Consider the following 55,842-nt stretch of genomic DNA (forward strand, 5'->3'; position numbering starts at 1 on the left):
AAGCCGCCACGGCATCCTGGTCACACAGCACACCTACACCAGTTACACCGTCGCAGTCAGCCGCGATGTCCCGTACGGGCAGACACACGAAAGGCGCGATCTGACCGCGTAGCAGTAAGGCGAGCGGACGACGGCGGGGACCTCCCGCCGTCGTCCGTTTGCGTTGGCGGCCGTTCCCCCTCAGCGCGGACGAGCTGAAGGTCGCCGTAATCGCAGCATGGCCCTTCCGGAGACACCGGTGATGAAACTTAGCGAGGGCTCCTCATCGAAGCCGCCTGGCAGCCCCGGCCCGGGCAACGGCTGCTGAACCAAACCCTGGACGTCGTCGCCCGCACTCGTAGGAGCCGCCAGCGCAGATACCCGATGAGCGGCCTACTTATGCATCGCCTCATGGATTTGAAGCGCAAACCAAAGCTGAGCCAATGTGGACGTTTCGGTCATGTCCAAGCCCGTTAATTCGCTGATTTTTCGGATTCTGTAGATGACGGTTTGCCGGTGGGCAAAGAGCGCCGCGGCGGTCTTTTGCCACGATCTCTGCGTGTCCAGGTAGGTCCTCAACGTCACGATGAGGTCGCCTTCCCGGCTCCGCTCGTAGGCGAAGATCGGACCCAGCAGCCGCTCTACCAACGCGGTCCCTTCCTCGAAGCTCGTGAGCCCCAGCCACGAGGCACCCTCGGCGTACCGGGCCAGATTCTTGGCATTGCCCTTTGCTGAGCCGAGCGCCCACAGCGACTCCTGCAACGCCCGCTGGATCCCGGGCGCAGACGTCGGCGAGCTGATGCCGATCCGGACCTCGGCACCCGCGCAGTGGATCAGAATATCGTCCGTCACTGCAGCGGACACCGCCACATGAAGTGTGTTGAAGCGCCGCAGGCAAGCGGCCGGAAAGCCGTGTCGCCACAGTTCGACGTGGACGTCCCCCAGCCGCTCGCCGTCGTCGGCCGACATTGAAACCACCAGGAAATCCTGAGCCGGAACATCAAAAGCCGTGAGCCGGCTCTCCAGTTCCGCCGTTCCCAGGCGGCCGTCGACCGCCTGCAACAGGAATTCGCTCGCCAGGCGGTGCCGGTTTTCCAGGGACAGGACTTTTCGTGAAAGTTCCAGCCCCAACACCGTTGCCGCATGCAGAATCACGACGGCGTCCGGGTGCGGATCGCCGTTGGGGAACACCACCAGGAGCGCGTTGGCGTGCGTGGGGATATCCATCATCAGCACGTGCCTGTCCCGCAGCCGATGCCACTGGAACTTCTTCCCGGCCAAGGATATTCGCCCTGTCAGCGGGGCCAATTCCGCCTGCAGGAAATCCGGCAGCGGCTGGCCGTCCGGATGCCACGGATGAAGGCACCGCCGGTCCACGACGAACAGATCTGCATCGAGCTCAGCAGCGAGGCCCAGAAGAAGGCCGTGCAAGTGGTCCTCGGATGTTCCGGCAGTGCGGAGCAGGTCGTAAATCCGGGCGGTCTGGCGCAGGCGCCGCGATTCCTCCAACAGGGAGGATTCAGCCACCGTTCGCGCAATGGCGATGAAGGGCAGTGGATACGGCACGTTGATCAGCGGCAGCGGCAGCCTCTCACAAACCGCCAGGAACTCTGGCAACAGCTCTGGTGCGTGCATCTTCTCGCCGATGGCCAGGGCACTGGCGCCCGCATCCACCAGCGCCTCGGCGAGCGCAACCTGCCCGGCAGCTTCGGCCGGGATGGACAGGCCGTTGGTCATCATCAGCTCGCCGCCAGTGACCCATTCCCACAGCCTCGGCAAATCAGACGTGTGGGCCCACGTGATCCGGTTGCCGCTGCCTGCGGATCCGGCCAGCAGCGTGAGTCCCAGCTGGGGTTCCGCCACGAGCTCAGCCACGGTAATTGCCATGGAATTGCGCTCCCACATCCTTGGTTTCCGGCCCACTTAGAGGCTCTTAGACATATGTATAAGAGCCTCGGCCATTTGTAGTCAATCTACCGCTATACGCCGTGATGCGCGTCACCAAGAATTGGAGTACGTACTTCCCGCTCAACGGCGAGCGACCCGCACCTCCCACCGAATGCCGCCAGCGTCACAGCCCGGCGGCACAGCAACCGAAGGATCCCGGCATGACAACGCACAAGCCCATCGGCCCCGTCGACGCAACAAAAGTCCCCCGGTATGCAGGCCTCGGCACCTTCGCCAGGCTTCCCCAAATCGACCGCGTGCCGGACTACGACATTGCGATCGTCGGCGTACCGTTCGACGGCGGAACCTCCTTCCGGCCCGGCGCCCGTTTCGGTCCTGCCGCAGTCCGCGAAGCCTCCCGGCTTCTGCGTCCCGGATACCACCCCGAACTGGATGTTGAGCCTGTCTACGAAGCCCAGGTTGTGGACGCCGGCGACATCGCCTGCACGCCTTACGACATCACACGGGCAGTCCGCGAAATTGAAGAGCAGGCACTGCCCCTGATCAGTGAGGACAAACGGCTCATCGCGATCGGTGGCGACCACACCATCGCCCTTCCGCTGCTGCGGGCACTGAACAAGGTACACGGCCCGGTGGCCCTGCTCCACTTCGACGCCCACTTGGACACGTGGGACACCTACTTCGACCAGCCGGTCACCCACGGAACCATCTTCCGGCGAGCATTCGAGGAAGGCCTCCTGGTGGAGGACCATTCCATGCACGTCGGCATCCGCGGGCCTGTCTACGACCGCAACGACTTCCTCCGCGACCACGAATTCGGTTTCCAGATCATCCGCTGCTCGGACCTTGACGTCATCGGCGTCCCGGCAGCCATCGCGCAGGTCAAGGAGCGGCTCGGCGACACCCCGGTCTACGTCTCCATCGACATCGACGTCCTGGACCCGGCCTACGCGCCGGGCACCGGCACCCCCGAAATGGGCGGGCTCCACTCCCGTGAACTCCTGGCGCTGCTCCGTGGACTGAACGGCATCAACATCGTGGGCGCCGACGTCGTGGAAGTCGCCCCGGCGTACGACCACGCTGATATCACCACCGTCGCCGCGGCCACCCTGGTCTTCGACCTTCTCGCGCTGATGGTGAACCGTGGCAAGGCCACCGCTGTTCGTGAACTGGCTTCGGCATCCCGGACCGCATCATGAGCACCGCGCCCACCAGTGAGGTTCCCCGACTGGAAGACAAGACCATCCAGCCCATCCCGGCGAACGAGCGCCACGGCAAAGCCCGGGACCTCTTCACCATCTGGTTCGGTTCCAACATCATGATCATGACCATCGTGACCGGCGGACTCGCCACCACGGTGTTCGGCCTCGGCTTTGTGCCCGCCCTCGTGGGCATCATCATCGGCAATGTTGTCGGCGGCATCTTCATGGCGCTGCATTCCGCCCAGGGCCCGCAACTGGGCGTGGCGCAGATGATCCAGACCCGCGGCCAATTCGGCTCCTTCGGGGCACTGTTGATCGTGGTCATCGTGGTGGTCATGTACGTCGGTTTCTTCGCCGCAAACCTGGTCTTCGGCGGCGAAGCGATGGCCGCGGTCAGCCCGGGCATCAGCGTCGACGCCGGCATCATCATCATCGGCGTCGTCAGCGTTATTGCCACGATTTTCGGATACCGGCTCATCCACGCCTACGCCCGCATCCTGAGCATCGCGGCCGGTTTGGCACTGCTGCTGGCCTTCGTCTGGATCCTGCTGGTCCACGGATTGCCGGCCAGTTTCCTGGACCAGGGCAACTTCAACTGGGTGGGCTTCATGGGCACCATCTCCGTCTCAGCCCTGTGGCAGCTGGCCTACGCCCCCTACGTCTCGGACTACTCCCGCTACATGCCCCAGGGCACCGGCTCGGCCCCGGCATTCTGGGCCTCCTACTCAGGCTGCGTCCTGGGCACCCTTTTCCCGATGATCCTCGGCGCACTGGTGGGCACGCTGGCCGTGACCATGAGCTCCGGCGACGTCGAAATTGTCGGCAGCCTGGGCGCCCTGCTCCAGCCCTGGACCCTGATCATCGTCGGAATCTTCTGCTTGGGGGTCGCGGCATCGAACGCTATGAACCTCTACTGCGGCGTCCTCTGCACCCTCACCATCGGCCAGACGTTCAAGCCGAACTGGTTGCCCCGCGCCAAGACCCGAAGCGTTGCGGCGATCATCCTCTTCGTTATCGCAGTGTCCATCGCCCTGTTTGCCCGCGACAATTTCATTCTCTTCTACACGAACTTCCTTTCCTTCCTGATGTACGTGCTGGTTCCCTGGACGGCCATCAACCTGGTGGACTACTACCTCCTCCGGCACGGCGACTACAAGGTAGAAGACTTCTTCAAGCGCGACGGTGGAGTGTACGGAAAGTTCAACTGGGTAGCGATCGGTTCCTACGTTGCCGGCGCCCTGATTCAGGTTCCCTTCTCCGCAACAGCGATCTACACGGGCCCACTCGCGGCAGCCATGGGCGGCGTGGATATCTCGTGGATCGTCGGCCTTGTGGTTGTTGCCCCCCTCTACTACTTCGCGGCCCGGGTTTTCCGGAAGAAATCGGACGCCGCCCCCTTTCAGACCTCCGCACTCGCAACTGAACTGATTTGACGCACCGCGGGCTAACGGCCCGCTCCCACCACGGGCCAACCGCCCGGTCCCTGAATACACTCCCGACGCCGCGACCGGCGCAGAAAGCAAAGGCGAAACATCATGACACTCACTGACACCGGACAGTTCACTGTCCGACGCTCCCCCGTAGATCACAGCCCGGCCGGCCTTTTGCCACCCAGCGGACACTTCATTGGCGGATCCTTTGTTCCAGGTTCCTCCACCGACCTCATCGACGTAGTAGACCCCACCACGGAGCAGGTCATCGCGTCCGTGCAGGCCGGCACAGCTGCAGACGTTGATATTGCTGTTGAAGCCGCAGTGGCGGCCCAGAAGTCCTGGGGCGCCACCACGCCAAAGGAACGCTCCGAGGTACTGAACCTGATCGCCAACATCATCGAAGCCAACCGAGAAGCCTTCGAAACCATCGAGTCAGCCAACACCGGAAAACCGCGAACCGTCGCGGAGGACGATGTCTCAAGCACTATTGATACTTTCCGTTTTATGGCCGGAGCATCCCGCACGCTGACGTCCATGGCCGGTGGTGACTACGCAACCGGGCACACTTCGGTTATCCTCCGGGAACCGGTGGGCGTCGTCGGCGTCATCACCCCGTGGAACTACCCGCTGCTGATGGCCGCTTGGAAGATCGCGCCCATCCTGGCTGCAGGAAACAGCATCGTCCTGAAGCCTTCCGAGCAGACGCCGCTGTCCACGCTGAAGCTCGCAGAACTCGTGGCCGGACGCATTCCCGATGGGATTCTCAACGTCGTGACGGGACAAGGCCGAACCGTCGGACAGCGGCTCGCCGAACATCCTGATGTTGCCCTCGTCGCCTTGACAGGGAGTGTCATCAGCGGACAGGCCGTTGCGGAGACCGCGTCCAAGTCGGTCAAACGCGTCCATCTGGAACTCGGCGGCAAGGCTCCGGTTGTTGTCTTTCCCGACGCCGACCTCCGCGCGGCCGCCGCTGGGGTACGAAATGCCGGCTTCTGGAATGCCGGTCAGGACTGTGGCGCTGCCTGCCGCGTCCTCGTGCACGAGTCAGTGGCTGAGGAGTTCACCGAGCACCTGGTGCGCGAAGTCAGCACGCTGGTCGTCGGGGCTCCAGAGGCAGGCGACGACGTGGAAATCGGTCCCATGATTTCGCGTCCGCACTTCGAACGCGTGCAGGAATCGCTGGCCGAGGCCAAAGCTGCTGGCCTGAACTTGGCCATCGGTGGTTCGGCCCTGGAAGGCCCGGGCTTCTTCATCGAGCCCACAGTGATCAGCCACGTTCCGGCCGGGGCACATATAGCAACCCACGAAATCTTTGGTCCCGTCGTCACGGTCGAGACCTTCAGTTCCACTGAAGAGGCCGTCACCCGGGCAAACGAGAGCCCCTACGGCCTGTCCGCCTCGGTATGGACCCGGGACTCAAACCTCTCGCTCAGGGTTCCAAAGCAGCTCGATTTCGGCACCGTCTGGGTCAATTCACACTTGGTGTTGGCTTGCGAGGTACCGTGGGGCGGATTCAAGGGATCCGGCTACGGTCGCGACCTCTCGCTCTACGCCTTGGACGATTACTCCCGGACCAAGCACGTCATGATCAATCACAGCGCATGAGCGTTCAGACCACCATCGGAGCTCAGCAATGACCACTACGAACCTTCCCAACAACGCGACTTCGGCGCACGCCGCAACCCCGTCCGCTCCCTTCGGGACGGACGTAACGTGGACCAACTGGGGCGGAAACCAGAGCGCCACGCCAGCTTTCACCGTGCGGCCGCGGACTGAACAGGAAGCGCTCGACGCCGTTCGGTTTGCCATCCGCGAAGGCCTCCCAGTGCGTGCCGTTGGCTCAGGACATTCGTCCTCGCCGCTGGTTCAGACGGGCGGCGTCCTGATGGACATGTCGTCACTCTCGGCCATCACGGGAACCGACCCTGCGCGGCGTCGCGCAAGGGCTCTGGCCGGCACCACCATCAGGGCCTTTGGCGATCCACTGTGGGAGAAGGGGCTGGCGCTGGGCAACCAGGGCGACATCGACAAGCAGCAGATCGCTGGAGCACTCTCAACCAGCACACACGGCTCCGGCAAGGACCTGGGCAGCTTTTCGTCAAGCCTTCGCTGGGTCAAGCTGATCAACGGCTACGGCGAAATCGTCGAAATCGGCGAAGGGCAGCTCCGCGAACTCAGGGCGGCCCAGGTCGCTCTGGGTACGCTCGGAGTTTTTCTGGAGGTCGAGCTGGCAGTCGAGGACCGCTATTACCTGCAGGAAGAGATTACGTATCCCACCTGGTCAGAGACCGCGGCAACATGGCAGAGCGACATCGATGCGAACAGGCACTACTCGTTCCTCTGGTGCCCGGAAGACAGTTCCTGCGAACTCCTGGACCTTCCCGGAGCGCCCGGCCAGAGCATGGCGAACCGCAGTTACACCAAGCGGTACAACATCGCCCAGGTCCAGGACGAGCGTGAGATTTCGCGCACAGAGGGCGCGCGGCTGGACCGGTCGTACCGCATCTACCCGGGCGGATTCACCACCCCGTTCCATGAACTCGAGTACTTCGTTCCCAGCGAGCACGGCCTGGCGGCTGTCGAGGCTGTCCAAGATCTGATCCGCACCAAGCATTCAGCTCAGAAGTACCCCGTTGAGGTCCGATGGGTGAAAGCCGATGAAGGTTACATGTCCCAGTTCCAGGGACGGGATACAACCGTGATCACCCTGACAACCGAGCCCGGAACTGACTACTGGCCGTTCTTCCGGGATGCTGATGCGCTGCTGCAGGAATTCGAGCCACGTGCGCACTGGGGAAAGATCCACTTCATGACCAGGAGCCGCTTGGAGCGTCTCTACCCGGAGCTTGACACCTTCATCCAGATACGCCGGGATTTCGACCCCCGCGGAATATTCCTTAACGACCACACCCGTGCCCTTGTAGGCTGAATCAGCAATCCCGGCGTATGCCCTTGAACTGGCGGCCGTCAGCTATTCTCGTCTGCCGGACCGCTGCCAGGGGTAGTTTGGTGGCATGACGGAAAGCTATCGGTACGCCGTGGAGGTCCTGCATCTGCTGGTGTCGCCGGCGCACGCCTATTTCGGCCGCGCCCGCGAGGGCGCCGCGGATGTCCCCACCACGGATGCCCAGCATGCGGAACTCGTGGCGGGCAAAGGTATCGTCGGCGACCGGTTCTTCGGCAAGGCCGCGCACATGGACGCCGCGGTCACTCTGTTCGCGATCGAGTCCCTTGAAGCCATCGCTGCGGAGCTGGGAACGGCACCGCTTGACCCGCTCCTGACCAGGCGCAACGTTGTGCTCCGCGGGGCCCACCTCGCTCCGTTGCTGGGACACGACTTTGCCCTGGAATCCCAAGGAGACCTGGTGCGGCTCACGGCCGGGCGGCCAGCCCACCCCTGCGTCTGGATGGATGAGATGCTCGCCCCGGGCGCCCACAAGGCAATGCGCGGGCGCGGCGGCGTGCGGTGCCGGGTAATTTTCGACGGCGTCCTGCACCGAGGGCCGGCCGTATTGGTCAGCCCCGTGCTGCTGGAGCCCGAACGGGCCGGCGAGGCCACGTTGTTGCGGGCGTCGCGGCTGCCCTAACTAAACGCCGCCTGATCCATCACGGGTGGGGCGGCAGCGTGTGGTTAGTCAGACGTGCTGATCCACCAGCACCGGGTTGCCGTCCGGATCCACAACGATAAAGCTCCCCGGCCCGGTTGTAGCTTCATCGGCCTCGGCAACGAATTCCGTGCCTGCGGCTTTGAGTTCCCGCTGGAGCTCGCGCACATCGGTGAAGGAATCCAGCGCTTCGGCGTTCTGGCTCCAGCCCGGGTTGAACGTCAGCATGTTCTTCTCGAACATCCCTTGGAAGAGGCCAATAACGGTCTCGCCGTTCTTGAGGATCAGCCAGTTCTGGGTGATGTCGCCGCCGAAACTCGTGAAGCCCAGTTTCTCGTAGAACGCAGCAGACTCCGCGATGTCCTTGACAGTGAGGCTGATCGAAAAAGCGCCGAGCTGCATGGGTAACTCCACTCTCAAAGGGCCGGGTGTTCCGATGATACCCACAGGCGCAAAGCGGACGACGGCGGGAGGTCCCGCCGTCGTCCGCTTGCGTTTTATCCCTGCTCCAGCCGTGCACCTCTGGACGTCCAGTCCCGCTGGTGCAGCCGTTCGATGCCGTCGAGGAGGAGGTCCAAGGCGAACTCAAACTCGAACTGGTCGTCGCAGCCGCTGCCGACTACCGAGCCGTCATCATGGCTGGCAGCAGTCGCCACTTGCAGGACGTTCGGGTAGCTGGCGGACATTTCCTGGAACATGGCGGCCTGGACTTCCGGTGCCACCGCAGCGGGAGCGTCGCCCTCTGAAGTGGCCGTGGAGTCGAACAGTTCCTGCGTGAAGCCCCACATCCGGCTTCCGATGGCATGCATCACGTGGTGGGTGAGGTCTACGGAGAAGCCTCCGGCGAAGAACATGCCGATGAACGAGTCTATGTAGCCAAGGACGGCGGGGGTCGGGTTGGTGCGGGTTTCCAAGACACGCCTTGCCCACTGGTGGCGCTGGAGCACCCGCCTCGCGGAGAGTACCCTCAGCCGCACAGCGCTCTTCCAGTCAGCACCGGCAGCGGGAGGGTCAATCTCACCGATGATCACGTCCACCATGCCGCCGAGGAGCTCCTCCTTGTTGGCCACGTGTTTGTACAGCGCCATGGGCACCACGTCGAGTTCCTGGGCGAGGCGGCGCATGCTCAGCGGGCCGATCCCCACCTCGTCGGCGAGGGAGACGGCCGCCTGCAGCACACGATCCCGGTTTAGCCGCGCCCGGCGTTCCACGGCAATCTGCTGTGCCACTGTTCCCTGCTTCCGACGGCGTAAACATCTTTCATTGACAAGTGTACTAAGTACACCTAGTGTCAGTCCCATCAGGAAGGTGTACGGCGTACACCTTATGGAAATCGAGGAGCCACACCATGAACCCCATCCAGCCGGCGGCCGCAACAGCCGCGGGAGCACGGACCATGAAAGCCGCGACCTACCGCCGGTTCGGCGGGCCGGACGTGGTCAGCATCGAGGAGATCCCCCAGCCATCAGCGCGCGCCGGAGAGGTGCTCATCAAAGTCACGGCCAGCACGGTCAGCGTCGCCGACCACCGCGTCCGCAGCCGCAATGTCCCCAAGGGACTCGTGGCATTGACGGCCCTGGCCATCGGCGTCTTCCGCCCGCGGACCCGGGTCCTCGGCATGGACGTGGCCGGCGTTGTGGAGTCCGTCGGCCAGGGCGTGACCGCTTTCCAGGCTGGCGACGAGGTCATTGCGATGCTCGGGGCAGGGTTCGGCGGCCACGCGGAGTACGTGTCCGTTCGGGCGGATGGACCCATCGCGGCCAAGCCGCGGAACATGGGCTTTGAGGAGGCCGTCACGCTGCTCTTCGGCGGGCTCACGGCGAAAACCTTCCTGGGTCTGGCGGCAGCCAAGGCCGGCGACACGGTTCTTATCAACGGCGCCTCGGGAGCGGTAGGAACGGCCGCCATCCAACTCGCCAAGCACCTCGGCGCCCACGTCACCGCCGTAAGCAGCGGCGCCAACAGGGAACTGGTGGAATCACTCGGCGCGGACGGCTTCATCGACTACACCGCGGCGGATTTCACCGCAGACGGCACAACGTACGACGTCGTGATGGACTGTGTGGGGAATGCCCCGTTCGCGAGGGTGCAAGGGAGCATCGCCCCGGGAGGTGCCTTGCTCCTGGTCATCGCCGACCTCAAAGGCATGCTCGGCGCGCGCGGACAGAGCCGCCGAAGCGGCAAGCTGGTCACTTTAGGCGGCCTGAACCTCACGTACACCGCTGACGACGTCGCGTACCTCGTGGGCCTCGCGGAGGAAGGCAAGTACCGGGCTGTCATCGACCGGACCTATAACCTCGCCGACGTCGTCGAGGCCCACCGCTTTGTGGACACTGGACGCAAGCGGGGCAACGTGGTCCTGCGCGTCCGTTAGCTTCAAGGACAGCGGCCAAACCAGTGAGGCGGCACAGCGTCAAGCGGACGACGGCGGGAGGTCCCGCCGTCGTCGTTGCTCAGTTCAGAAACCGCGCTTAGGACTTTTTTGCGGCCTTTGCCGGAGCCTTGGCGGGAGCCTTGGCCTTGGTCTCTTTCGGGCTGTCCGTCTCCTTGAGCTCCACCTCGGCGGTGGCCTGGATCAGGGCGAGCAGGTCAGGATCGAGTCCTGGCGAGAACTCCTCACGGCGTTCAGGCGAGATGGTCATCGGGAAGCCTTCGGGCGCAACGTCGGTGCTGAGCTCGGTGCCGTCATTGGAGGGCGAGGCACCACGGTAGAGCTTTCCGGCCTCGCTGAGGTTGTCGGCGCTGAACGTGTACTGGATGCTCTGCAGCCCCAGGTCCAGCAGCTTCTTGACCTCGGGGAACTGTTCGGCGTTGGTCTTGGGAATCGGCAGCACCTTGCCCCAGTTCACGCCCAGGCTTTCCAGCGCCTTGGCGAAGGCGTTCTCGTGAGCCTGGTCCCGGACAATGAGGTACGCGATGGTGGACCGCGCCGTTTTGTTTTCCGTCATCTCGTAAATCCGGCACTTTTGCAGCCGGCCCGTGGATTCCAGCATGAGGTTGTAGAGCAGGTCCAGGACCAGATTGCCGCTGTTGTAGACGTAGGATCCGCTCCAGGGATTGCCAGCGGCATCCACCGGCAACGCACCCTGCGCGCCCACCAGATAATGGTGGATGTTGCTGGTGTCCAAGGCTATTTTCAGGGGCGTGGCCCCCTTGGCGCCCGGCTCATCCACGGGGTCGGTTTTCTTGCCCTGGTACCGCGGAGATCCGTCCAAGAGCTGGGAGATGGTGGTGCCGATGAGCTCGACGTGGCTGATCTCCTCAGTGCCGACGCCCTGGAGCAGGTCCTTGTAGGGCTTGGAGGCAGGATCGCCGCGGAAGTTCATGCTCTGGAACAGATACTGCATCATGGTGCGCATCTCGCCGAACTGCCCGCCAAGACCCTCCTGCAGCGCATTGGCTGCAGCGGGGTCGGGCTCATCGGCGGCTATTTCGTTGATCAAAAGCTGTGTATGCAGGTACATGGGCTTCCTCACTTATTGAAATGACGACGGGCTGTTGTCTGCGGTCCGCGGCACTACCATAAGCGTGCTTAGTATAATTGGCAAGCATACTTATTATTTTGGGCATGGGTGAAGGCCAGTCTGCGGCAGCTCTGCGCTGCGGCGGTCAATCGTCGTCGTGGTCGACAGCGGCAACGTCCCCGCTATCCACCGGGCCCGCCTCTTCGGCCTCAGGCACCGCGTCGGGGTGCGGATCCTCTTTGTGGAGGGCTTTCTGGAGGTGCTGCTCCAATTTTTCCTCCGACTCCCGGCGGCGTTGGCCTACGGTCCGCATTTGTTGCGTTGTTGGAGCGGCGTGGGCGTGCTGGTGTGGGCCGTGATCGTGAGGACCATCAGCGCTTTTCTCACTCATACTGAAATCGTCCCACCGTGCGTCAGTGCCGGGAAGATGCGACTTCATGTGGAACCGAACGACGGCGGAGGTCCCGTCGTCGTCTGCTTGTCCCTGTCGCGCAGGGGGTTGCCGGGCTCGAAGATTGCTGGGCTTGAGGGTTGCGATCACCGACGGAGGAATCCGGGGGCAAGCTGGGGCCAGCACCGCTGAGGGCGCAGGGCACAGGGTGCAGGGTGCAGGGTGCAGGCACAGGGTGCAGGCACAGGGTGCAGGCGCACGCTGCATTTGGGCACCCGTCAGACGGTGGAGTGGAGGAACCGTTCCACGCCGTCCTCGCCCAGAGACAGGCCGGTGTGAACAAAATCCAGATCGCCGCGACCTTCACGCCGCATGGGGAGCCAGTGCCCGCTCCTGCGCGGATCCGATTTCGCTTCTGTGGGCCAGTGTGGTGGTTCCCAGTCCTGGTGTTCACTCTTGTAGTGCCGGCCAGCGGGCGATATCCAGCCAGGTGGTTCGGTCATGCTGGCTTCTGTGGGTTTCCAGGCGCTGGTGTGTCTCAAGCGGTGATGCTTGGGGCAGGGCTGACCCAAATTCGATACGCCGGTGGTTCCGCCCTTGTCCCAGGCAAGGAGATGATCTGCTTCGTTGTCCAGAGAATGGTTGGAGCATCCAGGGAAGGGGCACTTGCCGTCACGTAACCGGAGCCAGTTCCGCATGGCCTTGGTGAGACGGTAGTTGTCGCGGCCGATCTCCAGCGGCGCCCCGCCCCGCGGATCAACCAGGACCCGGTAGAACGAATCGGCCCCGTTCGCTACAAGGTCCCTGGCCATCGACGGCGGGATCGGACCGTAACCGTCAAGCATGGCCGTTTCCTCTGTGGCGCCGAGCAGGGAAAACACCGGCACCGTCACGAGGACGTGAGCCCGCGGTGGCGGAACCTGCCCGGGATCATGTTCTGCGGGGTTCCCGCCGCCGAGGACGGCGGCGGCGAAGACGTCCGCCCGGAGCTGTGTGAGGGTCAGGGGCTCGTCCGGGCCCTGCAGACCGCGGGCGATCGCAGTGGTCCGGTTCCAGATCCCGGCTGCCTGATCCGCGGGGAGGTAGGCCGAAAGCCAGGCCATCCCGTCCTGATCCGGGGTGTACTCGACCCGGCGATCGAGGACACCCTTTGCGTGCCGCTTCTCGATGCTTTCCGTGTGGTGGCGTTCGCGCCAGGTACGTGCCATGTGACGGAATCGGAACGCCGGCATTTCTCCTGCGGGACAACCGCGGACCGGGTTCGGGGCGTCAGGGTCCAGAAAGTGGGCTTCCAGAGCCGCGGCACCGGACGGGTCGAGGGTTGCGGCTTCATCCACCATGACCCGCGCGTGCTGCCACGAAATGACGCCACTCTGCAGAGCGGACAGGGTCAGCGGCAGAGAAGTCGTCAGCGTGTGGGACTGGTTCAGTAGCGCCCCCGCAGCCCGGTCGCCGATGGTCAGGACGCAGGCGACCTCGCTGGTCACCGCCATCTCCTGCGCTTGGGCCGATGTACCAGGCGAAGCCACAGCCTGGGCCGTGTCCGCATATTTCACTGCAGCCCGGGCCTTCAATCCCGCCAACCGCGCTTCCACACCCGCCGCGCCGGAAAGAATATCCAGGCACGTATCGCCCAGGGCGCGCAGCGGATCAGCCTCCGATGACGCTGCGGAACCAGACCCGCTTAGTTCGGAATCGAGCACAGAAACGGCGGCAATGATGTCCTCATATGCCTTCGCCACGGCTGCGTTTCCCATGTCTCTATCATCTAGTGAGGGTCTGACATTTAAGCGGAGCGGGATCTCGGGTAAGTGGCCTAACGGGAGCGGGTCCTTGGACTGAGTCACCCCGTGTCGGGCTTGGCCAGCGATTCCAAACTGGGTGGCGGATCATCAGCGACGGCTCCCATCCCAAGGGTCCGGAAGGCTTCGCCAGCCGCGACTTCGATGTCGCGCATCGTCGGGAGGTCTTCGGATCTTGCTGCCCTGATCATCGGCCCAGTGGCTTCTTAAAGAAAGTGGCAGCGTCCTCATACGCCAGCGAACGATAGAAATCGCCCGCCCGCCGGCCTGCTAACGAAACATAGGCAGCGCCCTGGGACTCCGCCCATGTCTCGACTTCATTCATCAGTGCCTGTCCCACACCTTGTCGGCGTGCTCGCTCGGCGACCATAACCTCCTCGACTCCGGCGACCGGACCGTTCGCAAGGAACGTGGCGCGGCAATGGGCCAAGAGATAACCGACGACAGATCCGGAACCCTGTTCGGCCACGCGAAGGAGTGTGCGGGGCTCCTCCACTAGCGCACGGAACGTATGCTCAAAAGCTTCCCGCTCTGGCCGGAACGTCGGCGCGAAATCCTGAACCAGACGCCAAACGCCGTCCGCATCGCTAATGGCGGCGAGTCTGATGGTCATGCCGAGGTTGAGCATTTGGCCACACTACCTGCAAGGCTGTTCAGCATGACGATCACCTTTGAATGGCGCGGAGCAGCGACGAACGAAGAAATCAGCGAGCTGCACGCGGAAGGCTTCGACCATGCCGACAATGACAACGACTGGACTGACCGGCTCTCGCGCTTCAGCCTGGGGTGGGTCACAGCGCGCGACGAGCAGGGACTCGTAGGCTTCGTCAACGTGATCTGGGACGGTCAAACGCACGCGTTCATCGAAGACACTTTGGTGGCGCATCGTGCCCGCCGGCAAGGAATCGGGACGAGGCTGCTCGCCGTCGCCACCGAGAAGTCCAAGGAAGCGGGCTGCGAGTGGCTTCATGTTGACTTCGATGATCATCTGAAGAGTTTCTACTTCGACGCATGCGGTTTCCGCCCCACCAATGCTGGACTAATCCAACTGCGCTAACCGCTGACCCAGATCCCCGACCGGCTGCCGGCGGGCGACACGTGAAAGTATTCAGGTATGACTACCGATAATGATTCTGCCAACACTCCGGCACCAATGGACTCACCCGGCACCGACGCCTCGACTGAAGGCAGCCGCGGCTGGGACCACATAGGCGCCATCATTGTCGATGCCACGCTCCAGCGCCGGCAGAACTACAACGAAACCGTCAAACCTCGCGTCGAAGCCCTGGTCGCGGAATGGCCGGATGCCGCCACGAATAGCGGGTTCCGCCAGCACCTCGATACGGGGAAGCTCTCGGAGGTCATCGACTGGCCGTCGCCTGGCCGCCTGGCCCAGGTAGAGGACATCACGCAAGTGTTCGAGCGGGAGGGCATCGAAACTGTAGCGGAACTCCGCGGCGCGCTCAGTGACCAGGCCACGGGTGGCGCCCTTCGGGAAGCCCTGGCGGAGGTGCGGCACGTCAGTCCCAAAACGCTGGATTACATTGGCACGCTGAGCGGGATCTCGACACCTCAACCCGAGTAGAGTCCGCCTGCACATCCCGGCGAACTGAAGCCTGCAAACGCGAGGAACACCTTGGTTGACAAGCGGTTGACTCGATTCCATTGCGTTCTGACATTCCTGCGCTACGGTGAGCAGCACCATCAGTTTTTCAAGGGGGAAAAATGGAGTTTGCAGAAAAGCTCTCGGCTTTGGCAGCAAAGGTGCGCCAGCAGCGAGGAGTAATCCAGACCGAAGAGGCAACAAAGAATGCGTTTGTGATGCCCTTCATTTCAACGATTCTTGGCTACGACGTCTTTAATCCAATGGAAGTCGTGCCGGAGTTCATCGCCGATGTCGGCCTGAAAAAGGGCGAGAAGATTGACTACGCGATCGTCAAGGACGGCGAAGTCCAGATCCTCATCGAGTGCAAGAAGTCCACGGAGCCGGTGAAAATCGAGCACGCGTCTCAGCTCTTCCGCTACTTCGCCGTGACGAACGCGCGCATCGCGATCCTCACCAATGGCGAGGTGTACCAGTTCTTCACGGACCTCGATGCTCCGAACCGGATGGATGCGAAGCCGTTTTTGGTCCTGGACCTCACGGACATCGATGAGTCCTTGATCCCGGAGCTGCAGAAGCTGTCCAAGGACGTCTTCGACCTCGATTCGATCATCAATGCCGCCGGGGAACTGAAGTACATCGGCGAGTTGAAACGGACCCTGGCGGCGCAGTTCAAGGAACCGGAGGACGAATGGATCAAGTTCCTCACGGGCCGCGTCTATCCCGGCGCGTACACGCAGAAGGTGCGTGAGCAGTTCACGGCGCTGGTGACCAAAGCTTCCAAGCAGTTCCTCAACGACCAAGTGAACGAGCGTCTGAAGAAAGCCCTCGGAGCCCCTGGCTTCCCGCAGACTGAGGACGCCGCCGCAAGCGTCACGAGCGCGCCCGTAGCCGAAGCCGACCTGGCGGATGCTGAAGCCCTGGAGACGACCCTCGAGGAGATCGAGGGTTACCAGATCGTCCGCGCCATAGTCTGCAGCGAGGTCAAGCCCGCCCGCGTGGTCCAGCGCGATGCCAAGTCCTACTTCGCCGTGCTGCTGGACGATAACAACCGCAAACCGATCGCTCGCCTGCACTTCAACCGGACGCAGAAATACATCGGGATCTTCGACGACAACAAGGAAGAAACCCGCGTCCCTATTTCCTCACTCGAGGAGATCTACGAGCACACCGAAGCCCTACGCGCCAGCGTGAAGAGCTACCTGAGCGCATCGCCCTCCATCAACTGAGCGGTAACGCGCGGCTTAATTAAAAAACAGGACAAGCGGACGACGGCGGGACCTCCCGCCGTCGTCCGCTTGGTGGTTGAGATGGTCGAAACCTGCCGCTCGCCTACGCCGCGGCGGAGGCAGGAACCTTCAGCGGCTCCACCTTGCCCAGGACGAACAGGTAGTTCGCCGCACCCGCCAGCGAGACCAGTCCGATGACCGCGAGCGGCGCCACGTAGGATCCGGTCTGGTCCACCAGGACACCGATCAGGACCGGGGTAAAGATGCCGGCCAGGTTGGAGGCGAAGTTCTGGAGCCCACCGATGGATCCGACGTGGCGGGAGCTCGGGGCAACGTCCGCAGGCAGTGACCAGATGCCGGTAGCGGCGACGGTGAGGCTGGAGTAGGCCACCGACAGCAGGGCAAGTGCCATCCATGCCTCCGGAACAACGGCGGCGAACATGATGACGGAGCCGCCGATCAGGCCGCCGGCGATGGCGGTCTTGCGGACCCGTGTCAGCGCGACGCCGCGCTGGACGGCCTTGTCCGCAACGTAGCCGGCCAGCCAGCCGAACCCCACCGCGCAGATGCCGGGGATGGCACCGAACATGCCGAGTTTGAGCAGGTCGAACCCGCGTTCCTTCACGAGGTAGCTCGGGAAGAAGGTGATGAAGAAATAGATGGCGCTGTTCAGGCAGAAGAAGCCGAACATCATGCTGAGGATGGTGCGGTACTTGAAGAGTGAGCGCCAGGGAAGCTTCGCTGCGTCGGCGTCGTCGTTTGCTGCGCTGCGGGCACCGCCCTCCCGGATGTAGGCCCGCTCCTCATCATTGGCCGTGGGGTGGTCCTCGGGGCTGCGGTACATCTTCCACCACACGACGGCCCAGATAATTCCGGCCACGCCAATGATGATGAAGACCGCATGCCAGGACGTGAAGGCGACGATCAGCGTGACGATTGGCAGCGCGATGACCGCACCCACACGGGAGCCTGAGTCCCAGATGCTGGTGGCGAAGGCCCGTTCGCGGACCGGGAACCAGGTGGCCACCACCTTGGCGGCGGTGCTGGGGGCCGGGCTTTCACCGACACCGAGCAGGAACCGCGTGGCGAACAGCGACCAGAAATTCTGCGCGAAGGCGGTGAGCATCGTGAAGAGGGACCACCAAACCGCTGCCAGGGTGAAGGATTTTCGGGGCCCAACCTTGTCCACGTACCACCCGGCGGCCAGCTGGCAGAAGTCATACGCCCAGAAGAAGGCGGCGAAAATGAGACCCTGTTGGGTGGCCGAGAGCTCAAAATCCTCACCCATGAAGGGCAGTGCCACGCTGAGGCTGGAGCGGTCAAGGTAGTTGATGCTGAGCCCGACAAACGCGAGCCAGATGATCACCCAGCGCTTGCGGGTCATGGTGCGGGAAATCTGAGGGGAAGAGCTGGGGGCGAGCCTGCTGCCTTGGACAGTCATACTGTCTCCTTTGACGTATACGTGGCTTCGGATGCCTGGGCACCAGGGGACGACGCCGAGGATCTCGGCGCCAAATCATGTAGGAATCGAACTAATCATATAGTGAATGTGATCCAGGACAAGTCCCCGGCAGGAATCACCCAGCAACCAACCCCGCCCGGCCGACGAATATGATGCTTGAAGCGACTCCACCAACCAGCACAAAGAGGTAACCGCGTGCCCCCACGTCAATCATCCGATGCAACCAAAGGCAAGGCCGCCGTCAGCGACGTCTACGCCTCCATGCGGGCCTCCATCCTCAAGGGCGAAATTGCACCCGGCGCTCGGATCAATATTGATGCGGTTTCCCGCAGCCTGGGCGTCTCACAGACACCGGTCCGCGAAGTTCTTCAGCGGCTCGAGGGTGACAACCTGGTGGTCTACAGCCCCGGCCGAGGATACAGCACCACACCGCTGCTGGACCTACCCGCGCTGCGGTCGCTCTTTGAGTTCCGGCTGCTGGTGGAGCCGTGGGCCGCGCGCTCCGCGGCCGTGGACCGCCTCGCCAACCCCGCCGCGGCCCTGGAGAAGGAACTGTCCGCCGTTCGCGCTTCACTGCAGACCGGCGTCGACTCGCGGCAGGAGTTGGTGGCCCATGACACGCGCTTCCATGACACCATCCTCCTGTCAGCAGGGAACCCCGTAGTGCAGCACGCCTTCGCCCAGACCCACTGCCACCTGCACACTTTCCGCCTCTACCCGGCAGACATCGACGGCGCCATCACCATCGCCGAGCATGCCACCGTGAGGGAGGCCATTGCCGCCTGCCTGCCAGACCGCGCCGAGGAGGCCATGGCCGAGCACATCAGGAATTCCTTCGCCCGGTTCGCCCAGGCCTTCGAAGGCAAGGCGGACCTCTCGCCACTGCAGAGCGACGGGCCCCCAAGAAGGCATATCGTCACCTGAAATCGAAGCCCCGTCCTGCTGGCCGGGGCTTCTTTTTTCTCCGGCACTTGATCTGAGGAACCGTTCCTATATGATTGTGAGAATTCATATAGGAATCGTGCCAACGAAGTGAATTGACCAGAGAGAGAAGAAACCCATGACCTCCATCATTTCCATCCACACCCAGGACGTGCGGTTCCCCACGTCCCTGGAACTCGACGGTTCCGACGCGGTCAACGTTGACCCGGACTACTCCGCCGCGTACGTCGTCATCCGCACTGATGCGGGCGACGAAGGCCACGGCTTTGTTTTCACCTGCGGACGCGGCAACGAAATCCTCACGCACGCCATTGACGCCTACGCCGGCCTTCTCCTCGGCCGGGACATCGACGAACTGATCTACGACCTCGGCGGCGCCTCGAAGCGGCTCATCCACGATTCCCAGCTGCGCTGGCTCGGCCCGGAGAAGGGCGTCACCCAGATGGCCGCCGGCGCCCTCGTCAGCGCCCTCTGGGACATCCGCGCACGGCGCGAGCACAAGCCGCTGTGGCTCCTGCTCAGCGAGATGCCCGCCGAAGAAATCGTCGACGTCGTTGATTTCACCCACATCCGCGACGCGCTGAACCCCCAGCAGGCACTGGACATCCTGCGGGCCGGCGAAGACGGAAAGGCAGCCCGGATCGCCGCCCTCAAAGTGGACGGCTACCCCGCCTACACCACCTCGCCGGGCTGGCTGGGCTACAGCGACGAGAAGCTGGTCCGCCTGAGCAAGGAGGCCGCCGCGGTCGGCTTCTCCATGATCAAGCTGAAGGTGGGCGGCGACATCAACGATGACCGCCGCCGCATGGCTCTGGCCCGCCAGGCCGTGGGCGACCTCCCGATCGCCATCGACGCCAACCAGCGGTGGGAAGTGTCCGAGGCCATCGAGTGGGTCAACCAGCTCTCCGAGTTCAACCCGTACTGGATCGAAGAACCCACCAGCACGGACGACATCCTGGGCCACGCGGAGATCCGGAAGGGCGTTGCCCCTGTCCGGGTCGCCACCGGCGAGGCCGTCGCCAGCCGCATCGTGTTCAAGCAGCTGCTGCAGGCCGGTTCCATCGACGTTCTCCAGCTGGACTCCACCCGGGTGGGCGGCGTCAACGAGAACATCGCCAACCTCCTGCTTGCGGCCCGCTTCGACGTACCGGTTTGCCCGCACGCCGGCGGCGTGGGGCTGTGCGAACTCGTCCAGCACTTCTCCTTCTTCGACTACGCAGCCATCACCGGCAGCCAGGACGGCCGGATGATCGAATACGTTGACCACCTGCACGAGCACTTCGCCGAGCCGGTCCGAATCGTCAACGGCCGCTACGCTGCCCCGGAGCTCCCGGGCACCGGCGCCGAAATGCTCAGCGCCTCCCGGGCCCGCTGGGAATTCCCTGCCGGGGCCGGATGGCTCGAAGTGGGTGGCCGCGCCGCGGTGACAGGTGCCTCTGTCACGGGCGCCTCCGTGACGGGAGCCGGTGCACTCCGATGACCACCACGGTCCATGACCTCAACACGAGCGTCGACGCCGCCCACGCCGCCTTCGAAAAGGGCCGTGCCGCGGACCCCGTCACCCGGGCATCCTGGCTGGAAGCGATAGCAGCCGCGCTGGAGAACGACGCCGACGCGCTGGTGGAGCTCGCTACTCAGGAAACCCATCTGGGCGTGCCACGGCTCCGGGGCGAGCTGAAACGCACGGTCTTCCAGCTCAGGCTCTTCGCCACGGAGGTCCGCGACGGCGAGCACTTCGATGCCACGATCGATCACGTAGACGCCGACTGGGGCATGGGCCCGCGGCCGGATCTGCGCCGGCTCAACGTGCCCATCGGCGTTGTGGGCGTTTTCGGGGCCTCCAACTTCCCCTTCGCCTTCAGCGTGATGGGCGGCGACAGCGCCTCGGCACTGGCGGCCGGATGCGCCGTGGTGCACAAGGCACATGACGGGCACCGGAACCTCGCGCTCCGCACCGCCGGGACCGTCATCGCCGCGCTGGATGCCGCCGGAGCGCCGTCCGGGCTGTTCTCGCTCGTCACCGGCCGGCCTGCCGCGGAGGCCCTGGTGGACCATCCTGCCGTGAAGGCGATCGGGTTCACGGGTTCGACGGCGGGCGGCCGGGCACTGTTCAACCGTGCCGCCGCCCGGCCCGAACCCATTCCCTTCTTCGGCGAGCTCGGCGGCATCAACGCCGTGTTCGTCACCGAGAACGCCTGGGCGGTGCGACGCGACGAAATCCTCACGGGATACGCCGCCTCACTCACGATGGGAATGGGCCAGTTCTGCACCAAGCCGGGGCTGCTGTTTGTTCCGGGCGGACAGGCCGACGGCGTCCGGCAGGTTCTCAGCGGCGCGCTGGCGGGCTTTGCCGCAGCAAGGCTGTTGAGCCCGCGGTTGCATGACGGCTACCGGGAGTCTGTGCAGCAATTGCGGGGCACCACAGGCGTGGAAGTTCTTGTGGAAGGAGACTTCGACGAGGCGCCGGCGCCAACCGTGCTCCGGACAACCTCCGCGGCTGTCCGCAGTGATCCGTCAATTCTGCGGCAGGAAATGTTCGGGCCCGCCAGCCTGGTGGTGGAGTACAGCAACGAATCGGAGCTCCTGGAACTCACGGGTCTGCTGGAGGGACAGCTGACCACCACCCTTCAAGCGGAGCCGGATGATGATGTATCGGACCTCGCCGCACGGCTGACGGACATTAGCGGCCGGGTCCTCTGGAACGGCTGGCCCACCGGGGTCACGGTCTCCTATGCCCAGCACCACGGCGGACCATACCCCGCAACAACTTCGGCCACCACGTCTGTGGGAACGGCCGCGATCCGGCGCTTCCTCCGGCCGGTGGCCTACCAGTCGTTCCCGGAAGGGCGGCTGCCCGAGCCTCTGCAGGATGCCAACCCCTGGCGCGTTCCGCAGCGGGTGGACGGCGTGTGGCAGCGGCCCACACGGCAGGGAAAGACCGCAGTACAGACTGCGGGAATAGAGGTCCGGCCATGAGCGCCGCACTGGACCTAGGCGGGGCGTCGGTGCTCCCGGAAGACGCGGCGCGGGCGCTCCTGATCGGCCGCGTCTGGGACGTTGAAACCGGCGGGCCACGCGTGGTTGCCGTGCAGGAGGAGGACGTCTTTGACCTCCAGCATCTGGCCGGAACCGTCTCCGAGCTCCTGGAACGGCCGGATCTTGTGGCGGCCGTCCGCACGGCCATGACGCTGCCGCGCTGGAAGACCAGCGAGATCGTCCACGCGTCGCTGACGCAGGACGCGGCCAGCCCGCATTTCCTGGCGCCCGTGGACCTTCAGGTCATCAAGGCCTGCGGCGTGACGTTTGTGGACAGCATGATCGAACGGGTTATCGAGGAGCGCTGCGGCGGAGACGCCAGCCGGGCGGCCGAGATGAGGGAACTGGTGGGCCGTGCCCTCGGCGGCAGCATCAGCTCCATCCGGCCCGGCTCCCCCGCGGCAGTCGAAGCCAAGAAGGTGCTCATGGCCGAAGGGCTCTGGTCACAGTACCTGGAGGTGGGAATCGGCCCGGACCCCGAGGTCTTCACGAAGGCCCCGGTGCTCTCCTCGGTGGGGCTGGGCGCAGGGGTCGGGATCCCGGCGTTCTCCTCGTGGAACAACCCTGAACCCGAACTGGTCCTGATTGCCACCTCGGCCGGCACCGTTGTGGGCGCAACCCTGGGCAACGACGTGAACCTCCGCGATGTGGAGGGCCGGAGTGCCCTGTTGCTCGGGAAGGCGAAGGACAACAACGCGTCCAGCGCCTTAGGTCCCTTGATCCGGTTGTTCGACGACGGCTTCACCCTGGAGACGCTGCGCCAGGAGGAGATCCTGCTGCGCGTTGAAGGCCAGGACGGATACTCACTGGAGGGACGCAATTCCGTGTCCCGGATCAGCCGGCCGTTCGAGGAGCTCATCGCCGCTACGGTGGGAAAGCACCACCAGTACCCGGACGGCTTTGCCCTGTTCACCGGCACCCTCTTCGCACCGACCCAGGACCGGGACCACCCGGGACAGGGGTTCACACACCACATGGGCGACACCGTGACCATCCGCAGCCGCCACCTCGGCGCCCTGGTGAACGTCGTGGGGGCGGCGGAAGAACTGCCCGAATGGTCCTTTGGCCTGCGGCAGCTGTTCGGCTATCTTCATGCCCAACGCAACCAGGATCAACGCGAAGTCCGCGCATCAAGCAGTAAGGAATATGCCTCATGAGGTTCGCCCAGATTGGTGCCCCGGGCGCCGAACAGCCCGTCCTGGTCCACGGAGACCGGCAGTACTCGCTCCACAGCATCACACCGGCCATCAACGGTGACTTTCTGTCCAACGGCGGCCCCGCGGCTGCCGCTGCCGCACTGGCTGCGGGAACGCTGCCGGACGTCACGTCCGAGGACGTCCGCTACGGCTCTCCCGTGGCGCGCCCGTCCGCCGTCGTCTGCGTTGGCCTGAACTACGCTGCCCATGCAGCGGAATCGGGCGCCCAGCCGCCGGAGCATCCGGTCATCTTCCTCAAGACGCCCAATACAGTGGGCGGACCGGACGATGCCGTGGCCATTCCCCGGGGATCCACCAAGACCGACTGGGAGGTGGAGCTCGGGATCATCGTCGGGAAGCGTGCCTCCTACCTGGACTCCCCCGAAGCCGCCCGGGACCACATCGGCGGGTTTGTGGTGGTGGATGACCTCTCCGAGCGTGACTTCCAGCTGAACGTTTCCGGCGGCCAATGGTCCAAGGGCAAGAGCTCACCGGGGTTCTGCCCCACGGGTCCCTACCTGGTCACCCCGGACGAGGTCGACGCCGGCAAGCTGCGGCTGCGCAGCTGGGTCAACGGCGAAATCCGCCAGGACTCATCCACGGCGGACATGATCTTCGACGTCGACACCATCGTCTGGAACCTGAGCCAGTACATGGTGCTGGAACCCGGCGATCTCATCTGCACCGGCACCCCTGAGGGTGTCGCGCTGTCCGGGCGGTTCCCGTACCTGAAGGCCGGCGACGTTGTGGAAATCGAGATTGAAGGGCTGGGGCGCCAGCGCCATGAATTCACTGCATGAACGGAGACCTAGCAATGGAGTTTGAAGGCATCCGTGCCATCGTCACCGGCGGGGCCTCCGGGATCGGAGCGGCCACCACGGCGCATCTGACCCGGCGCGGGGCGAGGGTGGCGGTGCTGGATCTGAACCCGGAGGCGGCGACCGAAGCGGCGCTGTCAATCAGATGCGACGTGGCCGATGACGCCTCGGTGCGTGCCGCCGTCGAACGCGTTGCCCGCGAATTTGGCGGGATCGACGTCGTGGTCAACAACGCGGGCATTGGAGCCCAGGGCACCGTTGCGGACAACGACGACGCCGAATGGCACCGCGTCCTGGACGTCAACGTGATCGGCGCGGTGCGGGTGAGCCGGGCAGCCTTGCCCCATCTGCGGCAGTCCCCCGCCGCCGCGATCGTCAACACGTCCTCCATCGCTGCCACGGCCGGGCTGCCCGCCCGGGCACTCTACGCCGCCACCAAGGGCGCCATCCGGGCGCTGACGTTCAGCATGGCGGCCGATCACGTCCGCGAAGGCATCCGGGTCAACTGCGTCAACCCCGGCACGGCTGACACACCCTGGATCAACCGGCTGCTGAGCCAGGCGGATGACCCGGTAGCGGAACGCGCGGCGCTGGAGGCCCGCCAGCCGCACGGCCGGCTGGTGACGCCGGAGGAGGTCGCTGCGGCGGTTGCGTACCTGGCCAGTCCGCTGGCCGGTTCGACGACGGGCACTGAGCTGGCGGTCGACGGCGGCATGCAGGCGGTGCGCCTGCGTCCGGTCGAGTAACGTCCCGCCGGCGTAACAACCCGTCCGGGTAACGCCCCTGGGGTAACCCCGCCGAAGAACGAAGCGCCGAGGCGCCGTCGTGTCCTGATTGATCAGGACGCGGCGGCGCCTCTGGCGTGTCTGGAGGAGGCCCGCCTGCCCGGTCCCCGGCGAGCGCGCGCAAGCGGTAATTCAGGAAGGGCTTGACCTCCGTCACATCCCCTATATGATAGTGCGTATTCCTATATGATCTTCGACGGCGAACAACCGGGATCCCCGGACATCCGTCACCCCGCATCCGATCCGCATGAATAATCTCCAGGAGAGCACCATGTTCAAAGCAACACCGAAGTTGCTTCTTGTTCCGGCCATCGCGTTGGCCCTCACGCTGGGAGGCTGCTCCTCCGGCGGCACCTCGGCCGGCGCTGCGAGCGCAACAGGAGCCGTGGCGGACAGCCACCTCACACAGATTCTCAAGACGAAAACGATCAAGATCGCCGTCAGTGCCGACTCTCCGGGATACGGCGTGATGACGTCATCCGGTGAGCACGAGGGCTTCGACATTGACGTCGCGAATGCACTCGGCGCCTCGCTGGGCGCCAAGGTTGAATTCGTCACGGCCACGAACGAAAGCCGCATCCCGCTGCTGCAGACCGACAAGGCGGACGCCGTCATCGCCACCTTCACGGCATCGGATGCCCGCGCCCAGGTGGTGGACATGTCCGAGCCGTACGCCGCCAGCTCCACGGTCTTTATGGTGCCCGCCGGAAGCCCGATCGGCAGCTACGCCGATCTGGACGGCAAATCCGTGGCCACGTCCCGGGGAAGTGTGGGTGAGCAGATCCTCAAGGCCACCTTCCCGAACGCCAAGATCGCCGGCTTCAACACCACGGCCGATTCCATCCAGGCCCTCAAGAGCGGCAAGGTGGACGCGCTGATTGAAAACAACGCCATCATCGGCGGGCTCGTGAAGAGTGATCCGTCCGCATTCCAGGTGCTCAAGGGCGACCCGATCAAGCCGGCGCTGTTCTCCATCGGCGTCAAGCAGGGCGACCAGACGTGGGTTAACTACATCAACAACTTCATCCGGAACTACACCATCTCCGGACAGAACGAGGCCTCCCTGCAGAAGTGGTTCGGGCTGGAACTTCCGCCCTTCCTCGCCCACTAACAGTATTCGGACGCACTCTCCGGTGTGGGTGGAGGACAGGCAGTTGTTCACCCACACCGCCGTTCACGGATAGGACCCTTTGCTCATGGCTTTATATTTCGGAGACCTTCTCCCGTTCAGCTCGCTATTGCTTGAGGGGCTCTGGACAGCTCTGTACATCACGCTCGTGGCCATGGTGGCGGGAAGCGCACTCGGCGTCTTTCTGTACCTGGGGAAGGTCGGGCCCGGAAAAGCAGTCAGCATCTTCTGCACGTGCTACATCGAGGCCATCCGCAACACGCCTCTGCTGGTGCAGCTGTACCTGATCTACTTTGCCCTTCCCGCGCTGGGCATCAACCTCGAACCCATCTGGGCCGCCGTCATTGGCCTGACCCTCAACAACGCGGCATACACGGCGGAAATTTACCGGGCCGGCTTCGAGTCGGTGCCCCACGGCCTGCGTGATGCCGGCAAGGCGCTGGGCATGAAGAACGCCCAGATCGTGCGCTACATCGTGTTGCTGCCGGCCACCCGGAACGTTTTCCCCGCACTGACCAACCAGCTGATTCTGCTGTTCCTGGCTTCGTCGATTGGATCCATCATCTCGCTTCCCGAACTGACCAACGCGATCATGAGCGTCAGCAACACCACGTACCGGACCATCGAGGTGCTCGCAGTGGGCGGGCTGCTCTACCTTGGCGTTTCCGCCCTGCTGTCCCTGGCCTCGAAACGGGCCGAAACGACGCTGTTCCGGTGGGCGGTGGGCGCACGTGTTTAGGGCCTTTGATTGGCAGGACCTCATTCCGCTGGCCAAGGGGGCATGGCTGACCATTCAGCTCTGCGCCATGTCCGGCATTCTCGGCATCGTCTTCGGACTGATCCTTGGCATTGCCAGGACGTCCCCCAGCAGGATCGCCCGGTGGATCAGCACCATTTACATCAGCTGCGTGCGCGGCATCCCGATTCTGGTCATCATCTTCTTCATCTTCTTCGGGATCCCGCTGCTGTTTCCCGGCCTGGAACTGGATAAGTTCGCCTCGGCCGTCATCGCGCTGACCTGCTTCGCCGCCGCCTATGTGGCAGAAATCGTGCGGGGCAGCATCGAGGCCGTCCCCAGGGGGCAAAGTGAAGCGGCAGACGCCCTCGGGCTCAACTACTGGGCGAAGCTCCGGTATGTGGTCATGCCGCAGGCCAGGAAGATCATGGTTCCGCCCGGCGTCGGCTTCATCATTGGCCTGGTGAAGGATTCCTCCCTGGTGACGGTGACCGGGCTGGTGGAGCTGACCCACGCGGGCAACATTGTCACCAACCTCACCGGTGACCCCATCATGACGTTCCTGACGGTCGCCGCCATGTACTTCGTCATTTGCTACAGCATCTCCCTGCTGGGGCGCCTGTACGAGAAACGGACCGGCATCCACGTAGACCCCCTCAAACTTCCCGAGCCCGCGAGCGTTTAGATCGGAATATGACTGTGATTTTTGTTGAGAATTTGAATAAGAAATTCGGCCCGAACCATGTCCTCAAAGGCGTTGACTGCCACATCCGTGAGCGTGAGGTGGTGTGCGTCATCGGCCCCTCGGGTTCAGGCAAGAGCACGTTCCTGAGGTGCATGAACGGCCTGGAATCGATCACGTCCGGCAGCATCGTGATCAACAAGCACCGGCTGGACGATTCGAAAACGAACATCAACCTGGTCCGACAGGAAGCGGGTATGGTCTTCCAGCATTTCAACCTGTTCCCGCACCTGAAGGTCATCGACAACGTTATGCTGGCCCCGCTCAAGGTGGCCAAGGTCAACAAGGACGAAGCCCGTGCCAAAGCCGAAATGCTGCTGGCAAAGGTAGGACTGGCCGAAAAGATGGAGGCCTTCCCGGGGAGCCTGTCCGGCGGTCAGATGCAGCGTGTGGCCATAGCACGCGCGCTGGCCATGGATCCAAAGATCATGCTCTTTGACGAGCCCACCTCAGCCCTCGACCCGGAAATTGTCGGCGAAGTGCTCACCGTCATGAAGGACCTGGCCAATGAAGGCATGACCATGGTTGTGGTCACCCACGAAATGGGCTTCGCCCGGGAAGTGGCCGACCGCGTGCTTTTTATGGACCAGGGACTGATCGTCGAGGAAGGCTCCCCGGATGAGATCTTCTCCTCGCCGCGGAACGCCAGAACTCAGGGGTTCCTCAGCAAGGTTCTGTAACGGAGACAGGCAGTGAGCGGACGACGGCGGGGGACCCCGCCGTCGTCCGCTTGTGTTGGGTGCCGCGCAATTCGTGGTGCCACATCACTGCGGTGGTCAGGCCGCCAGCGGCACGTCGAAAAGCTGCTCGGCTAGCCGGATGAGGTGCCCGGGTGCATCGGATTCATCCCCGCGGCGTCCGTTCCCGAGGAACACTGCCGTCCCGTTGAGGGTGTCGTCGAGATAGACGCCTGCTTCGCGGATGAGCACTTCGGCCCGCGCGTTCTGGGGGAGGCGGTTTCCCTCGTCGTTCAGGTAGACATGCCAGTCCCTGCTGGTGATGGATTCGACGTTTCCTGCAACCAGTTTCTGCAGGGCTCCCATGACCGTGTCCACGGTTTCGATGCGCACCGGTTGGGCGAGGTGCGCCGGGACGATCAGGGCGTTGTAAGTGGTGTTCATGGTGTTGTCCTTGCAACTGAAACGAATGGCGTGGGGTCCCAGTGATGGCGGGCAGCCGAACGGGGCTAGGAGTCTCACATTCGGCTGCCCGCAGTTTATTTAGCGCTGGTTTTTGCGCGGCTTTGCGAACAGAGTTTCACTGGTTTCGTTTTTAGCTTTTTTGTCGGCTCTCTTTTCGAGAATTGACTTTCCTGCTTTTTTGGCGCTGACGCTCTTGGGCGATTTTCCTGACATTGGAATCACACCTTTCTATTCTTTGGGTCTACCCGATACCATACACACTTATATTTTTATTGCCAGTTTCCAGAAAAAGCATCACAAGGCTCTAGGGGAGGGCTCCAGGCGGCCGTCACAGCTTTTCGGATTCCCGGACTAAAACTCGTTGCGAAATGCAGATTTCCACACTTGGCCGAGAATCGACCTTTTTATGCGGGCCGTGCAGGGTTTCACTGTATAAACGCGCAGAGGCCTCGCGCGGGGAATGCACATTTCCTAATCCGACGCAGAACATTAATCGCTGCTGGAGAAATTTAGCGTCGGAAAGTGCGCAACCGTCGCCCGGCAGGGATTTGTAAACGCGGGCTACGCGACACCCGCCAGCTGCCCCCTGCGGAGGGGCGAGTGGATTCGGATGCGGCCACCGTCTAGCGTGAGTTCCATGTCAGCGTCCGATGCCTCTGCGAAGTCCAGCAGCAACCCCTTGCTCGTCCTGGGAAAGATCACCTCGATCCTCGATGCGTTCTCCCTCTCCAGGCCGGTTTTGTCGCTGAGCGATATCCGCGAGCACACGGGAATGCCCACGTCCACGGTGCAGCGGCTGGTCACGAACCTGACCTCGCAGGGATTCCTTGACCGCGAGGACGATGCCTACCGCATCGGCATGCGCATGGCCTTCTGGGCCGCCCCGGCAACCCGCGGCATGGAAGTTGTGGACATCCTCAGTCCGTTGCTCAAGACCTTGCGGGACGCCACGGGTGAGACCACGTGTTTCTTCAAATCGGAGCAGCACAACCGCGTGTGCGTGGCCATGGCGGAAACCCGCCATGCGCTGCGCCGCGAGATGCACCTGGGCAAGATTGCCCCGTTGCATGCAGGTTCGGCCGGGCGGGTCCTGCTGGCGTGGGATCCGGAACTCATGGACGCCGTGCTGCACGATCCCCTGACACCAATCACCGAATCCACCATCACCACCACCGAGGACCTGGTGGTGGCGGTCAAACAGACCCGCAGGGACGGGTTTGCGATCACCGTGGGCGAACGTGAAGACGGCGCGTCCGGCCTTTCCGCCCCGGTCTTCGATTCTGCGGCCGGACTGGTGGGGGCTGTGACCATCAGCGGGCCCACCCTCCGGATGCCGCTGGAGACCTGCCAGGAATGGGTGGAACCACTGCTCAACACAGCAGAAAACATGACCAGAATGATCGGTGGCCGGTTTCCTGGCGAGGCTTAGGCCCCTGCAGAAGACCCCGGGCTACAGGGCAGCAATCGCCTGTCCGGCAGCCCACATCGCGGCCCTCGCCGACCACGACGGCGTCAGCAGACGTGAGCAGCGCGTCGAACCCGGCTGCGTCCCCTTGAAGCTGACCGGGGCAACAAGGATCGTTATGCCCTGACGATGGTGTTGACAGCATGGAGCGGCAACCGGCCCTCGGCGATGGCGATGGCATTGAGCGCGCTCAGCCGGGCCATTTCACTGCGGACGCGGACGGTGGCGCTGCCGACGTGCGGCAGCAGCACGGTGTTGGGCAGTTCGGCGAGTCCCGCTGCCAGACGTGGTTCGTCCTCGAACACGTCCAGCCCTGCGCCGGCAATCACGCCGGTGCGGAGGGCCTCCACCAGGGCCGACTCATCCACCACCGGCCCCCGTGCGGTGTTGATGAGGATGGCATCCGGCTTCATCCGCGCCAGCACTCCGGCGTCCACGAGGTGCCGGGTCTGATCGTTCAGCGGAACATGCAGGGACAGGAAGTCGCTGCGTTCCACGAGCTCAGTCCATGGCACTTGCCGCACCTTGCCGGCGAACTCGCCGAGTTCCTCGTCGCTGACGGGACGGTCTCCCGGCGGCCGCGGCGAGAAGACCACTTCCATGCCAAACCCCAGCGCACGGCGGGCGGTGGCGCGGGCGATCCGTCCGAACCCGGCCAGGCCCAGCACGGCCCCGGAGACATCCCGGCCCAGCAGCAGCTCCGGTTCCCAGCCGAGGAATTTTCCATCCCGGACCAGCCGGTCTGCCTCCACCACGCGGCGGGCTGCGCCGAGGATGAGCAGCATGGCGATGTCCGCCGTCGCGTCCGTCAGGACCCCTGGCGTGTTGCCCACCAGGATGCCGTGCCTGGTGGCGGCGTCGATGTCGATGTTGTTGTAGCCGACCGCGTAGTTGGAGACGCCCTTCAGGCGGGCATCAGCCAGGAGGGGTGCATCAACGACGTCGCGCAGCTGGGTTAAAACAACGTCGTACTCCCCCGAGGCGCACAGCGCCGACAACGTCCGGTAGTCCGGCGGTTCGGGCAGCACGGTTACGCGGCCGGCGTCGGACAGCAGTTGAAGGCCGGGATCCGGGATCGCGGTGGTCACCAGGAAGCTGTTGCCCATTATCAGTGGCCTCCCGCGGCGCCGGACGCAGCTGCGCTGGCTGAGGGCAGTACCCAGTCGAAGGCTTCGGCTTTGGACCGGGCTCCCTGGGCGGCTTTGGAGCGGTTGAGTTCGCCCAGTTCGGCGAGCAGCTTCTCGGACAGGACCACGAGGTCCGCGAAGGTGCCGGTCGTCAGCCACTCCGGGCGGGTGGCGAACAGGATGTCTTCGCTGGAGGTGTTGCCGCTGGCGCCCGGGGCGAAGGGGCACCCGCCGAGGCCGCCGAGTGCGCCGTCCACCATGGCTGCGCCGGCCTGGATGGCGGCGAGGGTGTTGGCTACTCCAAGGCCCCAGGTGTCGTGGCCGTGATAGACGATCCTCCGGGCCGGGGATTCTTCCCGGACGCGGGTGATCAGCCCGGCGACCTGGGCGGGGATGGCCTGCCCGAGGGTGTCGCAGATGACGATGTCGGTAGTGCCCTCGGCACGGGGATCGTTGGCGATGGACAGGATGCGTTCCTCCGGAATGTAGCCTTCGAACGGGCAGGTGAACGACGTCGCGATGCAGAGCTGGATCTGCCCGTTGACCGCCTGGGCGTACTTGATCGCCTCGGGCAGGGCTGCCAGGCTTTCGTCGGTGGTGCGGCCGATGTTCGCCTTGTTGTGCGAATCCGAAGCCGACAGGCAGTACTGGAAGTTCCGCGCGCCCGCCGCCGAGGCCTTGGCCACGTGGCCGGGAGTGGCTACCCAGATCCAGCACTTTTCCAGTTCCTCCGTGGTGAGGGCCTGGACCACTTCCAGCGTGTTGGCCATGGTGGGGACGAGGTCCGCGCGGGCCATGGAGCCCAGCTCGATGGCGGGCACGCCCAGGCGCAGCAGTTCCCGGACCGTTTCGACTTTCCGCTCGGTGGAGAGCAGTTTCCCGGTCAGCTGCAGCCCGTCCCGGAGGGTCACGTCCCTGAGGGTGGCGTTGCCGAGCGTTGCAGCGAGGCTGTTTTGGAGTTGGTTCATGGCTGGAGTGCCTCCTCGCGGCCGGCGGCCGCACTGATCTCTGCAGGGTCCATATTGAGGAGCCCGCCGAGGATTTCGTTGGTGTTCTCGCCCAGGTCCGGGCCAAGGTTCCGGATGGGCAGGGACTGGTCCCCGATGACCGGGACGATGCCGGGGAAGCCCACGCCGGGCAGGATCTCGTCCCCGGTGGAGACATCGAACTTCTGGATCATGTTCCGGGCCGCGTACTGGCTGTCGGTGCTGATGTCCGCCGCGGTGTAGATGGGACCGGCCGGAACGCCGGCGTCATCCAGGGCTGCGAGGGCGTCTGCGGCGTCCAGTTCCCCGGTCCACGCCGCGATGGCCTGGTCCAGTTCTTCGCGCCGCTCCCAGCGTCCGGCGTTGGTCTGCAGCGACGGGTCTGCCGCCAGGTCGGGGCGGCCAATGGTGTCCATGTACCGCTGGTAGATCGAGTCTCCGTTGCCGGCCACCACGATGCTGGCGCCGTCCTTGCACATGTACGCATTGGAGGGTGCGATCCCTTCCATCCGGCCGCCCACGCGCTGCCGGTCCACGCCGTAGGCCTGGTAGTCCGGAATGAGCGATTCCATCATGGAGAACATCGCCTCGTTGAGGGCAACGTCGATGATCCGCTCGGTGAGCGGCACAGCGCCAGACGCGTCCCGGCGTCGTGCTTCCCGTTGGTACAGGCTCATCATGGAGCCGAAGGCGGCGTAGAGGCCGGCGATCGAGTCTCCGATGGAGACGCCCACGCGGACCGGCGGGCGGTCCGGGTCCCCCACCAGGTTTCGGAACCCGCCGTAGGCTTCGGCGACGGCGGCGAAGCCGGGGCGTTCGGACAATGGACCCGTCTGCCCGAAGGCGGAGATGCGGGTGATGATGAGGTCCGGGTTGGCGTCGTTGAGCACCTCGGGGCCGAGGCCCCACCTTTCCAGCGTGCCCGGACGGAAGTTTTCCAGCAGGATGTCCGACTTTGCCACGAGCGCGAGAACGGCCTTTTTGCCGGCCTCGGTCCTGAGGTCCAGCACCACTGACTTCTTGTTGCGGTTGATGGTCCGGTACAGCATGGAGGTATCGCCCTTGTGCAGGCGCCAGTTGCGCAGCTCATCTCCGGTTCCGGGCCGTTCAACCTTGATAACTTCGGCACCGAAATCGGCAAGCAGCCTGCCGGCGGTGGGAGCGGCGATGTAGTTCCCGAGCTCCAAGACCCGTACTCCTGCCAGGGGCGCGATGGGTGTCTGTGTCATGTCATTCTTCTTTCGTTGGCGTGTGCCTGGACGGACTGGCGGGTGGGCAGGGTCCGGTCAGAGCAGCAGGCTCATAGGCAGGATCAGGAGCATAGCGACCACGGAGGCCACCGAGACTCCGACAGTGACGGATTTCAGGGCGCCCCTCACACTCTGCCCCAGCAGGGACTGCAGGAGCCAGAACGTGTTGCTGGTGACGTGGACCATGAAGAGGGATCCGGCGCCGGCGGAAAGGGCCAGGAGCACGGGGTCCAGCCCGATGGCCGGGGCAATCGGGGCCAGCAGTCCGGCCGCGGTGATGGCGGACAGCGTCACGGAGCCGACGGCGATGTGCAGCACCGCGGCAATGGCCCAGACCACGAGCAGCGGGGCCACCGTGCTCGCTGAGAAGAAGCCGCCCAGGATGTCGCCGAGGCCCGCCGCGGCGACGGTTGCGGCAAGGGACCCGCCGACGCCGGTGAGGATGAGGATCTGTCCGCTTTCCTTGAAGCCCACGGTGATGGCCTGTTCCACGCGGTCCTGGCCGATGGCGGAGCGGGCGACCAGGCAGGTGCCGATCAGGCCGATGAGCAGGGCGATGACGGGCTCGCCGAGAAGCTGGAGCCAGGGCATCTCGATGTTCAGGATCTGCAGGATCGCGCCGGCACCGATAAGGAGCAGTGAGGTCAGGAGCGGGGCGAAAAGCAGGATCAGCGGCGCTTCCTTCCGTTCGCGTTCGGCCACCGCAACGGTTCCCCGGCCCGGCTGGGCGCCCGCAGCGCCGGAACCCGACCCGACGGAACCCGGCCCGCCGGAACCCGGCCCGCTCCCCTGAGGCTGGCCGGCCGCTGGGCGAGTGCCGCCGTCGTACTCTTCCTCCCCCTCGCGGTCCTCCTCCTCAACGAACGTGTGGTCCTCGTCCTTGGCTTCGTTCCAGAAGCCGCGGCGGAAGAGGAACGTCATGATGGCGATGGAAATGATGATGGTGGGGACCACCAGGAGGAGGCCGAACAGCAGCATCTTGCCGAGGGGGACGTTCAGGAGGCCGGCCAGGGCGAGGGACGCGACGCCGGGAACGGTAAAGACGATGCCGCATTCGAGGGCGATGGCCATGGCGGTTGCCATCCGGGCGGTGCCCAGCTTGCCGATCTTCGGCGCCAGCTTGCGGGCCAAGGGGGCGGAGATGACGAGCAGCACGTCCAGGAAGATGGACTGCAGGACCGTGCCGATGGCCAGGCCCATGGTGTACGGCAGGCGCTTGGGGCCGAACGTGTCCAGCAGGTGCTCCACGAGGCGGCGGATGGCGCCGCTCTGGTTGAGGATGGAACCCATCAGCACGCCGAAGGCGATCAGCAGGCCCACGTCCACCATGATTTCGCCGAAACCGGAGGTGATGGTCTTGACGGTTTTTTCGACGCCGAATCCGGCGGCGAGGCCCAGGTACACCGACCCGATGACCAGGGCGATGACGGGATTGACTCTAAAACGGACAATGAGGACCACGGCGGCTAGGACCGCCACGGCCGTATTGATCAGGACAGCTATGTCTGACATTGGGGGAATCCGATCGTTTGGCCTTCCACGTTGAAGGCTTGGGAACAGATGTGCACCGTGAGGAAGGCCACATCTCTAAACCCATATTATGGGATGCGGCTCACAATGCAAGACATTTTATGAATTTTGTTTCCGGATGACCCCGGTCCAGCCGGTCAACAAGCGTGGCGTGGCGCAGCCGGAACGGTCGCCAGTTGGCGCCGATACTGCCAAACTGAGCCAATGAATGAGGCCCTCCCACCGTCCCGCAGGCCAGGCATCCGAGCTGCGATGTTTGTTGACTTCGACAACGTCTTCACCGGCCTGCAGGCACTGGACCCGCTGGCGGCGAAGCGCTTTGCCGAAGACCCGAAGCACTGGGCCGACGCGTTGTCAGCAGGCGGGTCCGGCGAGGACGCCCGCAGGTTCCTGATCCGCAACTGCTACCTGAACCCGGTGGTGTACTCGAAGTACCGGACCTACTGGACCCGCGCCGGCTTCCGCGTGATCGACTGCCCGTCGCTGACGCAGCGCGGCAAGAGCAGCACGGACATCAACCTGGTGCTTGACGCCATGGACGCGCTGTCCGGCAACGTGGGCATCGAAGAGTTTTTCATCGCCTCGGCCGATGCCGATTTCACGTCCCTGATCCAGCGGTTCCGGGCCGCTGACCGGATGACCACGGTCATCGCGGCCGGCGCCGTGGCTTTCGCCTACCGCGAGATGGCGGATCACGTGGTGGAGTCCCACGACTTCGTCGCCATTCTCAACGGCTCCACGGTGGAGCCGGTCCATGCGGTGGCATCCGGGAAACAGCCGGATGCCCCGGTCACAGCGAAGGCGAAGTCCAAAGCCAAGGCCTCGCCTGCCATCCGTGAGGTCCTCGGGTTTGTCCGCGCCGCACCGGGACCGGTGAACGGCGCGATGGTGGCCCACCGGGCACTCACGGCAGAGCCGTCCCTGAAAACAGACTGGGGCGGCTGGGGAAAGTTCGGGACCTGGGTGTCCCAGATCGGCCAGGGCGTCGAATACTCCCCGGCAGAAGGCGGCTGGGTGTGGGACGCGAAGCGGTTCTCGAACGAGGATCTGCCTGCGCCCGCCGACCTCCAGCCCGGCATCGAGGAGCAGGTCAGCAGGGTCACCGATGTGCCGGCACTGTCCGCAGCCCAGTTCCGGCAGATGTTCCAGGCCATGGCAGCCAGGCTCCGCGAGCATCCGCTCAACCGCACCGAACTGTCCCGGCAGGTGCGGGACGACTGCGTCAGCGCGGACCAGCCGGTGTCCCGCAACGCCGTGAGCTTTGTCCTTCAAGGCCTGGCCTACGTCAACTTTCCGCTCACCGACGAGGCGACGGCGGAAGGCCTGGCCGCAGCCTGGACCGCAAACGTGGAGGAACTCTGCCGGGTGGCGCTCCTGGAGTTCGACGCCGCCGAGAAGCTCGCCGTACGCCGCTGGGCCAGCGGCGGACTGCTGGACGCGTGAACAACTGAACAACTGAACAACGGAGGAAGCGGAGGAAGCGGACGACGGCGGGACCTCCCGCCGTCGTCGTTTTCAGGTTGAGGCACCGAAGTTGCCAGGTTGACCCCGGCACCGCCGCCTGCAGCCTGACAGAATGGCCCAATGGAGATCGCGCTGGGACTTCTGGTTCTTGTTTCGGTGGTGTGCGCCGGGAGCGCCCTGGGCCGGAAGCTTGATATTTCGGTTCCGCTGGTCCTGGTGCTGGCCGGAGTCCTCGGTTCCTTCCTCCCCTTCGTTCCGCATATTGAGCTGAACCCCGAACTGGTCCTCGTGGGCCTCCTTCCGCCACTTCTGTACGCCGCGGCGTTGCGGACGTCGCTCTTCGACTTCGGCTCCAACCGGCGCGCCATCGGGCTGCTCTCCGTGGGCTATGTCATTTTCGGAACCATCACAGTGGGCTTTGTAGTCTGGTGGCTGTTCCCCGAGATCCCGCTGGCCGCAGCTATCGCCCTCGGCGCAGTCCTGGCGCCGCCGGATGCCGTGGCCGCCACCGCCATCGCACGGAAGGTGGGGATGCCGCGCAGGATTGTCACCATCCTTGAGGGTGAATCCCTGGTCAACGACGCCACCGCGCTGATCTGCCTCCGCGCCGCCATCGCCGCCATCTCGGGGTCCGTGTCCGCAGCGGGAATCGCCGGCGACTTTCTTGTCGCGGCCGGCGGTGGGCTGGTGGTGGGCATGGCCGCCGCCTACGTGCTGACCGCGCTCCGCAAGCGGATCCGGAACGTGGCGATCAACACCTCGACCTCGCTGATGGCCCCGTTCGTCGCGTACCTTCCCGCGGAAGCGATGCACGCGTCCGGCGTCCTCGCCGTCGTCGTTACCGGGCTGGTGATGGGCACCAAGGCGCCATCCATGCCCAACGGCGCGGCCCGGCTGAGCCAGCGCAGCAACTGGAACACGGTGCAGTTCCTTCTCGAAAACGCGGTGTTCCTGCTGATCGGGCTGCAGGTGCGGACCATCATCGAGGGCGTCCAGGACGACTCCCTTGGCGCGGGTCGGATCTGGGCCGGCTGCGCTGTGATCCTGCTGGCGGTGCTGGTGCTCCGGCCGGTGTGGGTGTTCCCGGCGACTTACCTGCCCCGGCTGATTCCTTCCGTTCAGCGGAACGACCCGGCGCCGCCATGGCAGTTCCCGGCGATTGTCTCCTGGGCCGGGATGCGAGGGGTGGTCACCCTGGCCGCGGTGCTGGTGCTGCCCGCTGATCTGGAACACCGTTCGGTGCTGATTCTGGCTGCCTTGGTGGTGGTGGGCGGCACGCTGACGCTGCAGGGTTTCACGCTTCCAGCGCTGGTCCGGCTCCTGCGGGTACAGGGACCGGATCAGCGCGAGGACGCGCTGAACCAGGCTTCGCTGATGCAACGGGCCACGGCTGCCGGCGTTGCCCGCCTGGACGAACTGCGCACAGAGGACGATCCGCCGGAGGTCGTAGCCATGCTGAAACGGCGCACCCAGGAGCGCGGGTTGGCTGCCTGGGAACGGCTGGGCCGGCCGTCGGCGGAAACAGCCACCCCCAGCGAGCGTTATGCCCGGCTGCGGCTTGCCATGCTGGAAGCGGAACGGGCCAAGGTGCTGGAGCTGCGGCGCGGCGGCGAGTATGCCCAGGAGGTCCTCAGCGATGTCCTCGAACGGCTGGACGTTGAAGAATCCATGCTGGACGTGGCTTTGGACGAGGTGGACACTTCCGGCGAGGGCGGCGGGGAAGGGATCGCGAGGCCGGGCGGGGTGTGCGGCCATCTCGAATCGGCCCGGTCCCTGGCGGTGCCCCGCAACGCCCGCTGCGCGGATTGCCTCCAGGAAGGCACGACGACGGTGCATCTGCGAATGTGCCTGGGCTGCGGCAAAGTGGGGTGCTGTGATTCCTCGCCCGGTACCCACGCTTCCAGGCACTTCGAACGGACCGGGCACGCGGTCATGCGGAGCATCGAACCGGGAGAAGACTGGCGCTGGTGCTACCAGGACGACCTGCTGGGGTGATGGCGGGAGGTCCCCGGGGCTAACCTTCGGGCATCTGGATCACACCGAGCTGGCGCATCAGGCCGAGATCGTCGCGGTCCGACCAGTGCTCGACGATCTTTCCGTTGTGGACCCGGTGGATCGCCACTGCGGTCTCCCGGAGTTCGGCGCCTGTGGGAGGCAGCGGTCCGGGGAGTTCACCCTCATGGTGACCGGTCGCCGTCAGCCTGGTGACCACCTTGTCCCCTTCGGCGACCTGGTCCTGAATCTCGTGGGTGCCCGGCGTGGCCGTCCAGAATATGCGGAAGGCCTGTTTCAGGCCTTCCCGTCCGGCCGGGAGCCCGGGAAATGGCGGATTATGGTCTAGGTAGTCTTCAGCCACCAGATCATCCATCGCATCGATATTCCCGGCGTCTATCTCGGCGTAGAAGCGCCGCACGAGCGTTTTGTTGTCCTCGGATTCCACGGCCGTCCTTCCATTTGTACACGGAGTACGTACTCGGACCGGCTCATCTTTGCGGGCAATCAAGCGTCCGGTGGGAGGCCAGTCTAAGCCCGCTGGGCCGGCCTTGGTAGGTCACGACGGCAGAGCTTCAGTGCCGTTTCGAGCCGAACGCCAGAGTGCGGTGGATTCCAGTGTGGTCCAGGGCGCCGTCGCCTTGGGCCACCATCTCGTCGAACAGCTCCGTCACGGTTCGGCTGAGCGGCAGTTCAAGGCCCCCGGCAGATGCCGCATCCTGGATGAATCCGAGGTCTTTGAGCTGGTTCTTGGCGCTGCCGCCGCCGTCGAAGTCGTTGCTGATCCACCGCTGGCCCTTCTGCCGGAGGACGGCGGAATCGGCCAATCCGCCTTGCAGCAGCTCGAGCATGACCGCCAGATCGAGACCTCCGCTTCGGGCCAGGAGCATGGCTTCCGAAACTGCGGTCACAGTGGCGGCCACAACGATCTGGTTGCATGCCTTGGCGAGTGCCCCCGAGCCGCTCGGACCCATATACCGGACGGTCGTGCCTATGGCCCCTAGGACGGGCTCCACCGAGTTCACTGCGTCCCGGTCCCCACCGACCATGATGCTGAGGGTTCCGTTCTCCGCACCGACGGTGCCGCCGCTGACCGGCGCATCAAGGACCGTGACCCCGTGTTCACGGAGCATCCGCTCGGCAAAGGCTGCGACGGCGGTCGGCGACACCGTCCCGTGAACCACGAGGACCGGACGCACGATGCCTTTTGCCGCCCAGCCGGACAGCAGGCCCGCCGGTCCGGGCAGGAGCGATTCTACCTGTTCCAGATCCGGCAAGACAGTGAGTACGACGTCGGACGCAGCGTCAGCCGGTGATGTTGCGGCGCGTGCACCCAGCGCCACCAGGGGTTCCGTTTTCGCGGCTGTCCGGTTCCAGACGGTGAGATCGCCGTGCAGGTCCAGAAGCTTGCGGGCCATGGGACCGCCCATGGGGCCGAGCCCCAACAGGGCGAGCGAGGGTCGCGGGGCGTCGATCATGGTCAGTCCTTATGGTTTTGAAGCGGCGTGAAACTATAGTGGAACCGGTACACTTTTGTACCACGCGGGCGGTCGCGTGTAAATCAGGGGCCGGCAGATGCGCCCCACCACCAGCCGGAGGCCAGGGTTGGACTCTTGGAAATCTAGGAGCGAGCTTTCGGCCGCGCCACGCTGGACCGTTCAAGGAGTTCCGCGTCCACACGGATCACTGTCGGCTTTCCGGCGCTGTTCCCGTTGGCGTTGGACAGTGCCAGCTGTACGGAGTGCCGGGCCAGCAGATCGATGGGCTGCCGGACAATCGTCAGCGGCGGCGTCATAAGTTCGGTCCACGGGGAATCCTCAAACACGATGACCGACAGGTCTTCCGGAATTGACACCCCGGCATGCGCAAGGCGCCGGAGTACGGCTGTCACCTGGGCGGTATTGGCCACCACAACTGCGGTGGGCGGATCCTCCAGGTTGAGCAACGCCGTCATGGCATCGCCGCCGGCGGCTCCCCGGAAGGGCGTGGAGCGGATCAGGACATCATCCTGCTCCAGTCCGGCCGCTTCCAGGGCTTCGCGGTAGCCTGCGATCCGGTCGCGCCCGGTTGTTGATGACGCGGGGCCCGAGACTATCGCAATGCGGCGATGCCCGTAGGCTGCCATCAAGGCTGTGGCCGACCGCGCCGACTCGATGTTGTTGATGGTTACGACGTCCACCGCCGGCAGCGCCGGGATAGAGCGGTCAACAAAAACCACATCGGTCCCCATGTCCTGGAGCTTTTTCCAGATTTCCAGGTTGTTCCCCGTGGGAGTGGCGATGATCCCGCTGACCCTGCGCTCGATGAGCGTGGAAAGACGCTCCGACTCGAGCTGGTCGTCCTCCTGCGTTGTCATCAGAAGCACCTGGATCCCGCGGGAGTGAGCCTCCTGCACCACCTGGTCTGCCAGCCGGGCAAAGAAGGGGTTGGAGACGTCGGCCAGGAGCAGGCCCAGTGTGGTGGGCGGTCCGTGCTTCAGCTCTCTGGCTGCGGTTCGGGGGTGGTAGCCCAGGGTTTCCATCACCTCGCTCACCCGACCCCGGGTTGCCGCTGCCACGGGGCCGGAGCCCGGATTGAGGACCCGGGAGACGACGGCGACAGACACCCCCGCGGCGGCGGCAACATCGCGAATGGTCGGCTGCTTCTGCACGTGTACTCCTTGATCGGCTGCTGCGGCCCTTCCGGAACCTCCGGCAGGAACTTTTTCAGACTAGGGTATTGACCTCGTCGAGCAGGTGTGACATAAAAGTGTAACCGGTTCCATTATGTTTACTTCGGAGCCGGTTTGTCCACCGCAGCACCGCCCGGATTTCAGCCAGCACACCCCAGCCAGCCACCCGAGCATCGTTTCACCGCAACGCTGCGGCGGACCCAATGCTTTCCGCCGGCCATCCACACGGGATAGAGCCGCACCCCTTTGAAAGGTAGTTATGAACCTGCACAAACTTCTGACCCAGCGTGAGGCCGAGGGCGCCCCGATCCGCGTGGGACTGATCGGCGCCGGCCGTTACGGCACCATGTACCTGGCCCAGGCCCGCAACATCCCCGGCATCCACGTGGTAGCCATTGCCGATATCAACGCCGAGCGCGCCAAGGGCGCGCTGAAGCTGGTCGAGTGGCCCGAGGAAGCCTTCGCTGAGGACATCGAGACCGCACTTGCTACGAGGGCCACCACCGTCGTGACCGATGCATCAGCCCTGTTCGACGCCGATCTGGACGTCATCGTGGAGGCCACCGGCAACCCGATCGTTGGCATCAACCACGCACTGCGGGCCATCGAAACCGGCAAGCACATCATCATGGTGACCGTTGAAGCCGATGCCCTGGCCGGCCCGGCCCTGGCCAAGCGGGCCCAGGAGGCCGGCGTCGTCTATTCACTGGCCTACGGCGATCAACCCGCGCTGATCTGGGAACTTGTCGACTGGGCGCGGACCTCCGGTTTCGACGTCGTCTGCGCCGGCAAGGGTGCCAAGTACCTCCCCCATTACCACCAGATGAACCCGGACAATGTGTGGGAAAACTGGGAATTCTCGAAGGAACTGACAGACTCCGGCCAGCTCAACCCCAACATGCACACCTCCTTCCGTGACGGCACAAAAGCTGCGATCGAGATGGCGGCCGTGGCCAACGCGGCGGGCCTTCGTCCCTCCGACGAAGGACTGACGTTCACCCCAGGGAACGTGGAAGAGATCGCCACGATCTGCCGGCCCTCGGCCGACGGCGGTGTGCTGAGTAATATCGGAAGCGTCGACGTTATGTCCAGCGTGACACGTGACGGCGACTGGATCCCTCACAACACCCAGGAAGGCGTTTTCGTCGTCGTGAAGGCCACCAACAAGTACGTCTCCGGCTGCTTCCAGGAATACCCCTGGCACCCGGATCCCACCGGCCAGTACGCCGCCCTCTACCGCCCGTACCACTACGTCGGCCTGGAGCTCAACGTCTCCATCGCCAACGCAGTATTGCGCGGCGTGGCCACCGGCGCCCCGGAAGGCTTCTACGCCGACGTCGTCGCCTGCGCCAAGAAGGATCTTCACGCCGGGGAAATCCTCGACGGCGAGGGTGGCTTCACCGTCTGGGGCAAACTGATCTCAGCCGAAAAGTCCGTCCGCGACGGCGCCCTTCCTGTCGCCATGGCCCACCACGTCAAGCTTGTCAACGACGTGCCTGAGGGCGGCATCGTGCGCTGGGACGATGTCGAAATCGACACGTCCCTGGAAGAAGCCCTGAAGCTGCGGCGCGAGACGGAGGCCCTCGCACTCGACGTGGTGCCCGCGACATGATCGATCGCCGCACTTTCCTGGGCGCCGCGGCGGCGAGCATGTTGCTCGCCGGCTGCGGGGCCACCCCGGGAATTGACCCCAACCGTGCCGCCTCGGCCGGAGGCACTCTGAAGTTTGGCAGCTGGCAGTGGCTCGAGCCCGGCCGCGGCGAGGCCATGTGGCAGGCGATCCAGGCCTACAAGGAAGCCAACCCGTCCGCGAGCCTGGCCCAAAGCACCACGCCGTTCCTTTCCTTCGCTGACAAGCTCAACACCGAGCTCGGCGGCAAGGGCGGGCCGGACGTCTTCGTGGTCCAGGACGTCAACTTCTACCCGCTGGCCGACGCCGGCATCCTGGCCCCGCTGACCTCGGTCCTTTCCGATCACAAGGGCAACCCGTTCAACCACACCAACAAGTCCGGCCTCGTCAACGGCGTGCAGTACGGAATCACCTGGGAACGGCTGAACTGGAACTTCTTCTGGAACCGCGGCATCCTGGAGAAGGCCAACGTCACCCCGCCGGAAAACGTCGCGGACCTGATCTCGGCAGCTACCAAGATCCGTTCCGCCACCGGCCTGGACGGGTTCGGCGTCCGCCACCAGATGACGGAATTCGATTCCTGGTTCATGGACTTCGACGTGTGGACCTACGGGCACGGCGGATCCTGGTCGGACGGCTCCCGCCCCACGATCGACTCCGCACAGAACATCGCGGGCGTCGAGGCCTTCGGCGAAATCTACCGTTCGGGTGCGATGCCCATCGGCGACGACGCGTCCACGATGCGCACGAAGTTCCGCGAAGGCCGCCTCGGCATGATGATCGACGTTTCCTCCACGGTGGCCGGTATCCTGCGGTCCTCCAAGGCGCTGACCTCAGCCGATATCGGATTCGCCGAGCGCATCCCGCTGCCCCAGCCGTCCGCGCACCAGGAAATCGTGCTGGCGGTCAACGGATACAGCAAGAACAAGAACCTGGCCGTCGACTTTGTCGGCTGGGTGGGCTCCGACGCAGGCCAGGCGGCGCTCCGGAAGGCCATGGGCCCCTCCACGCTGGCCACCGATGTGCCGCTGGCCCCCGACTATGCCGCAGCCAACCCGTGGGCGAAATCGTTCATCGACCTGGCCTCGGAGTCGAGGAGCCCGCTCATCAAGGGCTACGAGGCCCAGACCAAAGCCATCATGCGCGAAGTCATGACGCAGGTGGAACGCTACCTCGTAGACGGTGGTGACGCCGCGGCGGCGCTGTCCACCGCACAGAAACAAGTAACTCAGCTTCTCGGCTGAGTGAACCAAAGCAAAGGACCCGGGCAATGACGCTCCGAACTTCGATCTCCCCACCCGCCGTGGCACCGACCCAGATACGGGATGCCCCGTCGAGGCACCACATGTGGCAGAAGATCTCGCCGTACATCTACATCGGTCCGGCAGTCATCTACCTGCTCGTCTTTATGATCATCCCCGTCGTGCAGGGCATCCAGCTCAGCTTCACCAAGACCCCGCTCGTCAGGCCCGACGGCGGAACCGGCGTCGGGCTGGAGAACTACTCCCGGCTGCTCAGCAGCCCGCAGTTCTACAATTCGCTCGGCGCCACCATCCTGTACACGGCCGCGACCGTCACGTTCGCCGTCGTTATCGGCGCAGGATCAGCGCTCCTCCTGAACCGGGCTTTCAAGGGCCGCACCATCGTCCGGGCCATCATCACGCTGCCCTGGGCGGTTCCCACGGTGGCCACCGCCCTGATCTTCAGCTGGATCTTCAACCGGTCCGACGGCGTCCTGAACGAGGTCGTCGGAGTGCTCGGGATCGGCCAGCAGGGCTGGCTCGTGGATCCGAAATTCGGCATGGCCGCCGTGGTCCTGGCCTCCGTCTGGAAGGTCATGCCCCTCGTTATGCTCGTGGTGCTCGCGTCACTGCAGTCGATCCCGAGCGAACTCTATGAAGCCACCCGCATGGACGGTGCCGGGGCCCTGGAAACATTCAAGGCCGTCACCTGGCCACACATCGCCCCCACCGTCAGGGTAGTCACGCTCCTGATGACCATCTGGTCGATCCGGCGCTTCGAGATCATCTACCTCCTGACCGGAGGCGGCCCTGTGGACAGCACCAACACCCTCGTGGTCAACGTCTACCGGCAGGCCTTCAGCAACCAGGAACTGGGCCGCGCGGCAGCAATCGGCGCCCTCGGTTTGGTCCTGTCCCTGCTCGTCACCGTTGTCTACTTCATGATGGAACGGCGCACCGCCGTAAAGGAGGCGTAGGGAAAATGACTACGAAAGAAGCATCACCAGTCCCCCAGGCATCCCCGCACAAGTGGCGGCTGAAGGCCCCGGGCACGCGAAACTTCAGCAAGCCCGCCCGCTACGTCATGCTGGCCGCCCTGGTTCTGTTCTCGGGTTTTCCGCTCTACTGGATGCTGAACACGGCACTCAGCCAGGACTCCGAACTGTACGGCCAGGCCCAAGGCTGGTGGCCGCACTGGGAACGGCTCGCAGACCTCGGCGACGTGATCGGCAGTGTCCCCATCTTCAAATGGCTGACCAATTCCATGGTCATCGCCGGCGGAACCACCCTGCTCTCCCTGGTCTTCGCGGTATTGGCCGGTTATGCACTCTCCAGGTTCAAGTTCTATGGCAAGGGCGCCGCAGGGTTCCTGCTCTTCGCCACCCAGATGCTGCCCGAGGCACTGCTGGTAGTCCCCATCTACGCCCTCTTCGCGTCGCTGGGCCTGCTCAACGGAATGGGCGGCCTGATCCTGGCCAACGTTGCCTTCACCATGCCGGTGAGCGTCTGGATCATCAAGGGAGCCATCGATGCGATCCCGTACGAAATCGAAGAGGCCGCCGCCGTTGACGGGTGCCCCCGCGTCACCATCCTGTCGCTGGTCCTCACGCCACTGATTCTTCCCAGCATCGCCGCGGCCGCCGTCATCAACTTCTTCGACGGGTGGAACGAGTTCCTCCTGGCCAAGACGTTCATCGCCGAACGCGACCTCTGGCCGGCGTCCGTGGGCCTGGCTTCCTTCGTGGGCCAGTACCTGACCTCCCTGAACTCGGTCATGGCCGCGGCACTGCTGTTCACCCTCCCGGCGTTGATTTTCTTCCTCCTTGTCCAGCGTCGCATCGTCTCGGGCCTCACGGCCGGCTCAGTCAAAGGTTGATCATGGCAAAGCTCTCACTACGCAACATCAGCAAGCGCTTCGGGGACACGCAGGTCATCCACGACTTCAGCGCCGAGGTGGACAACGGAGAATTCCTGGTCCTGCTGGGCGCATCGGGATCCGGAAAATCGACGCTGCTCCGCATTATTGCGGGGCTCACCGATGCCAGCGCGGGCGACGTCATCTTCGACAACCTCCGCGTGAACCGCCAAAGCCCCCGCGAGCGCGACATCGCCTTCGTGTTCCAGTCCTATGCGCTCTACCCGCACCTGACAGTCCGCGAAAACATTGCCTTCCCGCTGGCCCTGGACAAGTTCAAGGCCTGGCATCACATCCCCGGCGTCAGCACCATCGCACGCCGCGTCTTCGGAGCGTCCAAGGACATCGTCAAGCAGGTCGCGGATGTCACGTCAATGCTGGAACTGGACGACTACGCCAACCGCAAACCAGGCGGGCTCTCCGGCGGCCAGCGCCAGCGTGTTGCCCTGGCCCGCGCCCTGATCCGGAACCCTTCCATGTTCCTGCTCGACGAGCCGCTGTCCAACCTCGACGCCAAGCTCCGCGCCGAGCTCCGGGGTGAAATCGTCCGGCTCCACAGGCTGACCGGGAAGACGTTCGTCTACGTCACGCACGACCAGGTTGAGGCCATGACCATGGCCACGCAGATCGTCATTCTCCACAACGGCATCGTGCAGCAGCACGCCACACCGCAGGAGATCTACACCCGGCCCGCCAACACGTACGTGGCCCGCTTCATCGGCAGCCCGCCCATGAACCTCATGAGCGCTGACGTCGCTGACGGGCAGCCCTCACTCGGCGGAATGCGGCTCCCGGCACCCGAAGGGCTCCGGCTCGGTACCGGCGCTGTGACCCTGGGCCTGCGACCGGAGCACCTCACCGTCTCGCCCGACGTCGACGGCCCGGGCCTGGCGGGTACCGTCCGGCGCATCGAAGACCTCGGCGCGGACACCCTGATCGGAGTCCAGCCCGACCCGGCGCTCGGCCTGAAAATGTGGGAGCTCAACCAGGACGACCTCATCTGGATCCGTCAGACGGGGCAAACCCGCCTGATGGCCGGAGATCCGTGCACCATAGCCCTCGAGGCCAGAATGGCCAGCTACTTCGACAGCGGGACCGGCGCGAACCTGGCGTCATCCCACCAGGCATCAGACGCCGGGATGCTGCCAGCGCGTGGCTGACCTGCGCCGCCCTGATCCCATCTCAGCAACAAGGAAAAACACCATGACCATCATTGTCACCGCAGCATTCACCCCCAAGGACGGCACCTACGACCAGGTGGTGGCCGCACTCTCGCCAGCCATTGCCGAGGTGCACGAAGAACCGGGCTGCCTGCTGTACGCCATCCATGAATCACCCAATGGCCAGATCATGATGATTGAAAAATGGGAAAGCGCCGAGCTGCTCGACGCCCACGGCGCGGGGGATCCCGTCAAGCGGCTCAACGCTTCGCTCGTGGGGCTCCTGGCGGAACCCGTGGAGGTCACCCGTCTGGTTCCGATCGCCGCCGGGACCGCCCACCAAGGCGCACTCTAAGCAGTACCGATACCGGCAAGAAGCGGACGACGGCGGAACCTCCCGCCGTCGTCCGCTTCCGTTTGGCGCCTAACCCCGGCAGCCGTGCTCCGCACCTCCGGTCCGGTCCAATCACGCCACGGCTCCGAAAACCTGGTAGAGATCAACAGCGTTAGCAGAGATCCCCAGTGGAAGGCGGGCATGAGCGTTCGGCAGGAATCCGCGGCGTGGGCGGCCACGCTGCGGCGGCACATCGTTCCCACCGGGCTGGGCCCGTGCATTGTGCGGGTCCAGCACGGTACCGCGTTTCCGGTCTTCGTTACACCGGAGGTGTACCTTCACGGCGCCGCGGGATCCTGGACCACTTTTGAGCCGCTGCTGTCCGCAGCATCGCCCCGCGACCGTGTCCTGATTGATCTGCCGGGCTGGGGCGAATCCACCCAGGGTGCCCGGCTGGAACACTTCAGCATCCAGGCGATGGCACACGCTGTCAACGAGGTGCTGAACGTGCTCGGCTACCCTCGGTGGCACCTCGTGGGCCACTCCATGGGAGGATTCCTGGCGTTGCACATTGCGGCGGCGTGGCCGGAGCGGACCGCCAGCGTCGCCGCCATTTCGGCCACCACTTTCGGCGTTGCTGAGGCCGTCCGCGAGCCACTGCGCACCTTGCCCCGGTTCCCGTCGTTTGTCGGCATGAGGCTGCTGATGCGCTCACTGGCTGCCCTCGGTCCGGCAGGGACGGCACTGGCCCACGCCGTTGGAGCCACACCGCTGATGGGGCTGTTGATGTCACCGTTCTTCGCAGAGCCCGCGGGCATATCCGCGGCGGTGATCCGCGGGCTCAGCAGTGACGCCCGTCCGGCCAGCTTCGCCGCGGCTGCACGGGCCATGGCGCACTACGACTTTGACCAGTGGCGCGGCATCCGCTGCCCCGTCCTGGCGACCCGCGGGGACACTGACGTGTTCACGTCCCTTGCCGACCTGGACCGCCTGGCCGCCACAGTTCCGAACGCCCGGACCGTGACCATCCCCCGTTGCGGCCACTTCGCCAACGTCGAGCAGCCGGAGCAGGTGCAGCAACTGCTGACGGAGCTGTGGTCACGGTGAAACTCAGCACCAGGGTGCCGGGCGGCGCCACCGGAGACGCGGACGACGGCGGGACCTCCCGCCGTCGTCCGCGTTCCTACGTTGCGGCTTCTGCCTCCGCCAGCCTGATCATGCGGAGCTCGTCGGCCACCGCTCGGGACGGCCAATAGCCGTTCGCCAGTTCCCTCGCGTGGCCCTGATCCACTGCCGGGAAGATTTTCCCGAGCAGCTCCGCCGAGTAGAGCAGCGCGGTGAGGGCGGTGGTACGCGGGTCGGAGGCTCCACCCCTGAGCGCGGCCTCGACCCCTTTCAGCAGCGCCGCCTCCGGAGCGTGGTCCTTCTCGGGGTAGCGTGTGGTCCTGAACAGGCCAAGGTGCCTCTCGCCCACGTGGTCCACGATGCCCAGCGAGGCCATTCCCTCATAGACACGGTGCAACTCAGCGCGGCTCGCCAGCATGGAAACGCACTTCTTGGGAGTATGCAACCCCGGCCTGTCCCGGATGATTTCCAGCTGGTGCTGGAAGTCCGTGTGCGGGGTGGCGCCGGTTGCCACGACGTGCTTCCCCTGCAGCTCGATTGCACCGAGCAGGTCCAGCTCGGCCAGGGTCGCACCAGCCAATGCTGCCTTGAGCACGGCGGGCGGCACGTCTGACTCGCCGTCCTTGTCATTGGTGGCCAGAAGGAGCAGGGCCTGGGGGAGGTTCAGCTCGTCCGCCTTGGGCATTTCAGCGTTCATAGGATCATGGTGGACCCGACGGGCACGCACTACAACGAAATTTACAAACCGGAAACGGAAATCACTGGTCGCAAACCAAATTGCAGAGTACATTTGATGCAATCAGCATTGCAGAGTGATGCACGTTACAGAAGAGGTCCGGTTTGAACACCAACGCGGTCGATCTTGAAGCCGGCGCGGCAGGCGACAGCAGCGCCGGAAACCTTACGCACGCCTGGCTCGGGGACGTGTTCCCCGACGTTCCGCTGTCCAAGGCCCAGAGCCGGGTGGTGGATGTGATCGGCCGCAATCCGCAGCTTTCGTCCTACGCCGACATCGCCGAAATTGCCCAGCGCGCCGACGTCAACAACTCCACGGTGGTCCGCGCCGCCCAGCATCTGGGCTACCGCGGCTGGCCCGACCTACAGCGCGAACTCCGCTCCCGGTACCTCGTGATGATCTCCACCGAGGACACCCTGACCGAGCACGGCGAACACCGCAGCCCCCTGCACGACGCGATCAACCACGACATCGAGAACCTGCGCCTGACGCTGGACTCCAACACAGCCGACGACGCCGAGGCCGCCATTGCCGCCATGGCCGCCGCGAGGTCCATCACCGTCGTCGGGCTTGGCTCGTTTGCCGGCCCCGCCAGCGTGATGGCGCACCTGGGCTCCACGATGGGCTACCCCATCACCCTGGAGAACCGCGGCGGCGTCCATCTCGCCTCCAGCACCAACACCCTCGGGCCCGGGGATGTCCTGGTGGTCATCAACATGTGGCGTTCCATCCGGCAGATCATTGTCACCGCCGAAGCCGCCAAGCAGGCGGGCGCCACAGTCATCGCCATCAGCGATATGCGCCGCGGCCGGCTGGCAGCGGCGGCGGACCACCTCCTGGTGGTGGCCTCGGAAGGGATCTCCTTCTTCCAGTCCGTCACCGGCGCGAACTCCCTGGTCTACGGCCTGCTCGCGGGCATGGAGGCGGCGCACCCCGAGCGCAGCCGCACCGCCATCCGCCGCACCCAGCAGCTCTGGAAAGACCTCGACATCTACCTCGACTGACCCTCTTCCCCAGCCCAACGCGGGGTCACTTACCGCCCAATAATGGGCCCTCATTCGGTCAAAAGTGACCCCGCGTTGGGCCCCTTCCTCCTCCACCTATCCCCCGCAGACTCCAGGAGCAGTTTCATGAACACCAACACCGACCGCCGGATCGCCGTCATCGGCCTCGGCGCCATGGGCGGGGCGATGGCCGCCACCCTCCACCGCGCCGGCTGGGACGTCACCGGTTTCGACCCGTCAGACGCCGCCCGGGCCGCCGCTTCCGAAGCAGGAATCGCCACCACCGCGAACCTGGCGGACGTCGCCGGAACCCCCTACGCGGTCCTCTCCCTGCCCGCGGCCAGCATCGTGGAAACCACCGTGCCCCAGCTCCTGGCAGCACCGGGAACCGTCGCGATCGTCGACACCACCACCTCCGAACCGGCCACCAGCAAGCACATGGCAGAGCTGGCGGAAGCCCAGGGGGCGGCCTTCGTGGACGCGCCGGTCTCCGGCGGCCGCGACGGCGCCGCAACCGGATCCCTGAGCGCCTTCGTCGGCGCAACCGCCGCCGCCCTCGCAGCTGCCGAGCCCGTCCTGCTCGCCCTCACCGGCGGCAAGTTCAGCCACATCGGCGGCCCCGGCAGCGGCAACGTGGTCAAGCTCCTCAACAACGTCCTGGCCGCAGCCAACCTGGTCTCCGTGGGCGAGGCCCTCGGCGTCGCGAAGGCCTACGGCATCGATCCTGCCACGGCCGCAACCAGCATCAGCGAAGCCTCCGGCGGCAGCAAAGTCTCCGCCAACATGTATCCCAACTGGGTCCTTAGCGGCACCCATGATTCAGGCTTCTCGCTGGGCCTGATGGCACGCGATGCCGCCCTCGCCGTGGAAGTCGCCGCACAGATCGGCGAAAAACCGGCCCTGCTCGCCGCCGTCGCCGGCCAGTGGCAGGACGCCCTGGCCGCCCTCGGCCCACGCGCCGACTTCACCGAAATCGCCAGGACCGTCGCCCCGGCCATCACCCCCGCCGGCGCACCCGGCAGCACCCCTGCCGCCTAAGCAACAACTCCCCAGCCCCCAGCCTCAAAGGACCACCACATTGAGCGTCACCACAGCACCCACCTCCTCCTCGGCAGCCACCGCCCGGGCCGTCCTGGACGCAGCCTTCCCCACCGGCCTCGGCGCGTTCGTTGACGGAAAAGTAGTCACCGGCAGCGGCGAGAACATCACCCTCACCGCGGCCGCCACCGGCGAAGCCTTTGCCACCTACGCCGACCCCGGCGCCGAGGGTGCCAACGCCATCCTGGAAAGCTCGACGGCGGGCGCGGCGGTCTGGGCCGCGCTGAACGGGTTCGAACGGGCAGCGATCCTCCGCAACGTCAGCCGCGTCGTCGAGGCGCACGGTGAGGAACTCGCCATCCTCGAGTCGGCCACTACGGGAAAGCCCATCCGCGACGCCCGCGTCGAAGCCGCCAAGGTGGCCGAAATGTTCGGCTACTACTCCGGCTGGGCGGACAAGCTGACCGGCCAGACCATCCCCGTACCCGGCAACTGGCACACCTACACCGAGCGTGTCCCGTGGGGTGTCGTTGTCGCCATTACCCCGTGGAACGCTCCCCTGTTCACGGCCGGCTGGAACTCCGCCGCCCCGCTGGCCGCCGGCAACGCCGTGATCATCAAGCCCAGCGAATTCACCCCGGCCTCCTCGGTCCGGCTCGCCCAGCTCGCCCACGAAGCGGGTCTGCCCGCCGGCGTCTTCAACATCGCGGCAGGGCTGGGCCAGAGCGTGGGCGCCGCCCTCACCACCGACCGCCGCGTCGGCAAAGTCAGCTTCATCGGCTCGGTCCCCACCGGCCGCCGGGTGGCCGTCGCGGCCGCGCAGGCCGGGATCCCCGCCCTGCTGGAGCTCGGCGGCAAGAGCGCCAACATCGTGTTCGCCGACGCCGACCTGGACCGTGCCGCGGACGGCGCCATCTCGGCGATCTTCTCCGGTGCCGGGCAGTCCTGCGTCGCCGGATCACGGCTCCTGGTGGAGCGCAGCGTGCACGCGCAGTTCGTCGAAATGGTCGCCGCGAAGGCCGCACGGCTGCGGGTCGGCGACCCGCTGAGCGCGGACACCGAGGTGGGCCCTATCATCACCGCCCAGCAGTTCGCCACGGTCAACACGCTGATCGAGGCCGGAATGCACGACGGCGGCCGCCGGGTCACGGGTGCCACGCTTCCGGCTGCGCTGGCCGGGTCCGCCCTGGCCGGCGGGCACTGGGTTATGCCCACCCTGCTGGACGGCGTCACGCCGTCAAACCGCCTCGAAACCACGGAGGTCTTCGGCCCCGTGGTGGGCGCGGACGCGTTCAACACGGAGGCCGAGGCAATCGCCCGCGCCAACAACACCAACTTCGGCTTGGCCGGCGCCGTGTGGACCTCTGACGTCTCCCGGGCCCACCACATTGCCCGCGAGGTGAAGGCCGGCACGTTCTGGATCAACTCCTACAAAACCATCCACGTGGCGGTCCCGTTCGGCGGCTTCGGCGATTCGGGCCACGGCCGTTCCTCCGGCCCCGGCGTCCTGGACGAGTACACGCAGACGAAGGCCATCTGGGTGCCCACCCGCGCGGCAGGCTCCCCGTTCCCATCGCTGTCCTACTGAAGCGTCCTACTACGGCGTCCTCCCCGTGCGTCCAACTGAAACAGGCAGGTACCTATGGAACTGACAGACCCACCCCCCGCGCTGGCGACCCTGCGCGCTGCACTCGCCGACGGCGTCGAATCCTGGAAGCCCCGGGTCCAGGCCCTGGCCCGCGAAATCCACGCCCACAAGGAGATCTCCTTCGAGGAGGTCCGCTCCGCCGAAGCGATAGCAGCCCTGCTGGAAGAGGCCGGTTTTGCGGTGGAACGCGGCACCGGCGGCCTGCCCACCGCCTTCACGGCGAGCGCCGGCAGCGGCGATCTGACGGTGGCCCTATGCGTGGAATACGACGCACTCCCGGACATCGGCCATGCGTGCGGGCACAACCTGATCGCCGGCGCCTCCGTGGCAGCGGCCCTCGCGCTGCAGCCTTATGTCGCCGAAATGGGCATCACGCTGAAGGCCATCGGGACGCCTGCCGAGGAGCACGGCGGAGGCAAGGTGCTCATGCTGGAGGAGGGGGCGTTCGACGGCGTCGGGCTGGCGTTGATGGTCCATCCCGTCCAGGACGGCCTGACGTACAACCCGGCCGGGACCAGCGCCCAGGCCGTGGGCCGGTACAAGGCCACCTTCACCGGGAAGGCCGCGCACGCTGCGGCAGCCCCGCACCAGGCCGTGAATGCCGCCGATGCCGCCGTGCTGAGCCAGGTGGCCATTGGCCTGCTGCGCCAGCAGATCCCCGACGACCACCGCATTGCCTGCTTCGTTGCCGAAGCCGGGCACGTCACCAACATCATTCCGGACCGGGCGGTGGTCCAGTTTGAGTGCCGGGCCTTCACCCTGCCGGAGTACGAGGCGCTGCTCGAGCGGGTCCGCCGCTGCTTTGAAGGGGCCGCGCTGGCCACCGGAACCACACTGGAAATCGAGGCCACTGAACCGCTCTACGAACCCCTGCTCCAGGACGAGGCGCTGGCCGCGCACTGGACGGCGGCGATGGACGCGTTCGGCAAGGACATTTCCCGTTCGTCCGGCCTCAGCGGCGGTTCAACGGACATGGGCAACATCTCCCAGGTCATCCCGTCCCTGCATCCGTGGCTCAGCATTCCCGGGGCCAACGTACCCATCCACTCGCACGCGTTCGCCGCGCTTGCCGATACCCCCGAGGCGTACGGCGTGATGTTCGAGGCAGCCACCGCGCTGGCCTGGACCGTCGCCGCCGCCGCCTCAACCCCCACCGAACGGGAACGCTTCACCCAAGCGGCATACCGCCGTCGTACTGTCACCCAGGAAGGCACATCATGAGTACCAGCACCACAACTCCGCGGATCGATAAGGCTGGTGCCCGGCTGACGCTTCCGGTCGCCGCCCTGGCGTTTGTCATTGCACTGGCCGTGCAGTTCATCGGCCAGGCCAAGATTGACCTTGGAATCGGCGCGATCGTCATCTTCCCCATGGTCTGGGGCCTCATCCTGGGGCTTCTGGTCTCCATCCAGAAGTTCAAGCCCCTGGGCCTGGACCTGCAGCGGATCGCGGCGGCCCTGGTGGGCGTGGCCGTGCTGCTGCTGGTGGCCCGGCTGGCGTTCAACATCGGGCCCAGCCTCCCCAGCCTGCTCCGCGCCGGCCCGGCCCTGCTGCTTCAGGAAGTGGGGCACCTGCTGGGCACCATCGTCCTGGCCCTCCCCCTGGCCGTCCTGCTCCGGATGGGCAAGGCAACGGTGGGTGCAACGTTCTCCCTGGACCGCGAGCCGTCCTTCGCCATGGTTTCTGAAAAGTACGGCCCCGACTCGGACCAGTACCGCGGCGTGCTGGCCATGTACGTCTTCGGCACCCTGTTCGGCGCCGTGTACATCACGCTGCTCACCTCGCTGGTGGCCAACTGGAAGATCTTCGATCCGCTGGCCCTGGCGATGGGCGCCGGCGTGGGATCCGGCTCCATGATGGCGGCGTCCTCGGCCAGCATCATCGCGGCCTACCCCGCGGACCAGGAAGCCATCCTTGGCATGGCAGCAGTGTCCAACCTGATCACCACCATCCTCGGCGTGTATGTGGGCATCTACATCGCGCTGCCGCTGGCGGACCGTTTCTACAGGCTCCTCACCCGCAAGCAGACCCGCGAAGCCGCCGTGGTTGCGGCCGGTGCTCCAGGGGCAGCCGGGGTTCCCGCCGAGCGCGGCCAGGCCGACATTGAGCGGGAAGAGGCCCAGGCAGAAGAAAACCGGCGGTTCCGCGAGCAGGTGGCCGAATCCTCGGCCGCCATCAAGCTGCCGCTGTGGCTGTCCCTGTCGGTCCTCACGGTCCTGGGCATAGGCACGGCGTCGGTGGCGGCCAAGGGCTTCAGCCTCACGATTGTCGCCGGATACGGGATCATGCTCGCGCTGGTCCTGGTCAGCATCGCGCTGGCGAAGGTCACGAAGAAGATCTCGGCGATTGTCTACATCACCACCATCGGCGCGTACATCTCCAGCCCGTGGTTCTTCGCCGCGGAATCGCTGACAACCATCATCAAGACGGTCGACTTCCTCTCCATCGCCACCGTGATGCTGACGCTCGCGGGCCTGTCGCTTGGCAAGGACATCCCGCTGCTGAAGAACATCGGCTGGAAGATCATCCCCGTGGGCCTGGTGGCCATCACCGCGTCCTTCCTGCTCTCCACCGTGATCGCGGAGTTCGCCCTGGGTCTCTGGCACTAACAAGCAACGCGGGGTCACTACATGCCCAATAATGGGCACTTATTGGGCCAAAAGTGACCCCGCGTTGGGCCACTCCGCCCGCTGCTTTCGCGGCGAAGGTGAGCGGACGACGGCGGGACCTCCCGCCGTCGTCAGCTTTACGTCAGCGAGGCGCCCCGGCCCCAGCCGAAAGGAATGAACAATGCTCATTACCAACGTCCGCCCCTGGGGCGGGGACGCCGTAGACCTTGAGGTGCGCGAGGGACGGATTGCGGCCGTTCAACCCGCGGGGACCGCCGTGGTGGTCTCAGACGCAGCCGGCGGTGAAGTCGAC

The 55,842-nt window shown here is 65.0% G+C and carries 54 protein-coding genes (2 of these 54 only partly in view); 36 read left to right on the forward strand and 18 right to left on the reverse strand.

What is annotated here, in order from left to right; all coding sequences use genetic code 11:
- Nucleotides 1–112: the end of a hypothetical protein gene (locus ACZY0Q_RS19335; protein ID WP_463919263.1), read on the forward strand. The gene continues 113 nt to the left of window position 1, outside the view; only the last 112 of its 225 coding nucleotides appear in the window; its start codon lies beyond the left edge, outside the window; the stop codon is at nt 110–112.
- A gap of 260 nt (nt 113–372) precedes the next feature.
- Here ACZY0Q_RS19335 and ACZY0Q_RS19340 read toward each other — a convergent pair whose 3' ends face one another.
- Nucleotides 373–1,866 carry a PucR family transcriptional regulator gene (locus ACZY0Q_RS19340; RefSeq protein WP_463919265.1) on the reverse strand — a complete coding sequence of 498 codons (1,494 nt, stop codon included), beginning with the start codon at nt 1,864–1,866 and terminating at the stop codon, nt 373–375.
- A gap of 221 nt (nt 1,867–2,087) precedes the next feature.
- On the opposite strand from ACZY0Q_RS19340, the gene speB reads away from it, so the two are divergent.
- From speB to ACZY0Q_RS19365, 5 genes are all read left to right on the forward strand, one after another.
- The gene (gene speB / locus ACZY0Q_RS19345; protein WP_463919266.1) at nt 2,088–3,086 is read left to right on the forward strand and encodes an agmatinase; all 999 of its coding nucleotides are present in this window, start codon (nt 2,088–2,090) and stop codon (nt 3,084–3,086) included.
- On the forward strand, nt 3,083–4,522 hold the full coding sequence (locus ACZY0Q_RS19350; protein ID WP_463919267.1) for a purine-cytosine permease family protein: 1,440 nt from the start codon (nt 3,083–3,085) through the stop codon (nt 4,520–4,522). Before speB ends, ACZY0Q_RS19350 begins: the two co-directional genes overlap by 4 nt.
- 102 nt (nt 4,523–4,624) lie before the next feature.
- Entirely contained in the window at nt 4,625–6,127 is a 1,503-nt protein-coding gene (locus ACZY0Q_RS19355) for an aminobutyraldehyde dehydrogenase (RefSeq protein ID WP_463919268.1), read from the forward strand.
- Nucleotides 6,128–6,155: 28 nt separating this feature from the next.
- Entirely contained in the window at nt 6,156–7,451 is a 1,296-nt protein-coding gene (locus tag ACZY0Q_RS19360) for a D-arabinono-1,4-lactone oxidase (protein WP_463919269.1), read from the forward strand.
- Between the two features lie 85 nt (nt 7,452–7,536).
- The gene (locus ACZY0Q_RS19365; RefSeq protein WP_463919271.1) at nt 7,537–8,109 is read left to right on the forward strand and encodes an MOSC domain-containing protein; all 573 of its coding nucleotides are present in this window, start codon (nt 7,537–7,539) and stop codon (nt 8,107–8,109) included.
- Between the two features lie 48 nt (nt 8,110–8,157).
- On the opposite strand, the gene ACZY0Q_RS19370 is transcribed toward ACZY0Q_RS19365, so the two are convergent.
- Together ACZY0Q_RS19370 and ACZY0Q_RS19375 are read right to left on the reverse strand one after the other, a co-directional pair.
- Nucleotides 8,158–8,529, reverse strand: a complete 372-nt coding sequence (locus ACZY0Q_RS19370) for a VOC family protein (RefSeq protein ID WP_463919272.1) — start codon at nt 8,527–8,529, stop codon at nt 8,158–8,160.
- Nucleotides 8,530–8,624: 95 nt separating this feature from the next.
- A complete protein-coding gene (locus tag ACZY0Q_RS19375; protein ID WP_463919274.1) occupies nt 8,625–9,356 on the reverse strand; it encodes a TetR/AcrR family transcriptional regulator C-terminal domain-containing protein in 732 nt (243 codons plus the stop codon).
- A 119-nt stretch (nt 9,357–9,475) separates the two neighbouring features.
- Between ACZY0Q_RS19375 and ACZY0Q_RS19380 the strand changes: the two genes are divergently transcribed.
- Complete coding sequence (locus tag ACZY0Q_RS19380) at nt 9,476–10,501, forward strand: NAD(P)-dependent alcohol dehydrogenase (RefSeq protein ID WP_463919276.1); 1,026 nt, start codon at nt 9,476–9,478, stop codon at nt 10,499–10,501.
- 97 nt (nt 10,502–10,598) lie between these two features.
- Here the strand turns inward: ACZY0Q_RS19380 and ACZY0Q_RS19385 are convergent, their stop codons facing one another.
- The 4 genes from ACZY0Q_RS19385 to ACZY0Q_RS19400 form a co-directional block, all read right to left on the reverse strand.
- Complete coding sequence (locus ACZY0Q_RS19385) at nt 10,599–11,591, reverse strand: manganese catalase family protein (protein ID WP_463919278.1); 993 nt, start codon at nt 11,589–11,591, stop codon at nt 10,599–10,601.
- A 145-nt stretch (nt 11,592–11,736) separates the two neighbouring features.
- Nucleotides 11,737–11,904 carry a hypothetical protein gene (locus ACZY0Q_RS19390; RefSeq protein WP_463919279.1) on the reverse strand — a complete coding sequence of 56 codons (168 nt, stop codon included), beginning with the start codon at nt 11,902–11,904 and terminating at the stop codon, nt 11,737–11,739.
- Nucleotides 11,905–12,260: 356 nt separating this feature from the next.
- Nucleotides 12,261–13,739 (reverse strand): HNH endonuclease signature motif containing protein, encoded by a 1,479-nt coding sequence (locus ACZY0Q_RS19395; RefSeq protein ID WP_463919281.1) that lies wholly within the window; start codon nt 13,737–13,739, stop codon nt 12,261–12,263.
- A gap of 232 nt (nt 13,740–13,971) precedes the next feature.
- Complete coding sequence (locus tag ACZY0Q_RS19400; RefSeq protein ID WP_463919283.1) at nt 13,972–14,412, reverse strand: GNAT family N-acetyltransferase; 441 nt, start codon at nt 14,410–14,412, stop codon at nt 13,972–13,974.
- 30 nt (nt 14,413–14,442) lie between these two features.
- Here ACZY0Q_RS19400 and ACZY0Q_RS19405 point away from each other — a divergent pair, with 30 nt between their 5' ends.
- The 3 genes from ACZY0Q_RS19405 (at nt 14,443) to ACZY0Q_RS19415 (ending at nt 16,616) form a co-directional block, all read left to right on the forward strand.
- Nucleotides 14,443–14,841: a GNAT family N-acetyltransferase gene (locus ACZY0Q_RS19405; RefSeq protein ID WP_463919285.1), complete on the forward strand. Its 399-nt coding sequence runs from the start codon at nt 14,443–14,445 to the stop codon at nt 14,839–14,841.
- Nucleotides 14,842–14,898: 57 nt separating this feature from the next.
- Nucleotides 14,899–15,369, forward strand: coding sequence for a hypothetical protein (locus ACZY0Q_RS19410; protein WP_463919287.1), 471 nt, complete (start codon nt 14,899–14,901; stop codon nt 15,367–15,369).
- Nucleotides 15,370–15,509: 140 nt separating this feature from the next.
- Nucleotides 15,510–16,616, forward strand: coding sequence for a type I restriction endonuclease (locus ACZY0Q_RS19415; RefSeq protein WP_463919288.1), 1,107 nt, complete (start codon nt 15,510–15,512; stop codon nt 16,614–16,616).
- A gap of 103 nt (nt 16,617–16,719) precedes the next feature.
- Here the strand turns inward: ACZY0Q_RS19415 and ACZY0Q_RS19420 are convergent, their stop codons facing one another.
- Nucleotides 16,720–18,057, reverse strand: a complete 1,338-nt coding sequence (locus tag ACZY0Q_RS19420; protein WP_463919290.1) for an MFS transporter — start codon at nt 18,055–18,057, stop codon at nt 16,720–16,722.
- Nucleotides 18,058–18,273: 216 nt separating this feature from the next.
- On the opposite strand from ACZY0Q_RS19420, the gene ACZY0Q_RS19425 reads away from it, so the two are divergent.
- From ACZY0Q_RS19425 to ACZY0Q_RS19470, 10 genes are all read left to right on the forward strand, one after another.
- Nucleotides 18,274–19,002, forward strand: a complete 729-nt coding sequence (locus ACZY0Q_RS19425; protein ID WP_463919292.1) for a GntR family transcriptional regulator — start codon at nt 18,274–18,276, stop codon at nt 19,000–19,002.
- A gap of 136 nt (nt 19,003–19,138) precedes the next feature.
- Nucleotides 19,139–20,500: an enolase C-terminal domain-like protein gene (locus ACZY0Q_RS19430; RefSeq protein WP_463919294.1), complete on the forward strand. Its 1,362-nt coding sequence runs from the start codon at nt 19,139–19,141 to the stop codon at nt 20,498–20,500.
- Nucleotides 20,497–21,996: an aldehyde dehydrogenase (NADP(+)) gene (locus ACZY0Q_RS19435; protein ID WP_463919296.1), complete on the forward strand. Its 1,500-nt coding sequence runs from the start codon at nt 20,497–20,499 to the stop codon at nt 21,994–21,996. The genes ACZY0Q_RS19430 and ACZY0Q_RS19435 overlap by 4 nt, the downstream gene beginning before the upstream one ends.
- On the forward strand, nt 21,993–23,213 hold the full coding sequence (locus ACZY0Q_RS19440) for a fumarylacetoacetate hydrolase family protein (RefSeq protein WP_463919298.1): 1,221 nt from the start codon (nt 21,993–21,995) through the stop codon (nt 23,211–23,213). The genes ACZY0Q_RS19435 and ACZY0Q_RS19440 overlap by 4 nt, the downstream gene beginning before the upstream one ends.
- Nucleotides 23,210–24,052, forward strand: coding sequence for a fumarylacetoacetate hydrolase family protein (locus ACZY0Q_RS19445; protein WP_463919300.1), 843 nt, complete (start codon nt 23,210–23,212; stop codon nt 24,050–24,052). The genes ACZY0Q_RS19440 and ACZY0Q_RS19445 overlap by 4 nt, the downstream gene beginning before the upstream one ends.
- Before the next feature lie 14 nt (nt 24,053–24,066).
- Nucleotides 24,067–24,816: an SDR family NAD(P)-dependent oxidoreductase gene (locus ACZY0Q_RS19450; RefSeq protein ID WP_463919404.1), complete on the forward strand. Its 750-nt coding sequence runs from the start codon at nt 24,067–24,069 to the stop codon at nt 24,814–24,816.
- A 310-nt stretch (nt 24,817–25,126) separates the two neighbouring features.
- Complete coding sequence (locus ACZY0Q_RS19455; protein WP_463919302.1) at nt 25,127–25,966, forward strand: transporter substrate-binding domain-containing protein; 840 nt, start codon at nt 25,127–25,129, stop codon at nt 25,964–25,966.
- Between the two features lie 85 nt (nt 25,967–26,051).
- Nucleotides 26,052–26,723, forward strand: a complete 672-nt coding sequence (locus ACZY0Q_RS19460; RefSeq protein ID WP_463919304.1) for an amino acid ABC transporter permease — start codon at nt 26,052–26,054, stop codon at nt 26,721–26,723.
- Nucleotides 26,716–27,405, forward strand: a complete 690-nt coding sequence (locus ACZY0Q_RS19465) for an amino acid ABC transporter permease (protein ID WP_463919306.1) — start codon at nt 26,716–26,718, stop codon at nt 27,403–27,405. Before ACZY0Q_RS19460 ends, ACZY0Q_RS19465 begins: the two co-directional genes overlap by 8 nt.
- 8 nt (nt 27,406–27,413) lie before the next feature.
- Entirely contained in the window at nt 27,414–28,142 is a 729-nt protein-coding gene (locus ACZY0Q_RS19470) for an amino acid ABC transporter ATP-binding protein (RefSeq protein WP_256471159.1), read from the forward strand.
- A gap of 96 nt (nt 28,143–28,238) precedes the next feature.
- Here the strand turns inward: ACZY0Q_RS19470 and ACZY0Q_RS19475 are convergent, their stop codons facing one another.
- Together ACZY0Q_RS19475 and ACZY0Q_RS19480 are read right to left on the reverse strand one after the other, a co-directional pair.
- Nucleotides 28,239–28,583: a DUF3846 domain-containing protein gene (locus ACZY0Q_RS19475; protein WP_463919308.1), complete on the reverse strand. Its 345-nt coding sequence runs from the start codon at nt 28,581–28,583 to the stop codon at nt 28,239–28,241.
- A gap of 99 nt (nt 28,584–28,682) precedes the next feature.
- Complete coding sequence (locus tag ACZY0Q_RS19480) at nt 28,683–28,817, reverse strand: hypothetical protein (protein ID WP_463919310.1); 135 nt, start codon at nt 28,815–28,817, stop codon at nt 28,683–28,685.
- 424 nt (nt 28,818–29,241) lie between these two features.
- Here ACZY0Q_RS19480 and ACZY0Q_RS19485 point away from each other — a divergent pair, with 424 nt between their 5' ends.
- Complete coding sequence (locus ACZY0Q_RS19485) at nt 29,242–30,033, forward strand: IclR family transcriptional regulator (RefSeq protein WP_463919312.1); 792 nt, start codon at nt 29,242–29,244, stop codon at nt 30,031–30,033.
- 152 nt (nt 30,034–30,185) lie between these two features.
- Here ACZY0Q_RS19485 and ACZY0Q_RS19490 read toward each other — a convergent pair whose 3' ends face one another.
- From ACZY0Q_RS19490 to ACZY0Q_RS19505, 4 genes are read right to left on the reverse strand one after another with little or no spacing between them, the layout of a single operon-like run.
- A complete protein-coding gene (locus ACZY0Q_RS19490; RefSeq protein WP_463919313.1) occupies nt 30,186–31,175 on the reverse strand; it encodes a 2-hydroxyacid dehydrogenase in 990 nt (329 codons plus the stop codon).
- A gap of 2 nt (nt 31,176–31,177) precedes the next feature.
- A complete protein-coding gene (locus tag ACZY0Q_RS19495) occupies nt 31,178–32,164 on the reverse strand; it encodes a beta/alpha barrel domain-containing protein (protein ID WP_463919315.1) in 987 nt (328 codons plus the stop codon).
- The gene (locus ACZY0Q_RS19500) at nt 32,161–33,411 is read right to left on the reverse strand and encodes a CaiB/BaiF CoA transferase family protein (protein ID WP_463919317.1); all 1,251 of its coding nucleotides are present in this window, start codon (nt 33,409–33,411) and stop codon (nt 32,161–32,163) included. The genes ACZY0Q_RS19495 and ACZY0Q_RS19500 overlap by 4 nt, the downstream gene beginning before the upstream one ends.
- 57 nt (nt 33,412–33,468) lie before the next feature.
- Entirely contained in the window at nt 33,469–34,944 is a 1,476-nt protein-coding gene (locus ACZY0Q_RS19505) for a GntP family permease (RefSeq protein WP_463919319.1), read from the reverse strand.
- 222 nt (nt 34,945–35,166) lie between these two features.
- Here ACZY0Q_RS19505 and ACZY0Q_RS19510 point away from each other — a divergent pair, with 222 nt between their 5' ends.
- Nucleotides 35,167–36,405, forward strand: coding sequence for an NYN domain-containing protein (locus ACZY0Q_RS19510; protein WP_463919320.1), 1,239 nt, complete (start codon nt 35,167–35,169; stop codon nt 36,403–36,405).
- Nucleotides 36,406–36,546: 141 nt separating this feature from the next.
- On the forward strand, nt 36,547–38,421 hold the full coding sequence (locus tag ACZY0Q_RS19515; RefSeq protein WP_463919322.1) for a Na+/H+ antiporter: 1,875 nt from the start codon (nt 36,547–36,549) through the stop codon (nt 38,419–38,421).
- A gap of 19 nt (nt 38,422–38,440) precedes the next feature.
- On the opposite strand, the gene ACZY0Q_RS19520 is transcribed toward ACZY0Q_RS19515, so the two are convergent.
- From ACZY0Q_RS19520 to ACZY0Q_RS19530, 3 genes are all read right to left on the reverse strand, one after another.
- Nucleotides 38,441–38,866, reverse strand: coding sequence for an ester cyclase (locus tag ACZY0Q_RS19520; RefSeq protein ID WP_463919324.1), 426 nt, complete (start codon nt 38,864–38,866; stop codon nt 38,441–38,443).
- A 127-nt stretch (nt 38,867–38,993) separates the two neighbouring features.
- Nucleotides 38,994–39,896: an NAD(P)-dependent oxidoreductase gene (locus tag ACZY0Q_RS19525; protein ID WP_463919325.1), complete on the reverse strand. Its 903-nt coding sequence runs from the start codon at nt 39,894–39,896 to the stop codon at nt 38,994–38,996.
- Between the two features lie 143 nt (nt 39,897–40,039).
- Complete coding sequence (locus tag ACZY0Q_RS19530) at nt 40,040–41,068, reverse strand: substrate-binding domain-containing protein (RefSeq protein ID WP_463919327.1); 1,029 nt, start codon at nt 41,066–41,068, stop codon at nt 40,040–40,042.
- 280 nt (nt 41,069–41,348) lie between these two features.
- On the opposite strand from ACZY0Q_RS19530, the gene ACZY0Q_RS19535 reads away from it, so the two are divergent.
- The 7 genes from ACZY0Q_RS19535 to ACZY0Q_RS19565 all read left to right on the forward strand — a co-directional run bounded on the left by ACZY0Q_RS19535 (nt 41,349) and on the right by ACZY0Q_RS19565 (nt 48,476).
- On the forward strand, nt 41,349–42,701 hold the full coding sequence (locus tag ACZY0Q_RS19535; RefSeq protein WP_463919328.1) for an NAD(P)H-dependent oxidoreductase: 1,353 nt from the start codon (nt 41,349–41,351) through the stop codon (nt 42,699–42,701).
- Nucleotides 42,698–43,963 (forward strand): ABC transporter substrate-binding protein, encoded by a 1,266-nt coding sequence (locus ACZY0Q_RS19540; RefSeq protein ID WP_463919330.1) that lies wholly within the window; start codon nt 42,698–42,700, stop codon nt 43,961–43,963. Before ACZY0Q_RS19535 ends, ACZY0Q_RS19540 begins: the two co-directional genes overlap by 4 nt.
- Nucleotides 43,964–43,989: 26 nt before the next feature.
- Entirely contained in the window at nt 43,990–44,937 is a 948-nt protein-coding gene (locus tag ACZY0Q_RS19545) for a carbohydrate ABC transporter permease (RefSeq protein ID WP_463919331.1), read from the forward strand.
- A gap of 5 nt (nt 44,938–44,942) precedes the next feature.
- Nucleotides 44,943–45,836: a carbohydrate ABC transporter permease gene (locus ACZY0Q_RS19550; protein ID WP_463919333.1), complete on the forward strand. Its 894-nt coding sequence runs from the start codon at nt 44,943–44,945 to the stop codon at nt 45,834–45,836.
- Nucleotides 45,837–45,838: 2 nt separating this feature from the next.
- Nucleotides 45,839–47,035, forward strand: a complete 1,197-nt coding sequence (locus ACZY0Q_RS19555; protein ID WP_463919335.1) for an ABC transporter ATP-binding protein — start codon at nt 45,839–45,841, stop codon at nt 47,033–47,035.
- A 43-nt stretch (nt 47,036–47,078) separates the two neighbouring features.
- Nucleotides 47,079–47,390 carry a putative quinol monooxygenase gene (locus tag ACZY0Q_RS19560; protein ID WP_463919337.1) on the forward strand — a complete coding sequence of 104 codons (312 nt, stop codon included), beginning with the start codon at nt 47,079–47,081 and terminating at the stop codon, nt 47,388–47,390.
- A gap of 180 nt (nt 47,391–47,570) precedes the next feature.
- Entirely contained in the window at nt 47,571–48,476 is a 906-nt protein-coding gene (locus tag ACZY0Q_RS19565; protein WP_463919338.1) for an alpha/beta fold hydrolase, read from the forward strand.
- A 76-nt stretch (nt 48,477–48,552) separates the two neighbouring features.
- On the opposite strand, the gene ACZY0Q_RS19570 is transcribed toward ACZY0Q_RS19565, so the two are convergent.
- The gene (locus ACZY0Q_RS19570) at nt 48,553–49,191 is read right to left on the reverse strand and encodes a GOLPH3/VPS74 family protein (protein WP_463919340.1); all 639 of its coding nucleotides are present in this window, start codon (nt 49,189–49,191) and stop codon (nt 48,553–48,555) included.
- Nucleotides 49,192–49,334: 143 nt separating this feature from the next.
- Between ACZY0Q_RS19570 and ACZY0Q_RS19575 the strand changes: the two genes are divergently transcribed.
- The 6 genes from ACZY0Q_RS19575 to ACZY0Q_RS19600 all read left to right on the forward strand — a co-directional run.
- The gene (locus tag ACZY0Q_RS19575; protein ID WP_463919342.1) at nt 49,335–50,234 is read left to right on the forward strand and encodes a MurR/RpiR family transcriptional regulator; all 900 of its coding nucleotides are present in this window, start codon (nt 49,335–49,337) and stop codon (nt 50,232–50,234) included.
- 126 nt (nt 50,235–50,360) lie between these two features.
- Entirely contained in the window at nt 50,361–51,272 is a 912-nt protein-coding gene (locus ACZY0Q_RS19580) for an NAD(P)-dependent oxidoreductase (protein WP_463919344.1), read from the forward strand.
- Nucleotides 51,273–51,312: 40 nt separating this feature from the next.
- Nucleotides 51,313–52,860: an aldehyde dehydrogenase family protein gene (locus ACZY0Q_RS19585; RefSeq protein WP_463919346.1), complete on the forward strand. Its 1,548-nt coding sequence runs from the start codon at nt 51,313–51,315 to the stop codon at nt 52,858–52,860.
- Nucleotides 52,861–52,914: 54 nt separating this feature from the next.
- Nucleotides 52,915–54,141, forward strand: a complete 1,227-nt coding sequence (locus ACZY0Q_RS19590; RefSeq protein ID WP_463919348.1) for an amidohydrolase — start codon at nt 52,915–52,917, stop codon at nt 54,139–54,141.
- The gene (locus ACZY0Q_RS19595) at nt 54,138–55,529 is read left to right on the forward strand and encodes a DUF3100 domain-containing protein (RefSeq protein WP_463919350.1); all 1,392 of its coding nucleotides are present in this window, start codon (nt 54,138–54,140) and stop codon (nt 55,527–55,529) included. Before ACZY0Q_RS19590 ends, ACZY0Q_RS19595 begins: the two co-directional genes overlap by 4 nt.
- 181 nt (nt 55,530–55,710) lie before the next feature.
- Nucleotides 55,711–55,842 carry the start of an amidohydrolase family protein gene (locus ACZY0Q_RS19600; RefSeq protein ID WP_463919352.1) on the forward strand. Its footprint extends 1,113 nt past the window's final position, so 132 of the gene's 1,245 nt are visible here — the first part of the coding sequence; it begins with the start codon at nt 55,711–55,713; its stop codon lies beyond the right edge, outside the window.

It is taken from the genome of Pseudarthrobacter lactosi (genome assembly GCF_055412785.1).

Excerpts from the sequence above, each read along its gene's own strand:
- ACZY0Q_RS19340 (WP_463919265.1), bottom strand. The coding sequence starts at position 1,866 with ATGGCAATTACCGTGGCTGAGCTCGTGGCGGAACCCCAGCTGGGACTC.
- speB (WP_463919266.1), top strand. The coding sequence starts at position 2,088 with ATGACAACGCACAAGCCCATCGGCCCCGTCGACGCAACAAAAGTCCCC.
- ACZY0Q_RS19350 (WP_463919267.1), top strand. The coding sequence starts at position 3,083 with ATGAGCACCGCGCCCACCAGTGAGGTTCCCCGACTGGAAGACAAGACC.
- ACZY0Q_RS19355 (WP_463919268.1), top strand. The coding sequence starts at position 4,625 with ATGACACTCACTGACACCGGACAGTTCACTGTCCGACGCTCCCCCGTA.
- ACZY0Q_RS19360 (WP_463919269.1), top strand. The coding sequence starts at position 6,156 with ATGACCACTACGAACCTTCCCAACAACGCGACTTCGGCGCACGCCGCA.
- ACZY0Q_RS19365 (WP_463919271.1), top strand. The coding sequence starts at position 7,537 with ATGACGGAAAGCTATCGGTACGCCGTGGAGGTCCTGCATCTGCTGGTG.
- ACZY0Q_RS19370 (WP_463919272.1), bottom strand. The coding sequence starts at position 8,529 with ATGCAGCTCGGCGCTTTTTCGATCAGCCTCACTGTCAAGGACATCGCG.
- ACZY0Q_RS19380 (WP_463919276.1), top strand. The coding sequence starts at position 9,476 with ATGAACCCCATCCAGCCGGCGGCCGCAACAGCCGCGGGAGCACGGACC.
- ACZY0Q_RS19385 (WP_463919278.1), bottom strand. The coding sequence starts at position 11,591 with ATGTACCTGCATACACAGCTTTTGATCAACGAAATAGCCGCCGATGAG.
- ACZY0Q_RS19390 (WP_463919279.1), bottom strand. The coding sequence starts at position 11,904 with ATGCGGACCGTAGGCCAACGCCGCCGGGAGTCGGAGGAAAAATTGGAG.
- ACZY0Q_RS19395 (WP_463919281.1), bottom strand. The coding sequence starts at position 13,739 with ATGGGAAACGCAGCCGTGGCGAAGGCATATGAGGACATCATTGCCGCC.
- ACZY0Q_RS19400 (WP_463919283.1), bottom strand. The coding sequence starts at position 14,412 with ATGCTCAACCTCGGCATGACCATCAGACTCGCCGCCATTAGCGATGCG.
- ACZY0Q_RS19405 (WP_463919285.1), top strand. The coding sequence starts at position 14,443 with ATGACGATCACCTTTGAATGGCGCGGAGCAGCGACGAACGAAGAAATC.
- ACZY0Q_RS19410 (WP_463919287.1), top strand. The coding sequence starts at position 14,899 with ATGACTACCGATAATGATTCTGCCAACACTCCGGCACCAATGGACTCA.
- ACZY0Q_RS19415 (WP_463919288.1), top strand. The coding sequence starts at position 15,510 with ATGGAGTTTGCAGAAAAGCTCTCGGCTTTGGCAGCAAAGGTGCGCCAG.
- ACZY0Q_RS19420 (WP_463919290.1), bottom strand. The coding sequence starts at position 18,057 with ATGACTGTCCAAGGCAGCAGGCTCGCCCCCAGCTCTTCCCCTCAGATT.
- ACZY0Q_RS19430 (WP_463919294.1), top strand. The coding sequence starts at position 19,139 with ATGACCTCCATCATTTCCATCCACACCCAGGACGTGCGGTTCCCCACG.
- ACZY0Q_RS19435 (WP_463919296.1), top strand. The coding sequence starts at position 20,497 with ATGACCACCACGGTCCATGACCTCAACACGAGCGTCGACGCCGCCCAC.
- ACZY0Q_RS19440 (WP_463919298.1), top strand. The coding sequence starts at position 21,993 with ATGAGCGCCGCACTGGACCTAGGCGGGGCGTCGGTGCTCCCGGAAGAC.
- ACZY0Q_RS19445 (WP_463919300.1), top strand. The coding sequence starts at position 23,210 with ATGAGGTTCGCCCAGATTGGTGCCCCGGGCGCCGAACAGCCCGTCCTG.
- ACZY0Q_RS19450 (WP_463919404.1), top strand. The coding sequence starts at position 24,067 with ATGGAGTTTGAAGGCATCCGTGCCATCGTCACCGGCGGGGCCTCCGGG.
- ACZY0Q_RS19455 (WP_463919302.1), top strand. The coding sequence starts at position 25,127 with ATGTTCAAAGCAACACCGAAGTTGCTTCTTGTTCCGGCCATCGCGTTG.
- ACZY0Q_RS19460 (WP_463919304.1), top strand. The coding sequence starts at position 26,052 with ATGGCTTTATATTTCGGAGACCTTCTCCCGTTCAGCTCGCTATTGCTT.
- ACZY0Q_RS19470 (WP_256471159.1), top strand. The coding sequence starts at position 27,414 with ATGACTGTGATTTTTGTTGAGAATTTGAATAAGAAATTCGGCCCGAAC.
- ACZY0Q_RS19475 (WP_463919308.1), bottom strand. The coding sequence starts at position 28,583 with ATGAACACCACTTACAACGCCCTGATCGTCCCGGCGCACCTCGCCCAA.
- ACZY0Q_RS19480 (WP_463919310.1), bottom strand. The coding sequence starts at position 28,817 with ATGTCAGGAAAATCGCCCAAGAGCGTCAGCGCCAAAAAAGCAGGAAAG.
- ACZY0Q_RS19485 (WP_463919312.1), top strand. The coding sequence starts at position 29,242 with ATGTCAGCGTCCGATGCCTCTGCGAAGTCCAGCAGCAACCCCTTGCTC.
- ACZY0Q_RS19490 (WP_463919313.1), bottom strand. The coding sequence starts at position 31,175 with ATGGGCAACAGCTTCCTGGTGACCACCGCGATCCCGGATCCCGGCCTT.
- ACZY0Q_RS19495 (WP_463919315.1), bottom strand. The coding sequence starts at position 32,164 with ATGAACCAACTCCAAAACAGCCTCGCTGCAACGCTCGGCAACGCCACC.
- ACZY0Q_RS19500 (WP_463919317.1), bottom strand. The coding sequence starts at position 33,411 with ATGACACAGACACCCATCGCGCCCCTGGCAGGAGTACGGGTCTTGGAG.
- ACZY0Q_RS19505 (WP_463919319.1), bottom strand. The coding sequence starts at position 34,944 with ATGTCAGACATAGCTGTCCTGATCAATACGGCCGTGGCGGTCCTAGCC.
- ACZY0Q_RS19510 (WP_463919320.1), top strand. The coding sequence starts at position 35,167 with ATGAATGAGGCCCTCCCACCGTCCCGCAGGCCAGGCATCCGAGCTGCG.
- ACZY0Q_RS19515 (WP_463919322.1), top strand. The coding sequence starts at position 36,547 with ATGGAGATCGCGCTGGGACTTCTGGTTCTTGTTTCGGTGGTGTGCGCC.
- ACZY0Q_RS19525 (WP_463919325.1), bottom strand. The coding sequence starts at position 39,896 with ATGATCGACGCCCCGCGACCCTCGCTCGCCCTGTTGGGGCTCGGCCCC.
- ACZY0Q_RS19535 (WP_463919328.1), top strand. The coding sequence starts at position 41,349 with ATGAACCTGCACAAACTTCTGACCCAGCGTGAGGCCGAGGGCGCCCCG.
- ACZY0Q_RS19540 (WP_463919330.1), top strand. The coding sequence starts at position 42,698 with ATGATCGATCGCCGCACTTTCCTGGGCGCCGCGGCGGCGAGCATGTTG.
- ACZY0Q_RS19545 (WP_463919331.1), top strand. The coding sequence starts at position 43,990 with ATGACGCTCCGAACTTCGATCTCCCCACCCGCCGTGGCACCGACCCAG.
- ACZY0Q_RS19550 (WP_463919333.1), top strand. The coding sequence starts at position 44,943 with ATGACTACGAAAGAAGCATCACCAGTCCCCCAGGCATCCCCGCACAAG.
- ACZY0Q_RS19555 (WP_463919335.1), top strand. The coding sequence starts at position 45,839 with ATGGCAAAGCTCTCACTACGCAACATCAGCAAGCGCTTCGGGGACACG.
- ACZY0Q_RS19560 (WP_463919337.1), top strand. The coding sequence starts at position 47,079 with ATGACCATCATTGTCACCGCAGCATTCACCCCCAAGGACGGCACCTAC.
- ACZY0Q_RS19565 (WP_463919338.1), top strand. The coding sequence starts at position 47,571 with ATGAGCGTTCGGCAGGAATCCGCGGCGTGGGCGGCCACGCTGCGGCGG.
- ACZY0Q_RS19570 (WP_463919340.1), bottom strand. The coding sequence starts at position 49,191 with ATGAACGCTGAAATGCCCAAGGCGGACGAGCTGAACCTCCCCCAGGCC.
- ACZY0Q_RS19580 (WP_463919344.1), top strand. The coding sequence starts at position 50,361 with ATGAACACCAACACCGACCGCCGGATCGCCGTCATCGGCCTCGGCGCC.
- ACZY0Q_RS19590 (WP_463919348.1), top strand. The coding sequence starts at position 52,915 with ATGGAACTGACAGACCCACCCCCCGCGCTGGCGACCCTGCGCGCTGCA.
- ACZY0Q_RS19595 (WP_463919350.1), top strand. The coding sequence starts at position 54,138 with ATGAGTACCAGCACCACAACTCCGCGGATCGATAAGGCTGGTGCCCGG.